This window comes from Arthrobacter glycogeni (assembly GCF_054510815.1).
This window is the reverse complement of the sequence record NZ_JBTNDV010000002.1, coordinates 173,015-230,685: the sequence shown is the minus strand read 5'-3', so window position 1 is coordinate 230,685 and position 57,671 is coordinate 173,015. Positions and strand designations below refer to the sequence as shown.

Here is a 57,671-nt window from a genome sequence, read left to right as displayed (position 1 = left end):
GGCGATGTCCAGGCAGTAATGGTCCAGTTCAATGTCAGCGAAGACCGGTGTCGCACCCGTCAGGGCGACCGAGTTCGCTGTCGCGGCGAACGTGAACGAAGGCACGATCACCTCATCCCCCGGACCCACCCCCGCGGCGAGCAACCCCAAGTGCAGCCCGGACGTCCCCGAGTTCACTGCCACCGCTGCCCGACCATCGAGAAGTACGGCGGAAAACTCAGTTTCGAAGGACGCCACCTCGGCGCCCTGCGCCAGCATCCCCGAGAGCAGCACCGCATCAACTGCTGCCCGCTCGTCGTCCCCTACAATCGGCTTTGCCGCCGGAATAAACCCTCTACTCATGCCTCTACCCCTACTGGTTTCAGTGTTGAACCCGCTTCGACATACTTTTCCCCGGTGGCCGGGCACACCCAGGAATCTGCTTCCTGACGCAACGGGTGGCCAGCCTTACCGACCCAGCCGACCCGTTTCGCCGGGACCCCCACCATCAGGGCATACGCCGGGACATCCTTGGTCACGACGGCACCGGCCGCTACCGTAGCCCACTCGCCGATGGTCACCGGGGCCACACAGACCGCGCGGGCACCGATTGACGCGCCGTCGCCGATGGTGACGCCGACCGGCGTCCAGTCATGGGCGCTCTTGAGCTCACCGTCCGGCGACACCGACCGCGGGTACGTGTCATTGGTCAGCACCACCGCCGGGCCGATGAAAACCCCCCGACCCAACGACGCCGGCTCGTAGACCAGCGCGTAATTCTGAATCTTCGAATTCGCGCCGATCCGGACACCCGTGCCGATGTACGCACCCCGGCCCACAATGCAGTTCTCGCCGAGGACCGCGTCCTCGCGCACCTGCGCCAGGTGCCAGACCTTGGTCCCCTCACCCAGGGTGGCCCGCGCTGAGACGTCAGCACCATCCGCTATGAAAGTCATTGAGTCCTTCTTCCGTCGTGAAGCGCAGTTGCCAATAGGTTAGGCCCTACCGATGACCCGGTACAGGACACCGTCCCAGTGTTCGGCCGAGCTGACCCGACGCCCATCAATGAAGGCCTTCACCCCGGGAAGGTCCGCCGGACCCAACGCAGCGTACGACTGGTGGTTGGCCTGCACCACCGCAGCATCAATCGGCTCTCCCAGGTGGTATGCCTCGAAGCCCAGGCGCTCCAGTTCGTCGTCCGTGTACATCGGGTCATGGACTAGCGCGGTAGCCCCGCGGGCCTTCAACGCATCAACAGTGGCGAACACGCCGGAAAACGCCGTCTCTTTCACCTCACCGCGGTACGCGGCGCCGAGCACCACCACCCGTGCACCCTCGAGGTCGCCATACGCGCCCTCCAGGAGGCCGATCGTGTAATCCGGCATGCCGGCGTTCGCCTCACGCGCGGCACGGACCACAGTCGCGTCAGGGTCATTCCACAGGTACAACCGCGGGTATACCGGAATGCAGTGACCGCCCACAGCGATACCCGGCTGGTGGATGTGGCTGTACGGCTGCGAGTTCGACGCGTCGATCACCTGATAAATGTCGATCCCGGTCGTCGCCGCGAACCGGGCAAACTGATTGGCCAACCCAATGTTCACGTCGCGGTACGTCGTTTCAGCCAACTTGGACAGCTCCGACGCCTCAGCGGAACCCAAATCCCAGACGCCGTTCCCCCGGACCAGATCGGGACGGTCATCGAAGTCAAGGACGGCCTCGTAGAATTCGACAGCCCTAGCAGCCCCTGCCGGGGACAGCCCGCCCACCAGCTTCGGGTACTTCCTCAAGTCCTCGAAGACACGACCGGTCAGTACCCGCTCTGGGGAGAACACCAAATGGAAATCCCTGCCTTCGACCAGGCCGGAACCCGCCTCAAGCATCGGCTTCCACCGCGTCCGGGTCGTGCCAACGGGAAGCGTCGTCTCAAACGACACCAGCGTGCCGGGCGTCAGGTGCTTCGCCAGCTCAGTCGTCGCGGCATCCATCCAGCCGAAATCAGGCTTCGCGTCCTCGTCGACGAACAGCGGGACCACCAGCACCACAGCGTCGGCACCGGGCACCGCGTCTGCGTAATCGGTGGTGGCCCGCAACTTCCCCGACGGAATCAGTTCCGAAAGTTTCTCCTGCAGATGAGCTTCACCAGGGAACGGCTCAACCGCCTGGTTCACCAACTCAACCACCTGCGCGTTGACATCCACGCCGACCACCTCGTGACCCTTGGACGCGAACTGCACGGCGAGCGGAAGCCCGATTTTCCCCAAGGCAATAACAGCAATCTTCACGAAACAGTGACCTTCTCTAGTAACAGGTAGTGAACATGTCCAGCCGGACCCAGTAGTCAAGCCTATAGGCACTCGGGGAAAAACGCCTGATCTGGGATTGTCCACATTCCCGTTCCCGAAGCAACCCGCAGACCAGCCTGCGGATAGCCTCGGTCGCACAGATAGTAAACCGTCGCCGAAGGATCACCACATGCTGCTTCATCTGACCCTGGTCTGGGCCCCGGGCCTCCCGGTGGGACCTGGACGGCCCGCAGTTGAGCTGGTTGTTGATACCTCCCTCGTCAGTTCACCTCTGGAACTGATAGACACCCTGCAGAGTGACTACGGCCCCGGACAGTACACCGTAGCCGGCGGCCCCCTGGACTCGCTCACCTTCGGCGTGGCGCCGCTGGTGAACGGCTCGGTGATCGTCGCGGGCGGGACCCGGCCCGCAGGGCACCAACGGGCCGCGAGTCGTTTTCTCGGTCTCACCTTCGTTGTCTGCTCAGGACCGGACGCGGGGCAGTTGACGGCACTGCGACGCGGCACGTATTCGCTCGGCCGGTCGGGCACCGACATTGTGCTCGATGATCCCGAGGTCTCCAAGATTCATGCCTTTCTCACAGTTGAAACGAATAGTGTCACCCTTCTCGACAACACCTCAGCCAACGGAACCTGGGTCGACGGCTCGCGGATTAACGCCGCCCGGATCTCTTTCCTGTCCTCCATCCAGGTTGGCGGAAGCCGTTGCCGTGTTGCCTTATTGGAGCAGCCATCGCCTGCCGGCCCGGTTCTGCACCTGACTGATCCCCTCGAGGTGGCGCGGCCAACTCCCCCGCTGGCCACCCCGCCGATGCTGGCTGCGGCACTGTTTCCGCTGGCCCTCGGCATCGGGCTTGCCCTCACCACCGGGACGTGGGGCTATCTGGGGTTCAGCCTGCTGTCAGCGGGGGTCGGCCTGGCACCCCTGGTTACCAGGCGGCGTGCCCGCCGCGATTTCACCGCTGCGGTTGCCCATGCCTCGGAGGAGGACCGCCGCCGGAGGGTGCGCGCGGTTCACGACGCCGGGTCACGGGCGCTGGCCGCCTTCGCGCCGCTAATCGTCGACCCCATCGACCGTTCTGAGGAGGTGGGTGCGCCCAGCTATCTGCGGCTGGGAGAGGGAGCCCAACCCGCCCATCTTGTCCTCAAACCACCGGATCCCACCTGGACCCGCCCGCTCCTGAACGCCGTTCCGGTAATCATCGAGATCGGTACCCGCAGCACTCGATTCCAGCCACCCGAGGTCTGCGTGTCAGGGTCGGGAGCCCAGGTGCTCGGTCTTGCCCGGTCGTTGCTCCTGCAACTCAGCGAGGCTCCGGGTGGCGCAGTCTGTGTAGGGTCGCCCGGCGAGGTGCCTGCCGAGGCCCGTTTCCTGCCGGGCGTCATCCTGGCCGGGACGGTGGCTGCGCTGGGAGGACCTTCCCGCGCAGCCGGCCCGGTAGCAATACTGCTCTTCGGGTCCTTTGCTGAAGTCACTCTGCCGCTGACAGGGTCGACGGGCGTCTTCCGGTTCGGGTGCCGTCCCGCAGGTGAGCTCCCGCCGGACCCAGGAGAGGTCCGGCTGGGCGTCGATCTCCGCCGTGGCCGGGCCGAGCTCCGGGGTGCCGGACAGCAGCTCAGCTTCCGACCGGACCTCGTGAGCACCCGATCGTTCAGTCGGATTGCCCGCGCTCTGGGTGGTCGATCTGTTCCTTCGGCGGGCGTGGGTGACTCCGGGAACGATACTGGCTCCCCTGTCCTGGTCGGTCGTGTCAGTCTGACCCAGCTGGTGCCGTCAACGCCCGAGCTCGTGATGCGGGCCTGGGCCCGCCCGGATCCGGGCCTCCGCGCACCAATCGGTCGGGGTCTGAACGGCCCGCTGCTATTCGACCTGGTCTCCGAGGGCCCCCACCTGGTCATCGCCGGCACCACGGGTTCGGGTAAGTCGGAGCTCCTCCGGACCCTCATCCTGTCCATTGCCCTCCACCACGGTCCCACCGAAGTAAATTTCCTCCTCATTGATTTCAAAGGCGGATCCGCACTGCGGCCCCTCACCGACCTGCCGCATTCAGTGGGTCTGCTGACTGACCTCTCCTCTGCAGCTGTTACCCGGGCCCTCGTATCGCTTCTTGCTGAAGTACGACGGCGGGAGCGCCTCTTCGCCGCGCATCTGGTCAGCGATATTGTCGAGTGGCGGGCCGCCCAGACGCAGGTACTACCTCGTCTCGTGGTGGTCATCGACGAGTTCCGGATGTTGGTAGATGACGTTCCCGATGCTGCGCGGGATTTGATCCGTATCGCGACGCTGGGACGCTCGCTCGGCATCCATCTCGTCATGGCGACCCAGCGTCCGCAGGGAGCACTCGGCCCCGACATCCGGGCCAATGTGACGGCCAGCATTGCTTTGCGGGTTGGGTCCGCCCTCGAGTCGCACGACATCATCGGATCGGCAGCAGCTGCTGCCATCCCCGTTGATGCGCCCGGTCGTGCCTTTCTGAGGTTGGGCACCGGGCCTCCCACCGCGTTTCAGGTGGGATCACCCTACCCCGAGAAGAAGGATGTCGGGATGGATGCGGGCGTCGTCGACCTGGCAGCGCACCTGAGCAGACAGGCGCCGTCCGCCGGTCGCGTGGCCGGCCACAGCAACCCGATGGACGGGACCTGGATGGTTGAACAGTTGGCTGCTGTCGCAGCCCATGCTGCGGCCAGGGAACTCACCGAGCCTCTGCACTACCCGGTCCTTCCACCGCTCCCCGAGACACTACCTCCACCCGAGAGCGCTGTCTGCCCTCCGGGGACGGTCCGACTGGGGCTCCTTGACCTCCCCGAGGAGCAGTCCCAGCGCCCGCTTCTGTGGTGTCCCCAGGAACATTCGCACCTTGCCTTGATCGGTCACCCGGCCGGTGGCACTCCCGACGCCCTGGTGTACCTGGTCGATCAGCTGGTGCGGCGGCTGCCTGACCAGCACCTTTATCTGCTCGACGGCGACGGCAGCCTCAGCTGGGCGGCCGCTGCGCCGCAGGTGGGCGCCTACGTCGGGGCACATGAGCTCAAACGGGCGGCCCGGGTGCTTGCGCGCCTGAACGAGCACATTGCCGTCCGACTCTCCGACGGCCAGGACCACGGTAACCGGTCTCGTGCGGGCCCAGCGGTGACAGTTGTCATTTCTGGGTGGGGGCGCTGGGTGGGCTCGCTTCGAACCAGCCGTTGGGCGTGGGCGGAGGGGCTAGCGCATGATCTTGCTCGTGATGGCGCTCCAGCCGGAACCACGCTACTGATCTCGGGTGCACGTGAGTTGACCACGGGGCAAGTGTTTCCCCTCCTGCCGAACCGCTTGTACTTTCCCCTGGGTGCGGGCCACGAGCTGCTCCTGACGTGGCCCAGGCTGCCGCCGCTTGAGGCGCTCCCGGGGCGCTGCCTGGCTCACGGCCCGATCGGCAGGGCGGCGGGCGCCGTCGGACAGGTGGCGCTGGGACGCGACGAGGCTTCGGGCCCCAGCCCCGTCAGCGTGATGCGGCCAGCGCGGTCCCCGTTCAGGGTTTTACCTCTCCCTGCTGTGGTTTCCGGCTCCGACGTCGCCGGTGCTGCTACGCGCGGCCCACCGTTGCGGGTGCCAATCGGTGTTGGTGGAGACGAGCTGGGCGTTGTGTTTCTGGAGCTGTCCATGCGCTCGGTTTTCCTGGTGATTGGCGGCCCGGGTTCAGGCCGCACCACCCTGATCGGGCGAATTGCGGCGGCTGCCCCGATCGGCATGGTCTGTTTACGCCCGGGTCCGGGGGCCAACCCTGACGCCTACTGGAAGGATCTAGGGGGCGCGGGTTCCGTTGGCGTGCCACCAGCCGACTCCGTGCTGCTGGTGGACGACGCCGACCAGCTCTCCGTGGAAGCCCAGCGCTATCTCAACGAATTGTTCGCGGCGGGTCACCGCCTCGTCCTTACCGCACTGGCTAGCCCGTCGATCCAGACGAAGGTCCCATTGGCGGCTCATGCCCGGTCGGCCCGGACGGGAATGGTCCTCGCCCCACACCAGCCAACCGACGGCGAGTTTTTCGGCGTTCGACTGGACTGCGACGCCCTGCCCCACCCTGGCCGCGGGTTCCTGATTCATGCTGGCGAGCCGCTTGAGCTGCAGGTTGCGGTTGGGGTCTAGCCCGGTCCAGTCCAGGGGCTCGGTGCCCGGCTATAGCACTGACGCACTGTCAGCGGTGCGTGAGGTGTGGGCAAGGACCGGCTTCGTAAAGAGGAGCAGCACCGCTGCCGCAGCGGGCAGCAGTAAGGCTAGACCCACCCCGATGATGCCAGCCGCCAACGTGGGCACAGCGATCACTATCATGAACAGTTGGAACACCAGGACCGCCGAACGGGTCCAGCGGTACCCAGCGAGGAGCTTGTACCCGACGGCAAGCAGCCAGAACGCCAACACCACCAGGAAGGCCATGGTGAAAATGGCCCCACCCAGCGAAGTGGGGGTGCTGTTCAGCAGGCCGAAGAGATACCATCCTGCTGCGGCGAGCAGGCCGAGAGCGTCGAGCAGCAGAATTGCCGCGATGACCACGGCCCCTACCGGCCGGTGACCGCCGGTCACCGGCTCCGGTGCCGGGCGGCTCGTGGTGGGGGTCACTGGCTCAGCGCCCATTCGGTCTGGTTTGGTTCGTCGAGCCGGGCCTGCTGCATCACACCATCCGTTCCGCTTAGTCGCTTGCCTGGACCAGGTACTGCGCGAGAGCGTCCTTCCAGTCTCTCGCCCGAAACCCGGATGACTCCAGTTTAGTCAGATCGAGCACGCTGTTGTCCGGCCGGGGGGCGGCCGTCCGACCCCTGAAGTAGTCAGCGGCTGACACGTCAACGATCAAGCCTGGATCCTTCCCCTCCCGTTCGTAAACGGCGCGGGCGAGGTCCGCCCAGGTGGTGGGAGTTCCTGAGTTAGTCACGTTGTAGGTTCCGAATGACGCTCTGGATTCGAGGAGATGGAGGATCGCCGCTGCCAGGTCGTCGGCAAGAGTGAGGCGCCCTGTTTGATCCTTGACTACGGTAGCGGAAATGTCCCGGGCGGCCAGGGACGCCATGGTCGCGACGAAGTTCTTCCCCTCACCAATCACCCAGCTGGTGCGAATGAGGTAGAAACGACCAGCAGCAGTTTGCACCGCCAGGTCGCCAGCCGCTTTGGACTGGCCGTACACGCCAAGCGGGCTGAGCTGTGCACCCTCTGCATAGGGAGCCTCTGCGCCGTCGAAAACGTAGTCGGTGGAGACATGCACCAAGGTGATCCGATGCGCTGCCGCGATCTCCGCCAACCGCGCTGGCCCGGCGGCGTTGACGGCCCAGGCCTGTCGACGACCGGCTGTGGTCTCCGCGCGGTCAACATCTGTGTACGCGGCAGCGTTAATGATGACCGAGCAGCGGCTCCAGTCCCTGCGGTACGAAGCGTCGTCGGTCAGGTCAAAGGTCTGGCGGGTAGCAAATTCGGCGTCGGGCAGGGCAGTTCGGAGGGCGCGACCAAGTTGACCGTCGGCGCCCAGCACCAGAACGGTGGGCGGCGGCATGGGTGCAACTCTCCCGAGTCCGGGGTGGTCTCGATCCTTTGCTGACACCTCGGCCTCTTCAAGGGGAATCGGCCAGGCAATGTTCAGCGTCTCGTCGGCCAGGTTCACCAGCACATACTGGTCCGTGGCATGGGGGCTCCAATGATCGTTCACCAGATAGCTGTAGACGGTCCCGGGGTCGAGTGTCTGGAACGCATTGCCCACGCCACGCGGTACGAAGACCGCCTGCCCCACATCGAGTTCGGCGGAGAATACCGCACCAAATCCCGCACCCTCCCGGAGGTCGACCCACGCCCCGAACACCCTTCCGGACGCCACGGTGATGTATTTGTCCCACGGTTCGGCGTGGATCCCGCGGGTGGTGCCAACCGCCGAGTTGAAGGAAATATTGTGCTGCACCGGACCGAAATCGGGCAGGCCAATCCTGACCATCTTCTCCCGCTGCCAGTTCTCCTTGAACCAGCCGCGGGCGTCCCCATGCACGGGCAACGAAACGAGTAGGAGACCTGGAATGGGCGTGCTGTCGATCCGCGGATCGCTCATTGGCCTGCGGCCCCGTAAAGAGCCTCCACTGCCTCTTTCCCCGGTGTCCACCACGCCGCATGATCCCTGTACCACTCGACCGTGTCAGCGAGACCCGCCTCAAGATCGACGAACCGGGGAGTCCAGCCCAGCTCGGATCGAATCCTTGATGAATCAATCGCGTACCGACGATCGTGTCCCACCCGATCGCGGACCAGGTCGAAAGCCGTCTCCGGCTGGCCCAGCAGCGTAAGCAGAATCCGCATGATGTCGATATTGCTTCGCTCACCGTCGGCCCCAACGAGATAGGTCTCGCCGATTTCCCCGCGCTCGATGACTGCGAGCACCGCTGACGAATGGTCTTCAGTGTGGATCCAGTCCCGGATGTTCTGCCCATCCCCGTACAACCGGGGGCGCCGCCCGGTCAGGACATTGGTGATCTGTCGTGGGATGAACTTCTCGATGTGTTGGTACGGGCCGTAGTTGTTTGAACAATTACTGATCGTGGCACGCACCCCAAAGGATCTCACCCAGGCCCGCACCAGCAGGTCCGACGCCGCTTTGGTCGACGAGTAGGGGCTGGACGGATTGTAGGCGGTTGTCTCGGTGAACCGGCTGGGGTCATCCAGTTCCAGGTCGCCATACACCTCGTCGGTCGAGACATGATGGAAGCGGGTTCCATGTTTCCGGACTGCTTCCAGCAGCGTGTAGGTGCCAACGATGTTGCTCTGCAGAAAAGGACCCGGGTCTCTTAGTGAGTTGTCATTGTGAGTCTCTGCAGCAAAATGCACTACCAGGTCGTGGTCCCCAACGAACCGATCGACCAGTGAAGCATCGACAATATCCCCCCTGACGATCGACACTCGCTGTGGGTCAAGTCCCTCCAGCGCTGAATGACTGCCCGCGTAGGTCAGCTTGTCAAGAACGGTGACCGAGTCATCGGTCTCCGACAGGAGGTGGCGGACAAAGTTGGACCCTATAAAACCGGCGCCCCCGGTCACCAATGATCTGCGCATAGGGATAATGTATCCGCAAGCCGCGCCGATATCCTAGGAATCGGCGCCAACCCGATCCCGCTGCGGTTACCATACGGTGATGAAGGGAATCATTCTGGCAGGCGGCACAGGATCACGGCTTCACCCCATCACGCTGGGGGTCAGCAAGCAACTGGTCCCCGTCTACGACAAGCCGATGATTTACTACCCACTCTCGACGCTGATCCTCGCCGGAATCCACGACATCCTCGTGGTGACCACCCCCCACGATGCCGAACATTTCAAGAACCTACTCGGCGACGGCTCAAGGTTCGGCATCTCTCTGACCTACGTCCAGCAACCCCGGCCCGACGGACTGGCGCAGGCGTTCATCCTTGGCGCGGATCATGTTGGGTCGGAATCAGTGGCGCTGGTGCTCGGCGACAATATTTTTTACGGTCCGGGCATGGGTACCCAACTCAAGCGGTTCAAAGACATCGACGGCGGCGCGGTCTTCGGCTATTGGGTCGCAAACCCTTCGGCGTATGGCGTCATCGAGTTCGACGACGATCGGCGTGCCGTGTCACTCGAGGAAAAACCCCTACACCCCAAGAGCAACTACGCGGTTCCCGGCCTGTACTTCTACGACAACTCGGTGCTGGACATTGCTGCGTCGCTTCGTCCGTCCGCCCGGGGGGAACTCGAGATCACCGATGTGAACATGGAGTACCTCTCGCGCGGCAAATTGCACGTCGAGATTCTGCCCCGGGGGACCGCCTGGCTGGATACGGGGACCTTCGATTCCCTGACCGACGCATCGGATTTCATCCGTACCGTGCAAAAGCGCCAAGGGTTGTCCATCGGCTGCCCTGAGGAAATTGCCTGGCGGCAAGGATTCCTCTCCGATGAGCAACTGAAGGATTGCGCCGTACCCTACCTGAAGAGCGGCTACGGGCAGTATCTGCTCGGCCTGCTCGAATCCTGACCGAAGGGATCAACCGTCGTCGGTCTTGACACATTGCAGGGCACCCGACATCGTCACAAATAACAGCCGTGCAGCACAAATGACGCTCCAGAAGCTCAACCCTGTGACGCATAACTCACCGCATCGCACAATCTACAGCTTGTTACCTCTTGTTTGCACGCATTTAACGTGACAGCCTTGAGGAAGAAGACATCGGGGGCCGTACGGGCCCCTTTACTATGTGGCCGTTCGTGAATGTTTTCACAATCGCGGCGGGCCGAAGGAGAAAGTGATCATACATGGATTGGCGTAGCCGCGCTGCATGCCTGGACAAAGACCCGGAGCTGTTTTTCCCGGTCGGGAATACCGGGCCTGCCCTTCTTCAGATCGAGGAAGCCAAAAGCGTCTGCCGTCGCTGCCAGGTGGTTGACACCTGCCTTCAGTGGGCAATCGAATCAGGCCAGGACGCCGGGGTGTGGGGCGGTTTGAGCGAAGATGAACGCCGTGCTCTCAAGCGCCGCGCCGCACGCGCACGGCGTGCTTCCTAGCTGAGCCCCCAGGCACCGGGCCCCTCCGGCATCGCCCGGCTCACAGACTAATCCAGCGGATCGCTGCCCCCGGGTGGCGATCCGCTGCTATGAGCGGTTGTCGTGCAGTCCCAACTCGATGGTGACCGCCGTGCCGCCGCCATCGCGGGGAGCCCACTCGATGGTTCCATCCAACTCGCTGGTCACCAGGGTCCTGACGATCTGGAGTCCCAGGCCCTCCTTGTGGTTTCCGGCGGGCAGCCCCACGCCGTCGTCGGCCACAGTCACGTTGAGGATCTCATCGCCGTCGTCACCCATTCGCCGATTGGCGAGGAGCCACACGGTCCCGGTTCGCTCCGACAACCCATGCTCGACGGCGTTGGTCACCAGCTCATTGATGACCAGGGCCAGCGGTGTAGCGAAGTCGCTGGGCAGTTCGCCGAAGGACCCTGCGCGTTCGGTGCGCACCACGTGCGTCGGCGACGCCACTTCTGCCGACAGGCGGAACTGCCGGGCAATGAGCTCGTCAAAATCGACGCTCTGCGACAGGCCCTGCGACAGGGTTTCATGCACGAGAGCTATCGTGCCGACCCGGCGCATAGCCTGCTCCAGGCCCTGCTTGGCTTCGTCGCTCACCATGCGGCGCGACTGCATCCGCAGCAGCGCAGCAACAGTCTGCAGGTTGTTCTTCACCCGATGATGGATCTCGCGGATGGTGGCGTCCTTGGACACCAGCTCCATTTCCCTGCGCCGAAGTTCAGAGACGTCACGACACAGCACCAGCGCCCCGAATCGATCCTTTTCATCGCGCAGCGGGATGGCACGCAGGGAAAGACTGACACCCCGGGATTCGATTTCCGTCCGCCAGGGCATCCTGCCGGTGACCACCAGTGGGAGCGTCTCGTCGACCATCCGCCGATCAGTGAGCAACGAGGTAACCACCTCAGCGAGGGATCTCCCCTCCAGCGTTTCAACGTCGCCAAGCCGCCTGAACGCCGACACGCCGTTGGGGCTCGCATACTGGATCACGCCTTCAACATCCAGCCGGATCAATCCATCGCCAACCCGGGGCGCCCCGCGGCGGGAACCCGTCGGGGTAGCGAAATCCGGCCACAGCCCCAGCGTACCCATTCGAAGAAGGTCATGCGCGCACTGGCGATAGGTCAGCTCCAGCCGGGAGGGCATCCGCGAGCTGGACAGATCCATGTGGGACGTGACCACGGCGAGGGTCCGGCCGTTGCGCACCATCGGAACGGCTTCCACCCGCATGGCCATTTCGGTGGTCCAGTTCGTGTCCCCCGAGCGCTCCATCTGCTGGCTACCCCACGCCTTGTCGACGAGCGGAAGCAGGTCGGCTCTGATCTGCTCCCCCACAAAGTCGGTATGGAAAACAGTGTGGGAGGTGGACGGCCGGGCGTGGGCCAAGGCCACATAGCCGCCGTCGTCAAGAGGAAACCACAGCGCCAGGTCGGCGAACGCCAGGTCGGCGACCATCTGCCAGTCCCCTACCAGAAGATGCAGCCACTCCGCGTCGCCCGGCCTGAAATGGGCATACTCCCGGATCGGATCGGTGAAAATTGCCACGTGCTTCCCGCCCTACCGTCGCACAATAGACCGGAGGAGCCGGAGTGCTACCGACAGGGATGCCATGTCGTCGCGTTCCAGGCGGTTGACCTCGATGAACATGTGCCGGGCGCGCTCAAGCATTTCTGCGTTTTGCTGCTCCCAGGCGTGCAGCCGGTCCCCCGCCTCGGCACCCACCATGGTGGACGAGGCCTTCATCACCGACACCGTCATATCGGCGATAGTCGAGTACAGGTCATCACGCAACGCAGCCCGGGCAAGCGCCTGCCACCTGTCCCTGCGCGGGAGGGTGGTGATCCGTTCCAACAGGTTGTCCACTGCGAACCGGTCGTAGACGGCGTAGTAGACCACGGCGATGCGCTCGACAGGTTCGTTGATCTGCTGGGTGATCAACGCGATGTCCAGCAGCCCGAACGACTCAAACTGTTCAGCCCAGTGGCGCGCGATATCGTCGGGCAGACCCCACTCCTCGGCACGGGCAAACCATTGCTGGACACGTTCCCTGTCACTGCCGCGGACGTAGTCCACCAGGTGGGTGCGCAGGGGATCCATCAACGGTTTGAACGTCGCGACGTCCTCAGCCACTGAGGTTCCCTGGCCAACATTGTTGACGAACCAGCGGACTGCCCGGTCCAGGAGCCGGCGCATATCTAGGTGGACCGCTGACCACCGATCGGTGGGGAAACTCGCGGGGAGCTCGCCCAGCGCCGCCACCAGTTCGTCGAGGTCGTAGATTTCCCGTAACGCGACAAACGCCCGGGCAATCACCGGCCCCGTAACCGATGTTTCCTCCATGACCCGGAAGGCGAAGGTGATGCCGCCCATGTTGATCATGTCGTTGGCGATCACCGTCGAGATGATTTCCCGACGCAGCGGGTGGGTGTCGAGCTGGCTGTCGAAGCGTTCGGCCAGTTGCCGCGGGAAATACTCCCTGAGGGTCTTGCCAAACCACGGGTCGTCGGTCAGGTCACTGCTGGTCAGGGCCTTCGTCAGTTCGATCTTGACGTAGGCCGCCAAGACTGACAGTTCAGGCGAGGTAAGTCCCTGGCCGGATTCGACCCGGGCCCGCAGCTCCTCTGTGGTGGGCAGCGCTTCGAGCTCCCGGTTCAGGTCGGCATTGGTCTCGAGCCAGTCCATCAGCCGTTCAAAACTGGGACTCCATTCGAGCACACGGCGACGATCGTTCAGGAGCAGGACGTTCTGGTCGACGTTGTCCTTCAGGACCAGCCGGCCCACCTCGTCAGTCATCGAGTGCAGGAACCCGGCACGTTCCCCGGCGGGCAGCGCCCCGGTTGTGACCATCCGGTCAACGAAGATCTTGATGTTTACCTCGTGGTCGGAACAGTCGACGCCAGCCGAATTGTCGATCGCATCGGTATTGAGGATGACACCGCCAAGGGCTGCCTCGATCCGGCCCAGCTGGGTCATCCCGAGGTTTCCGCCTTCGCCGACCACCTTGGCGCGCAGTTGGTTACCGTTGACCCGGATGGCGTCGTTAGCCTTGTCCCCCACCTCCGCATGGGTCTCCGAAGACGCCTTGACGTAGGTGCCGATGCCACCGTTGTAGAGCAGATCCACCGGCGCGGAAAGGATGGCGCGGAGCAGTTCGGGTGGGCTCAGGGTGGTGACACCCTCGGCGAGGCCAAGGGCCATGCGAACCTGCACTGAGATCGGGACGGTCTTCGCCTGCCGCGGGTAGATTCCGCCGCCCGCACTGATCAGGGAGGCGTCGTAGTCTTCCCAGCTCGATCGTGGCAGGTCGAACAACCGGCGCCGCTCGGCGTAGGACGCCCCCGCCTCGGGGGTCGGATCGAGGAAGATATGCCGGTGGTCGAACGCCGCGACGAGACGAATGTGTTCGGACAACAGCATCCCGTTACCGAAGACGTCGCCGCTCATATCGCCGACGCCCACCACAGTGAAGTCCTCGGACTGCGTGTCGACGCCGAACTCGCTGAAGTGCCGCTTCACCGATTCCCAGGCGCCGCGGGCGGTGATGCCCATCGCCTTGTGGTCGTAGCCCACCGAGCCTCCGGAGGCGAACGCATCCCCCAACCAGAATCCATATTCGGCTGAGAGTTCGTTCGCAATGTCCGAGAACGCTGCCGTGCCCTTGTCGGCGGCCACCACCAGGTAGCTATCATCACCATCGTGACGCACCACCCGGGGCGGCGGAACGACCGTTTCGCCGTCGTCGCCGGTCACCAGATTGTCGGTGATGTCGAGCAGCGCCCTGATAAAGGTGCGATAACTCGCCTGCCCCTCGGCCAACCAGGCAGCACGGTCCACCACGGGATTGGGCAGTTGTTTGGCGAAGAAGCCGCCCTTCGCACCCGTCGGAACGATGACAGCGTTCTTGACCGTCTGCGCCTTGACGAGACCGAGCACTTCGGTTCGGAAATCTTCCCGACGGTCCGACCAGCGGAGCCCTCCACGGGCAACCTTGCCGAACCGCAAGTGGACACCCTCGACCTGCGGTGAGTACACCCAGATTTCGTACTTGGGACGCGGGTGGGGGGCTCCGTCGATGGCTGACGTGTCGAACTTGAAACTCACATGACGCTTGTCCTGGAAGTAGTTGGTCCTGAGCGTCGCGCCGATCAGGTTACCGAAGGTGCGCAGCACCCGATCGGCGTCGAGAGTCGGGACTTCTTCCAGCCCGGCCTCCACTGCTTGCCGTGCACCGTCGGTGCGGGAGACGCGGTCCTCGTCGCCTAGGTCCGGGTCAAACCGTGCCTCGAAAAGCATTACCAGGGCGCGGGCGACCGCGGCGTTAGCCAGCAGCGTGTCGGCGACGAACCCGTAGGAGTTGGTGTTGCCCATCTGCCGCATGTACTTGGCGTAGCTGCGCAGAATCACTACCTGGCGCCACCGCAGGTTCTCACGGAGCACCAACCGGTCGAAGGGATCAGATTCTGAGGACCCGGCCACCGCGGCGGCGAACGATTCCTCCAACAGGCGTCCGGTGCTCACCGGGTCAATACCGGCCGGGTATTTGAGGCCCAGGTCGTAGAGGAAAAACTCCTTGCCATCGGACCGCTCGATCTCGAAGGGTCGTTCGTCAAGCACCTCCAGCCCAAGGTTGTGCAGGAAAGGGAGGATCTGGCTAAGACTTTTGGGCTCGGTCAGGTAGAGCTTCAGTCGGGCGTCCTCTTCCAGGTGCTCGCCAGCACCCTCCGGCACGTAGACGTGCATGACCGGAGCCGTCGGGGAATTCTTTTCGCAGCGCTCAAACCGTTCAATATCCTTGAGCGCATCCTCGACCTCGAAGTCGACCCGGTAGCTGGCGGGAAACGCTTCAGCCCATAGGCCGGATACGGCTTCGGCAGTCTGCCGATCGAATCGGCTGCGCACCACCTCATCGATACCTTCGGACCACGATCGGGCAGCACCGACGAGACGCTGTTCAAGCTCGGCAGGTTCCACCTGGGCCACCTCCACGCCCCGGGGCAGCCGGATGCGGAAGAACAGTCGCGCGAGAGCCGACTCGCTGATTCTCGCCTCGTAGTCGATCGACTCGGCTTTGAAGGTCTGCCTGAGTTCCTGCTCAATCCGAAGCCGCACCCCGGTGGTGTAGCGGTCGCGGGGAAGAAAGACGAGTGCTGACATGAAGCGGCCGTAAATGTCTGGTCGCAGGAACAGCCGCGTCCGGCGTCGCTCCTGGAGCCGCAGGATGCCCATGGCCGTGGTAATCAGGTCCTGGACCTCGATCTGGAACAGTTCGTCGCGGGGGTAGGTCTCAAGGATGGACAGCAGGTCCTTACCCGAATGCGAGTCGGAGGGGAATCCGCACTGCAGCAGGACGGCGTTGACCTTGTCGCGCACAATGGGGACTCCCCGCACCGAGCCCGTGTAGGCACTCGTCGCAAACAACCCGATGAACCGCCGCTCCCCGTTGACGTCTCCTTGCGCGTCGAAACGTTTCACGCCAATGTAGTCGAGGTAAGCCGCACGATGAACCGTCGATCTGGAGTTTGCCTTGGTGATGACGAGGGCACGCTTCTCGCGGGCCTTGGCCTTCCCTGCACTGGTCAGCTGCTGGACCTGGCGACCGCCCACTGGGTGCCGCAACAGGCCAAGGCCGTTTCCGTCAGCAATTCTGAGCACATCCTGGCCGTCGTCGTCGGTCACCAGGTCGTATTCCTTGAACCCGAGGAAGGTGAAATTGCCTGCGTCAAGCCAGGTCAGCAACTCGCGCGCCTGGTCAAGATCCGGGATCTCGGCACTGCCCGGAACCGTGTCGAGGGACGCCGCGATTTCCCTGACCTTGCTGCGCATGGCCGGCCAATCCTCCACGGCGGCGCGGACGTCGCTGAGAATGCTGCTCAGTCCCGCGATGATCTCCTGGCGCCGGGTGTCGTCGAGGATCCGTCCAACCTCGACGGCGATCCAGGACTCGATGTGGGTTGCCACGTCCCCGTCGGCGATGAGATGGGAGATGTTGGGGAGGGCCGCCGTGTCGCCACTTGACACCCCTGCTGTGGACGGTACCCGCCGCAGTTTGTGAAGCGCAGCGCTCTCCCGGTCGCGGGTGGCGATAAAGGTGGGGTGCATGACGAGGCGGATCGCCACCTGATGGCGCACGAGTTCGGCAGTCACCGAGTCCACCAGGAAGGGCATGTCATCGGTGACGATCATGATGACACTGGCGTCGGACTGATCGAAGATGTCGACTGCTGCCTCGCCGGACGGGCGGTTTTCGGCGAGCCCGCGATGCCTCAAAGCACGCTCTTCGAGCGCTTCAGCGGTATGTGCCTTGGCGTCCTCTTCAGCGAGATGTTCATAATAGTGACTGATGAACTCACCGGTTGAAGTGTCGGAACTTGACTGGTCCGTCGTGCTGGATCCAGACGACATGAAAACGCCTCCATAAACGAAATTAAAGGCCGCTCCCTTGCGGCCCTTTACCCATGAGCCTAACGCCGTTGCGGGAAAACTTCACTTCGTTGTGGACTGCTCCAACGCGGCCGCGCCGCGATTGTTCAATCGGTACACCGGCCAGTGCCGCGATGGCGGTGCGTAGTGGTGAACGGGGCGCTGTTTCCAGTAGCACTGATCCTCCGAGCAGCGCCGAATCAGCGGCGGTGAAGTCCGCGGGCAGGAAAGCCTCGACTGGCTGGGACGGACCAAACCGGTCCCACGCTTCACGGAGCTGCCGCTCGGGTCCGCGCCCGACCGCCGCCGCCCGTACCTTGTTCAGGACCACCCGTGGTGTGGCTGCTGGAAGGGCTGCCTCAAGGTCGGCGAGCGCTCGGATCAGACGGGGCATTCCGACGGCGTCGGCGGCCCCTACAGCGAAAACCGTGTCTGCCGCGTCAAGACAATACAGGGTTGCAGCGTTCCGGCGCGGGGCTACCGTGTCAAAGCTCAGCTCCTCATCGGCTTCAAGGCAAAATCCACAATCAACGATTGTCACGTCGACGAGTTGGCGGGACAGCTCAAGGACTCGGGTCAGGGCCGCGGGCCGCAGTTCGGTCCACCGGTCGGCTCGGGTCACCCCGGTCAGGACGCCCAGGCGGGAGCCCCTCACTGCGACCCGGGTGATACTGCGGTGGAGCCCAGCTAGGTCGAGGGAACCCTGGTCGGCTAGCCGACAGGCATGAGCCAGTCCGGCCGACTCATCAAGGAGGCCCAGGAACGCCGCGACGCTGGCGCCGTAGGTGTCGGCGTCGATGAGCAGCACCGACCGACCATTGGCTGCAAGTTCAGCGGCGAGATTCACTGCCACGGTGGTCCGCCCCGGCGAGCCAGTCGGCCCCCAGACCGCGGTAATCTCCCCGGCCCCGGGGGACAGCGGACCTGCGTCGCCGGGTTCGGCCGGGTCCACCAATCCAGCGTCGAGCGCCACTGCGGGGTCGGCATATCCGGCCCCTCCCACGGCGGGGTTCAGTGAGAGACGTCGCCGCTCCGCGGCCAACTCCACGGCTGCTTCGACAATTGACGCGAGGGTAGCCGCATCGACGTCGACTACTGTGTAGCGAACGCCGAGCGCGTCGAGACGCTGCCGGTTCTCGTCGTCGTTCACCAGGGCCACCACTGCGACGTCGGCGGTCCTGAACCGTTCGATCAGGGCGGCCGTGAGTTCCCCGGCATCCGCTGAGACGATGGCGGCGCGGGCGAGTCCCGTTTGGCATACCGCAATCACCTCGGCGAGGTCGGCGCACCAGCGAACCACAGTGACAGGCCCCCTCAGCCTTTCCAGCCTCGTGATGCAGTCGCGGGCCGCTTGCCCGCCGGTCACCACGGGAAGGCTCACGCGGAGCCGCCGGGGTTGAGGACAATGGCAATCCTCGCCTCGTTCAGCAGCGCATCCAGGAGTTCGGGTAACCGTTCGTCGCCGACCAGAACGTGGACCAAGGTTGACCCGCTGCCCCCGCCCAACGCCGATTCGGACATCCTGAGTTCGGATATCTCGGCCGCTTCGAGTAGCTGAGTGGGAGGCTCGAAAGTACCATCCTCGCCCTCAAGGGAAACCCAGACATCGACCCGCGAACCGGTGGTGGTGCCGGTGGGCAGGGGGTCGTCCACGGCAAGACCGATCGGTTTGCGGTTCAGCGCATCGGCAGCGCCAAGCGAGGCCCGGGGCACCAGTTCACCCGCCCGCAGCAGATTGATAGCCACCAGATTCTCCGGAATACCTTCAGCGACACGCAGATAGGCCGGTTGGAGGTCGCCGAGCCGGACAGCGACGATGGTGAGGTTTTCGGGTGTAACCCCGCTCCCGATGGGGATCTCTGCCCGGGCCGCATAGACGTCAGTGGTTTGGTCGGCGTTCCCGACGAGCGCCGTCACCGCCGCGATCGATGCAAAGACGAGCAACAACCCCACCAGAAGCCGTGGGTCCTTCCACGAGGGCTTACTGAGCCGCACCGGTGGCTCGTCTTCCCCCGGGGTGGCAGCCAATGAACTCATGCGGCCTCCTACAGACTCCACGGCCGCCCAACCGTCACGAGCCGTGAATAGTTTTGATGTGGCTCTGCAATTCTCGTTCACCACAGCGCCAAATGACATCCCTGCCAACCAAATGGCCCCTAACCTGTGGATAATTCGGATAAACCCCATCGGATAATGGCAAGATTGGAAGGGATGATCCGGTAGACGAACAGGTTCTGCGGACAGTGGAACGGAAGGCGGAAGAACGTGGCCGATAAACGGTTCCTGACCCTCGCAGATGTCGGCGAGGTACTGAACATTTCGTCGTCGCAGACGTACGCTCTGGTCCGGTCCGGTGAATTGCCGGCGATCCAGATTGGGGGCCGCGGACAGTGGCGGGTGGAGTCGCAGGTCCTCGAGGAGTTCATTGCCCGAGCCTACGAGAAGTCGGCTGCCGCGGTCCGGGATGGGTCCTTCGGCGCAGCACGGGAGACCAGCAGTCCCTAGGATGTTCAGGACCGGGAGAGCACCGCCTCCACACCGGCAAAAGGAATCAGCACCACTCCGGCAACGTTGCGGGGCCGTCGCTGTTCTCCCAACGGCACCGATGCGACCTCGAGGAAGTCTTTTCCGACCCGGTCAACCGTGCCGTCAATCCGGGCGCCGTTGTCAGCCAGTTGGATAGTGAGCAGGGTCCGGTTCCTGCCGAACACACGAAAGACCGACCCCAGCCCGAGCCTGGTCGTCACCACCGAATGGTCGGCGGCCGCCCGGCGCCCCACGCCCTCAATGGCTCTCAGAGCGTCAAGCGGGATGAGAGCCGCACCTAGCCCGATTTCCAGCACCAGCCACTCCGATCCCATCTGGCGCAGACTTCCGGTAAAGGTTGCTCCACTTCGCACCCGGACCCGGAGCGCGGCTCCCTCTTGTCCCCTCAGCCGGTCCAGCAGAGTCACTGCCGCAAGCTCCAGCCGTGATTGCTCGGCGATCCGACTCTCCGCAGCCAGCAGGTCTGCCGCGGCAAACTGCGCCTCGAGGTCTTCGAACAAAGCATCCCATCGCACCGCGCCAGCCTAAACGCGTGCCGACTACCGGTCAAGCTATAGACATCAAAGAGACCCCTGGTGTATAAAGAAACTCTAAAGAGCTTAAAATGCATCAAATGGTCTATATCGCGTCAAACTGAACCTTCGACAATCTGCCCATTGGAGAGGCTATGAACGGCTTACACGCAACATCGTTGGCAGTGTTGATAGGCCTGCTCGGAATCCTGCTCCTCGTATCCGGCCAGTTGATCCTGGCCAGCGCTGGCCCACTCACCGGCTATCAGCGGATGGAGGGACTGCTTGGTTTGGCAGCCTCGGCGGCAGGCATCGCTGTAGTCGGCTGGTGGTCGATTGCCTTGGCGCTAGCCTTCATTAGCGAAGTGCTCGATCGGATGGGCCAGCAACGGGCCGCCCGGTGGATGGGAATCCTCACCCCCGCATTCATGAAACGGCTAGCCGCGGCAGTCGTGGGGCTCCAACTCGTCGGCGGGGTCCCGGCAGCGACGGCCCACGGAATGTCCGGCCACCCGGCCATCGCCGTGTCTCAGCCGGCCCCCGATGACGCCACGGGCGCTTCGGAAGCAAAACCGGATCAGGACCCAACAGCGGTTAGCCCTCAGTGGAAACCTGTCCCGGGTCCTGTTGACGGCAGACCGCTACTCGGCCCCGAAAGCCGGCCCGCCGCCAGCCCTCCCACTGATACAAGTCCAGCGCTGGTGGTGGTGACCCCGGGCGATTCGCTGTGGACTATCGCGGCTCAACACCTTGGGCCGTTTGCCACCGACGTCGAGATCGCTGCGGCGTGGCCTCACTGGCACCGCGAAAACCGCCAGACTATCGGCGACGACCCCCACCTGCTGCTTCCCGGCCAGGTGCTGCGGGTACCTCCCTCTATCCGGTGACGCCGCGAGGATCATCATGACCATCCAAATCCAGCTCCCCCGCCCGACCCCTGTCGCGGACGGCCCAGCTGGGAATCGGCCCACTGAGCAAGCGGCTACTACTGCCCAGGTGCAACGGATTGTCCGCGCGGTGGTGCAAGCGTCGCTGGAGGTGCTCGGAGGATCCCGTCCTCTACAGCAAATGGCTGACTGGTTGGACCCTCCCAGTTATGAACGGCTCCACCTTCGCGCCAACCTCACCCGCAGTCTGAACCGCGGGACGTCGACCAGCAGCCACCCCGACCGTCTGTTGCATCGCAACGTTTCAGTACTCTCAGTCCGGACCTGCCGCGTGAGCGCACAAGTGTACGAGGCTTCTGCGGTGACCTGTGAAAACCATAGAGCCCGCGCCGTCGCTCTCAAATTGGAGCATCGGCGCGGGCACTGGAAGGTCACCGCATTGGAAATTGGCTAGAAACTACTTCTTCTTGCGTTTGGCGGCGGCCCGGGCTTCTGCCCGGCTGCTTCCGTTCGCCTCGGCCGTCCTGGCTGCGGCGGAGCTGCGCTCCACCCGCGTCTCGACCTCGCCCTGGGCATTGGGAGACGAGAAGTTCAGGGTGGCTGGCTTCTCCGGAGCGTCTAGTCCTGCCGCCTTGATGGTGGGGCGCTGCACTAACCCGCGCCCATCGACCACCCCTGGAAGTCCGGTAGGCGCCGGGGCCGCCACCTCAACCTCAAGGTTGAACAGGAAACCCACGCTCTCTTCCCTGATCGCCTCCATCATCGCCTGAAAGAGGATAAATCCTTCGCGCTGGTATTCGACCAGCGGGTCTCGCTGGGCCATGGCCCGAAGCCCGATGCCTTCCTTGAGATAGTCCATCTCGTACAGGTGTTCCTGCCACTTGCGGCCAATGACCGAGAGGACGACCCGGCGCTCGAGCTCCCGCATGGTCTGCTCACCGAGGGTCTTCTCGCGGGTCTGATAGGCGAGCTTTGCATCGGAAAGAATCTCGGAGTGCAGGAATTCCCTGGTGACCTTCGATGGACCCCCGGCTTCCTCAAGGACCTCCTCGACGGTCAGGCTAATCGGATACAGCGTCCGGAGGTTGGTCCACAGCTGCTCGTAGTCCCAGTCGTCGCCATGCCCTTGCGCGGTGGCTTCATCAACCATCGCTGTCACCACATCTTCGAGGAAGAAGCTGACCTTTTCATGCAGATCGCCGCCCTCAAGGATGCGGCGTCGATCGCCGTAGATCGCCTCGCGCTGGCGGTTCAGGACGTCGTCGTACTTCAGAACATTTTTGCGCTGCTCCGCGTTCCGGCCCTCTACCTGGCCCTGGGCGCTCTCGATCGCCTTGGACACGAGCTTCGATTCCAGTGCGACGTCGTCGGGCATGGTCGACGAGTTCATGATCCGTTCCGCTGCTCCCGAGTTGAAGAGCCGCATCAAATCGTCGGTCAGGGACAGATAGAAACGTGATCGGCCGGGGTCGCCCTGCCGTCCGGAACGGCCGCGGAGCTGATTATCAATCCGGCGCGACTCGTGCCGTTCGGTCCCGAGGACGTACAGTCCCCCGAGTTCCCTGACCTCGTTGTGCTCGGATTCCACCGAACTCCGGGCGGCGCTCAGGGCATCGGGCCACTGACTCTCGTACTCGTCGGGGTTGTCAGCCGGGCTCAGGCCCCGCTTCTCCAACTCAACGATGGCATTGAACTCGGCGTTGCCACCAAGCATGATGTCGGTGCCGCGACCCGCCATGTTGGTGGCAACCGTGACGGCACCCTTGCGCCCGGCCTGGGCAACGATGGCCGCCTCACGCGAGTGATTCTTGGCGTTAAGTACCTCGTGGCGGATACCAGCCTTGGCCAGTTGCTTAGAGAGATACTCGCTTTTCTCCACGCTGGTGGTACCCACCAGAACCGGCTGGCCGGTTTCGTGACGGTCAACGATGTCCTTCACGACGGCGTCAAACTTGGCAATCTCGTTCTTGTAGATCAGGTCGGACAGGTCGGCACGCACCATGGGCCGGTTCGTGGGGATCGGAACCACGCCGAGCTTGTACGTGGCCATGAACTCTGCGGCCTCGGTCTCGGCGGTACCTGTCATACCCGAGAGCGTGTCGTAGAGCCTGAAGTAGTTCTGCAGGGTGACAGTGGCGAGGGTCTGGTTCTCGGCTTTGATCTCGACCGCTTCTTTTGCCTCGATGGCCTGGTGCATGCCTTCGTTGTAGCGGCGACCGGCCAGGATGCGACCCGTGTGTTCATCGACAATCATGACCTCACCGTTGAGGACCACATAGTCCTTGTCCTTCTTGAACAGTTCCTTGGCCTTGATCGCGTTGTTCAGGAATCCGATCAGCGGGGTGTTGGCTGATTCGTAAAGGTTCTGGATGCCGAGGTAGTCTTCGACCTTCTCGATGCCGTCCTCGAGCACTCCGACCGTGCGCTTCTTCTCGTCGACCTCATAGTCGACGTCGACGGTGAGCTTCTTGACCACCCTGGAAAACTCGGTGTACCACCGGTTGACGTCCCCGGAGGCCTGTCCGGAAATGATCAGCGGGGTGCGCGCCTCATCGATGAGGATGGAGTCCACCTCATCGACAATCGCGAAGTTGTGGCCGCGCTGCACCAATTCGGCGGCGCTCCACGCCATGTTGTCGCGCAGGTAGTCGAACCCGAACTCGTTGTTCGTGCCGTAGGTGACATCGGCGTTGTACTGCTCTCGCCGGACCGCGGGGTCCTGCTTGGAGAGGATGCAACCACAGGTCATTCCCAGAAACCGGAAAACCCGTCCCATCAGTTCGGATTGATACTCGGCCAGGTAATCATTGGTGGTGACGATGTGGACGCCCTTGCCGGACAGGGCATTGAGGAACGCTGGGGCAACGGCTACCAGGGTCTTGCCCTCGCCGGTCTTCATTTCGGCGATGTTGCCGAGGTGCAGGGCAGCGCCACCCATCAGCTGCACGTCGAACTGCCTCAGCTTCAGGGTGCGGCTTGACGCCTCCCTGACGGCGGCGAACGCCTCAGGCAGCAGATCATCAAGAGTCTCCCCGTCAGCGAAACGCTGCTTCAGCTTGTCGGCCTCGCCCCGGAGGTCGTCGTCGCTCATCTCGCGAAACTCGTCTTCGAGGACGTTGATGGCGTCAGCGTAGTTTCGGAGTTTCTTGAGTGTCTTCTTATCGCCGGTGCGGAGGACTCGTTCAAGAAGTGATGGCACTGGTATTTGCTCCCAATCTAAGGTGCGCCGAAATCTGGCGTGTTCAGTCTACGGGAGAGACGTCTTGTCCTGTCTAACCAGCGGCGTTAGCCCCCACTATTGGAGGGAAACTGCCAGCTTCAGGGCCGCAGCCAGATCACCGTATTCTTCGACAACCACAGCGTCGAGGTCCAGCCAGGACGCCATCAGCCGCAACTCGGCCGCCAGCTCGACTGCGGTATCGGCTGGTGCGTCAGGCTCACTGTGGCTGCCGCGCACCAGCAACCTACCGGCGGCGCGATCCGCTTTGAGGTCAACCCGGGCGGCCATCGTGTCGCGCAACAGGAACGGCAGCACGTAATAGCCGTAGCGCCGCTTCGCGGCCGGGGTGTAAATCTCGATCCGATAGTCGAACCCGAACAATTCCGACAGCCTGCGGCGCTCGAAGATCATCGAGTCGAAGGGGCTAAGCAACGCCCTTCCCTCAGCCTTCCGGGGTAGCACCGAGGCCACGTGGCGGAAGGCGGGCCGGTTCCACCCCGTAATGGTGACGGGCTCAAGGGCGCCGCTGGCGACCAGCGCCTCGATCGCCGTCGACGTCGGTTTGAGGGACAGGCGGAAATAGTCGGCAAAACACCTGACGGTCCCCACGCCCAGCGCGCGGGCCGACAACTCGGTCAAATGCAGTCGTGCCTCGTCGGGATCCACGTTCATTGATACGGCCGAGGAGTCAGGCAGCACACGCTCAGTCAGCGCGTACCGCCGCTCGAACGACACAGTGCGCTCCGCCGCCGACACCTGTCCCCGTTCGAACATGTCTTCAAGGACGCGTTTGACCGAGTTCCAATTCCAGCCCCAATGGTCTCTGTTCCGGGCTTCCGTGTGACCCACCCGGAGCTGCAGTTGGGGTGCGGTCAGTGGACGGCTAACGGCCAGCACCGCACGGATCCGGGCGCGAAGTGACTCCCTGAGGTCAACGGGTACCGCACTGGCGCCGACCCATCGCCGCTCCTGCAACGGGAGCAGGTAGGGGAACAGGTCCGGTCTGATGAAGCTGGCTTCATGGGCCCAGTACTCGACCATCCGGCGCGGCGGGGTGCTGGCAAGGCGGTCGAGGAGGCCCCGGTCATAGGGTCCTAACCTGGCGAACAACGGAAGATAATGGCTGCGGGCCAGCACGTTGACCGAATCGATCTGTAGCAAGTGAAGGCGATTGAAGGTAAGGCCCAACTGCCGCGCCGTGGCGGGGCCGGTGGGCCTTACCCGAGCCAATCCCTGGGCCTCAAGCGCAATACGCCGGGCCTGGGACAGGGTAAGGACGGTGGTCATCCTTCGACCCTACTGGGGTGCATCCCCAGAACGGGCTACATCGAGGCTGCAGCCTCCCGAGCCCGGTAGGCGAGAAGTTCCTCGCGCGGGTCTTCGGTTCCCTCGGCGCACCGGGCGTCGAGGGTGATGACGCCGTAGGTCCACCCTTGTCGGCGGTAGGCAACCGAGGGAGCGCCGGTTGCCGAATCGACGAAGAGGTAGAAGTCGTGTCCCACCAGTTCCATGTTGTCGACCGCGTCCTCGAGGGCCATCGGTGTGCCGGAGAAGACCTTCCGGCGGATCAGCACTGGCGAGTCGCCCGCTGGAATGTCATTTTCAATCTCATAATTGTCGACGACGCTGCCGCTGGGCTCAGGTGGTGCCTCGGTGGATTGCACTTCGAGGTACAACGGGGCGGTAGTGCTGGCGGGTTCAAGATCAGCTGTGGCTTCGCGGACGGCCGTAGGGGTGTGGCGTCCGTGGTGGACCTTCCGCCGGTCTCTGGCACGGCGGAGTCTCTCAAGAAGCTTGCTATAGGCAAGGTCGAAGGCTGCAAATTTGTCAGCCGCTGACGCTTCAGCCCGGATCACAGGCCCCTTGGCCAGAACAGTGAGTTCGACGGTGAGTGAGCTGTCCGCATTGCGCGCGCTCGGCTCCTTGGTGACTTTAGCTTCTAGCCGCTGCACCTTGTCGCCAAGCTGCTCAATCTTGTCGATTTTTTCCTCGGCGTACTCCCGAAATCGGTCCGAAACTGACAGATTTCGACCACTGATCAAAAACTCCATGGTGTCCTCCAAAATCGCTTAGGTGACACAACAGCGGCCGGGGAGTCGTGCATCCAGCCGCTGTCGACGGATATCCAAGTTCGTCGAGATACCCATACCTCACGTTAGTTCACCCGCCCCTGATATTCATCCTCCAGTGGTTGTTTTTTTCCGCGAGTTTCATTCGGTGCGCGACGGCGGCTCGGTCGCGGCGACCACCGCCGCCCCTGCCACGTGCGCTCCATGGAGCCGCAGGACCCGGGTCACCTCGGCGATCGTGGCCCCGGTGGTCAGCACATCGTCAACGACCAGGCAGACCGCCCCCGGGATTGGGTCCCGCCGGCTCCGCACGGTCATGGTGAACCGGACGTTGGCGCGTCGCTGGGCAAGCCCCAAACCCTTCTGAAGCTGCGGACGACGACGGTGGCCAGCCAGGGCCAGAGCCGCCGACCGGGCGACACCCCGGTACCCCACTAACCGGGCGGGACGGGATCCAGCGGGCAGTTCACCGCGCCGTGCCAGTCCGTCGAGAAGCAGTCCAAGCGGATCGTAGCCGCGCCTGCGCATTGACGATGCCTTGGCTGGCACCGGCACCAGGAGGATCTGGGTAGCTGCGCCGCGCTCCCGTAACTCCGCGACGGCCGTGTGCAGGGCGCCTGCAAGTGCCGTCTGCAGTGGCCGACCCACAGCTGTTCGGTGGTGGTTTTTGTAGGCCAGGAGCAATCGTGCAAGCGACGACCGGTAGTGGCCCGCCGCTGTCACCGGCAGCGGGTCACCGAATCCGGATGCCGGCGCCGTGACCCCGGGCATCAGGGCCTGAGGTAATGCCGGGGCACCCCCTTCAGCACCGAAGGGTTGGACGGTGGCCTTCCGGATTTCCCTCAGGCACCCGGGACACAGCGGTGCCGCAGAGGCCCCGCACACGGCGCAGTCGGCGGGGAACACGAGGGACCAGAAGTCGCGGACGGCGTCGGCGGCTCGCTGCACCGTCGGCCGCAGCCGGGCAGTGTCGAGGTAGTCGGTGACGCCAGCCCACGGCGAAGGGGTTCGGGAACCGTGCATGGCCCGACTCTGCCAGTTCGCCGCGCGGGTACGCGGGCATTCCTGGCGTATGTGGACAACGTCAGCCAGCCGGCTACGGCCAGCCAGCACTCCTGGGCGCCGGGGTGCCGATCAGCCGGGGAACGCCGGATCCTGGACGCCCTCAACCGGCTCGTCCGACCAGGTGTCCCCGACCCTGTTCCTGACCCCCTCGGGCGTCGCGGCGAAGATGGCAGTGGGGCCGGTGCCCGCACTGAGGTGGGTAATGCCGGCGAGCGGCGACAACGCCTCGGCCGTCCCATCGAGGCCGAGAAACTCAGCGGTAACCTCGCCCTCCGCGGAAGTCGCAGCAACAATGACCGTGTCCTCGTTTACCCACTTGGCTGTGGTCACCGGGCCGCCCGCGAAAAGCTCCCGGGGGGTGCCCAGACTCTGTGGCGCTCGGTCATTGTTGCGCACTATACCGGCGAGCAGCACTCGACTGACGCCGTCCTGTTCGGTCACCACCAGCACCCTGGAGCCGTCCCTCGACACTCGCAGTTCCAGCACTTCGGCCTCGGACAGCCACGGGGCGGTCACCGACACGGCATTGTCCTGGGTGCCACCGGGCGGAATGGCAGACACAGTGGAGTCCTGCCCGTCGGAAGGAGTGCTGGCCGTCCAGACCCAATTGTTCGGATCGAAGCTCGGTGCAGTCAGATTCCTGCCAGTCACCGCGAGCAAGATTTCCTGATCTGGCCCGGTGGTGTACAGCCGGGTGCGGTTCCCATTGAGGAAAGCGAAGTCCGATTCGTTCAGGGACATCGCGGGGTCCTGGGGGTCCAGGGCTGCTACCGACGGTACACCGTCGATCGGGACGGTTTGGTCGGTTTGGTAGAGGAACAACTCGTTCCCGGACACCACAATCTGCTCGTTGCCCACGGGCGGGTCACCCACCGGGACGATGAGGTTTGGATGGGGCACTTCGTCACCGAGAAAGACTGGTTGCCCCACCGTCATCTGCACCGAATTGACGGTGTTCAGTCCTGCCAGGTTGACTCGCAACTGCTGCTGCATCTGCTGGCGGATCAGGTCGCTGGTGTCCTGAAGAATGTCAGCTGACAGGTCGACTGTTGCAGTGCCGTTGACGATCGGTACGGACTCGACGCCGAGGGTGGTGCCTTCAGGGAACGCACTGGTCACCGATCCTTGCAGGTAGGGCGCTGGGCCCTCGAGCATCGCCTCGACGATGTTCGCGGCGATAGCGGCCCGGTTGACGAACCACCTGACGTCCGGTACCCAGTGCTCGAAGGAGCTGCTGTAGAAGTACAGGCTGTAGGTTTCCAGCAACAGGTCCGCCTCGGTCGAGGAGATCATGATGCCGTCAGGAATCGCGGTAATACGCCACTGGCCGTCAGCGTTTTGCACCAGCTCCGCGGTGAGAGTCTCAGTGGTCGTGGCTTCGGCACCTGTCCGGATGCCTTCGGCGTTGATTGTCCCCTCAACCTCAAGCTGAATCTGAAACACTCCCTCAGTGGGAGTTGTCGAGATCTGCGGATCCGAGGTGTAGATGATGATGCGCTCTTCGGGCTGCCACTCCCTCGCGAATTCCTCGGTAAGATAGTCGCGGGCAATTTCGTAGTCCCCCTCGGCCCCCGTCCCGGCCGTGACAAAGGATCGCAGTAGCGACTCCGGCTCTGCGTCCTGGCGGGGTCCCAGCGGATTGAAGATCAGCGGATCAGAGGTGCCGGATCCGACGGTAACGACACCGACCGGTCCCGAGACGGGAATCGACGAACATCCGCTGATAACGAGCAGCAACGGCAACAGGAGGAACACCAGGGATTGACCCGGTGATCGGCGCTTAACGGGCATCGTGGGGTTCCTTGACCATCGTGTTCGACTGTGCCGACTCAGGGGACGCCGCGACCGCCGGTCGCTCGGGTAGCCCGCCCTTGCGTGGTGGCAGGGGCAGCGGCGACACCTTGAGCACCGACTCGCTCACCTTCGGCAGGGTCAGACGGAAGCAGGCACCTTTGCCGGGAGACCCCCAGGCCTGCAGCCAGGCGCCGTGCAGGCGGGCATCCTCGGTGGCGATCGACAGGCCCAGTCCGCTGCCACCGGTGGTGCGCGCCCGGGCTGGGTCCGCTCGCCAGAACCGGTCGAAAACCCGTGACGCCTCGAGCGGCGTCATACCGATGCCATAGTCCCGGACGGCGACGGCTACGGCGTCCGGGTTGGAAGCGATATAGATGGTGACCGGCTTCCCTTCACCGTGCTCGAGGGCGTTCACCACCAGATTCCTCAGGATCCTGTCGATCCGGCGGGGATCCCCCTCGACCAGGCATTCAGTCTCGCGTGAAACGATTGACAGCTCGGAACCGCACGCGTCCGCGAGTGGTTGAGCGCCGTCAATGACGTGCCGGACCACCTGGAAAATGTCGACCGACTCGGAATCGAGCACCGCCGCACCAGCGTCGAACCGCGAGATTTCCAGCAGATCAGCGAGGAGCGCCTGGAACCGCTCCACCTGGTTGTAAAGGATCTCCGCTGAGCGACGATTGATGGGATCAAAGTTGGCCCGGGCGTCATGAAGCACTTCGGCTGCCATTCGAACGGTGGTCAGCGGGGTACGAAGCTCATGGGAAACATCTGATACGAAGCGCTGCTGCATCTGCGACAGCCGGGCAAGCTGAGTGATCTGGTCCTGAAGATTCTCGGCCATGTGATTGAAGGACGCGCCCAATCGGGCCACCTCGTCCTCACCCTTAACATCCATCCGTTCCTCCAACTGACCGGATGCCAGCTTCTCGGAAACCACCGCCGCGTGGCTGACCGGCCCCACCACACTGCGGGTCACGAACCACGCGATAGCCCCAACGATCAGCAGCAGCAGGGTGCCGGCGATCCAGATCACCCCGTGGATGTAATCCAGAGTCGATTGCATCGACGACAGGTCATAAATCAGGTAGAGCGCGTACTCGGTCTGGGCTGGCGGCAGCGTCACCTTGGTGCCGAACGCCAGTCCGGGCACCAACTCGCCTGACTCGACGAACGAGGTGGCCGACCAATACTGGTCGTGTCCGGACCGCACGGCGTCAACCATCGCTGGCGGGATTGCGCTTGATTCTTGCAGGCCGTCACTGCCGAACGGAGCCATGTAGATCTCGGTGCTCTGGCCTGGCACAAACGCCAAAATGAAGCGGCGGGGGGCATCGGCGCCCCCACCCTCAAGGCTGGGCAAGGTGTCCCGGACCAGCAGCGCGGTCGAATCACGGTCGGTCGTCGACGCGCTGCTGAAGATCGCCCCCACTTCAGTCAGCCCGTTGCTGGACTCAGCCTTGAACTGTTCGAAGCGTTCCTCGTAGAGACCACTGGCGATCTGATTGGAGAGGAACGCGCCCACGGCAGCGAAGGCCAGGGCGGTGAGTAGCAGGGTGGAGACCACTGTCCGGAATTGCAGCGAACGGCGCCACTGCCGGGCCGTACGCGACAGCATCGTCCGGATCCAGGACCGGACTTGCGACGTCAGGTCGCTGAGCCTGCCCCGAACCCGAGCTGAAGCGCGCTCCAACCTACCCCTGTCCTGCCTTGTATCCGACGCCGCGGACCGTCAGCACAATCTCTGGCGCCTCGGGATCCCGCTCAATTTTCGACCTCAACCTCTGCACATGCACGTTAACGAGCCGGGTATCGGCTGCGTGCCGGTACCCCCACACCTGTTCGAGCAACAGTTCCCGGGTGAAGACCTGCCACGGTTTGCGTGCCAGAGCCACCAGCAGGTCGAACTCCAGCGGGGTCAGCGAAATACGGTCGCCGGCACGGACTACTGAATGCCCTGCCACGTCGATGGTGACTTCGCCAATTCGCAGGGTCTCGGGCGCCTTCTGGTCGCCCGGGCGGAGCCGTGCCCTGACCCGGGCCACCAGTTCTGCCGGTTTGAACGGCTTGGGCACGTAGTCGTCGGCCCCGGACTCGAGCCCCCGCACAATGTCGGAGGTATCGGATTTTGCCGTCAACATCACGATGGGAAGATCGGACTCGTTGCGGATCTGCCGACACACTTCGATACCGTCGATACCGGGGAGCATCAGATCGAGCAACACCAGATCGGGTTTGGAGCTCCTGAAGATTTCCAGTGCCTGGGAACCGTCTGCACAGAACACGGGATCGAATCCGTCGTTGCGCAGTACGATGCCGATCATCTCGGCCAGTGCTTCGTCGTCGTCTACGACCAGAATGCGTGCCTTCATATCTCCATAGTCTCCCATTGCTGCCGCAATGTTGTACTGCGGCCCGGGCTCCGCGCGCCCCACCACAAACGAGTTCCCCGAAAACCCTCCCGGTAACTATAGTTCTAGGAGATGGGATCACGAGACGATCGAAAGTTACCGGGGGACAGGATGAGCAACAATCCGCACGACGGTGAACCAGCCGATCGCTCGCGGGACGGCGCACCCGGCCCACACACCCAGCCACCCAGCCAGAATGCCCAATGGGGCCAGCCGGCACAGTGGGGACAGCAGCCTCCCCCGGCCCCCCAATGGGGAGCCCAGCCTGGCTGGCAGGGTGTCCCGCACGGGCAGTTCCGCGGCTACCAGGCGCCACCCAAGCCGGGCATCATTCCGCTGCGACCCCTGGGTCTTGGCGAGATACTCGACGGCGCGTTCCAGGCTTGCCGGAAAAACCCGCTGGCAACATTTGGCACGGCAATCCTGTTCCAGGTGCTGATTTCAGTGCTGATCCTGCTCCTGACCGTCGGACTGGTCGGCTCGCTCGCCCAGCTTGACCCGAACAACCCTTCGTTGGATCAAATCACTGGACTCGCCGCATCGGCAATTTCCGTCGGCACAGCGATTATGGTGCTCAGTAGCGTAGGAGTCCTTGTCCTCCAGGGGGTGCTGGTCATCCCGATTGCCCGCGCTGTGCTGAACGAGCGCACCGGTTTTGTGCAACTGTGGAAGCTGGCCGCCCGGCGGATCCTGCCCCTGCTTGGGCTGGGGTTCCTCCTCCTGCTCATGATCGTCGCCGGCCTCGCCATCCTCGTGGTAGTCGCTGGGCTACTCGCCGCGGTGCTCGGCCAGGACGCGATCTGGATCATCGTGCTCGGGTTCCTTGCCTCGCTGGCTCTGATCATCTGGCTCAGCATCAAGTTCGTGCTCGCTCCGGCGGTGCTCATGCTCGAGGGCGCCGGACCGCTCACGTCCCTGCGCCGGTCGTGGACACTTACCACCCGCAACTGGTGGCGGACCTTCGGAATCCTCATTCTGACCAGCATCATCGTGTCGATCATCACCTCGGTGATTTCCACCCCGTTGAGCTTGCTCGCCACCCAGTTCGTGTCCTTCAGCGACTCCCCCGCTGCGCTGGGGGAAGAGCTGATGGCCTCACTTCCCATCCTTCTGGTCGCCCAGCTGATCACCGCGGTCTTCGGCGCCATCGGCTACGCGTTCCAGGCCGGAGTGACCGCCCTGTTGTATGTTGACCTACGGATTCGGCGCGAGGGATTCGACGTCGTCCTGCTCCGCGAACACGAGGAAGCACACGCCGGTCGGTTCACTCCCATCCCGGGCCAGTCAGCCAACCCCGGCGGACAGCAGTTTGGGCACCGCCCCGGCGGTCCACCAGCCCCGCCCGTCCACGGCGCCTGAGCCTGATGCGGCCGCAGCCATGCTGATCCGAGCGATTCCCACCACCGTGCCGTTCGTCAGTCACAGCGCTGTGGTGCCCGACGACGACGAAGCACATCGATGGCTCGTCGACGAACTGGCCGAGGGGCGGTACCAGGAAGCCGGACCCAACTTTCTGGAGCGCATCGCCACGGCCATCCTCGAATGGCTGGGGTCCATCTTCGCCGGGCTCCGGCCTCTGGAGGCCGGTCCCGGCACCCTCGTGCTGGTCCTTGGTGCGGCGGTAGTGGTTGCGGCGGCGGTGTGGCTGATCAAACCCCGCCTCAATGCCAGCCGGACCGTACCGGCGGCGGGAGTGTTCACTGGTACAACCGTGCTCACCGCTGGCGAGCACCGGCAACTCGCTACCGCTGCCGCAGGATCCCAGGAGTGGGACGTTGCTCTCACCGAACGGCTGCGGGCGGTCATCCGGTCCGCCGAGGAGCGGGGAATCATCGACCGCCAGCCTGGCCGTACGGCCGCAGAGACCGGGGTCCAGCTTAGGGCGGCCTTCGGCCCGACGGGCGATGGGACGGCGTGGCTGGCCGACAGGTTCAACGAGGTGCACTATGGCAACCGGTCCACAGACGGCTCCGACTACCTACGGGCCACCGCCATCGACGATGTGCTATCTGGTGCCCGCCCGGCTGCGCACCCGTCGCCACCGGATCTGGTGGCACCCCGCTGATGGCTTCCCAGAATGCCCCAAACATCAGCGCCCAGAATGCCGGCACCGAAGACAGCGGCACCGAAGTGACCGGCGACGGCGGAAGCGCGGGGCAGACGGCCGCGACCCGCCTGCGCCGCACCGGGCCCTGGCTGGCCCTCGGGATCCTGCTGATCGCAGTGGTGCTGGTGGGGTTCCTGGGCCGGTCGGGGCAGGACGGCGGCGTGCTCTCCCCGGTCAACCCCGCGCCAGCGGGAGCCATGGCCCTCGCCGAGGTCCTTGGGGAGCGGGGCGTGAAGGTGATTCGGGCGGAATCCCTTGAGGCCGCCGCGGCAGCAACATCGGGAGGCGCCACCCTGCTGCTGCACGACCCCGATTCCTGGCTCGACGCCGATCAGCTGGAATCCCTGGACGGGCTGGCTGACCGGCTGGTACTGATCGAGCCGGACAGCCTCGTGCTGGGCGCGCTGGCACCGGAGATCCGGCAGGCGGGGCTGATTCCCGACGCGGAGGACCTACCGTTACCGGCTGCCTGCGGGGTTGCCGATGCTGTCGCCGCCGGCAGTATCACCGCCGGAGGTTTCGCCTACCGGGCAGACGCCAACTGCTTCCCGCCTGCCACCGCGCTGGGCGGTCCGCCGTCGGGCTCCTATGCTACGACCGCCGACCAGACCGTCGTCGCGCTGGGCAACGGAAGCATCCTCAGCAACGAGACCATCGATCGGGACGGTAACGCCGCCCTGGCCCTCCGCACCCTCGGCATCAGCCCGGTCGTGGTCTGGTATCAGCCGACCGCGGCCGACCTTGCCATCAGCGACTCGCCCGTCGACCCGCTCACTCTGCTTCCCGACTGGGTGAACCCGGTCATGCTGTGGCTCCTGGGCACCGCGTTGCTGGCAGTGCTGTGGCGGGGACGGCGGCTGGGTGCCCTGGTGGCGGAGCCGCTCCCCGTGCTGGTACGCGCCGCGGAGACGGCAGAAGGGCGGGCCCGGCTGTATCAGGATTCGTCGTCAGTTGACCGGGCCGCCGCGAATCTTCGCGCCGCCACGCTCCTCCGGCTCGCCTCCCGGCTTCGCCTGCCAGCCACCAGTTCAGTGCCGGCGGTGGTGGACGCCGCGGCGCGGCACACCACCCGGCCGGCCGCTGACCTGGATAAACTCCTGCGCACCGACGCGCCCACTTCCGACGCCCACCTCGTGCGGTGGAGCCAAGACCTTGCCGCCCTAGAGAAAGAGATCGACGCGAGATGAGCCACCAGTTTCCGACTCACCAAGACTCACCGGTATCAGCCGCTGGCCCGGAACGCCAGGCCCTCCTGAACGTTCGTTCGGAGGTGGCCAAGGTGATTGTGGGTCAGGATGCGGCAGTGACCGGGATGCTGATCGCCTTGCTAGCGAACGGGCATGTCCTGCTGGAGGGTGTCCCCGGGGTGGCGAAAACGTTGCTGGTACGCACCCTCTCCGCCGCCCTGAACCTGGACACCAAGCGGGTCCAGTTCACCCCGGATCTGATGCCGGGCGATGTCACAGGATCTCTCATCTATGAGGCACAGAGCTCGGAGTTCACCTTCAGGGAGGGCCCGGTGTTCACCAATATCCTCCTGGCTGACGAGATCAACCGGACACCGCCCAAAACCCAGGCGTCCCTGCTGGAGGCGATGGAGGAACGGCAGGTGTCGGTCGACGGAGTCTCTCGTGCCCTTCCCGACCCGTTCATTGTCGCTGCCACCCAGAACCCCGTTGAATATGAGGGGACCTATCCCCTGCCGGAGGCCCAACTGGACCGTTTCCTCCTCAAACTCACCCTCTCGGTGCCGGACCGCGACGACGAAATCGAGGTAATCCGCCGGCACAGCACCGGCTTCGACCCACGAAACCTCGCTGCCGCGGGAGTCCGCCCGGTGGCTTCGGCACAGGACCTGGCCGACGCCCGCCGCTCGGTGGCGTCGGTGGCGATCGCCCCCGAGGTGATCGCCTACATTGTCGACGTGGTGCGGGCCACCCGGACCGCGCCGTCTTTCCAGCTGGGTGTTTCCCCGCGCGGCGCCACCGCGCTGCTGAACACCGCCCGGGCGTGGGCCTGGCTTTCCGGGCGCACCTTCGTGACGCCCGATGATGTGAAGGCCCTCACCCTCCCGGCGTTACGCCACCGGGTGTCGATGCGGCCCGAAGCCGAGATGGACGGCGTCGACGTGGATGACGTTCTGCTGGGCATCCTCGCCACCGTCCCCGTCCCCCGCTAGGGCCGTCCTGGATGACCATCACCGGACGGTTCGTGCTTGCGGCGTTGCTCGGAACACTGCCCGTGGCGCTGTATCCCGGCGCGGTCTCAATTATGATCTGGGCTGCCGCCCTCGTGGCCGCCGCCGGGCTGGACCTCGCGCTTGCCGCTTCTCCGCGCAGGGCCGGTTTGAGCCGGACCCTGCCCGACAGCGTCCGGCTCACCGAAACCTGCACCAGCACCCTGACGGTCCGGAACTACTCACGACGCCGGCTGCGGGCCGAAGTGCGCGAAGCGTGGCAGCCGTCGGCAGGCGCCATCGACGCGGTCCAGCACGTCTCGGTTCCCGCGGGGGAATCCCGGCAGCTCGTGATCACGCTGCTCCCCGAGCGGCGTGGGCACCTGCGCGTTGAGCACGTGACGCTCCGCAGTTTCGGCCCGCTCGGGCTTGCGGCACGGCAGCTCAGCGTCCCGGCGCCGGGCCTGCTCCGGGTGCTCCCCCCGTTCCATTCCAAGCGACACCTGCCTTCCAAACTTCGCCGGTTGCGCGAGCTCGACGGTCGGGCTGCTGTGCAGATCCGCGGCGCTGGCACCGAGTTCGACTCACTCCGCGACTATGTCCGGGGCGACGACGTGCGCTCCATCGACTGGCGCGCCACGGCCCGCCGCCGGGACACTGTGGTGCGCACCTGGCGTCCCGAACGTGACCGGCGGGTTGTCATCGTGATGGACACCTCACGTACCTCGGCCGCCCGGATCGATGACGAACCCCGGCTGGACACCAGCATGGAAGCGGCCCTGCTGCTCGCCGTCCTGGCGCAACGCGGCGGCGATCGCGTGGATTTCCTGGCCTTCGACCGTCGCCCCCGCGCCCGGGTCGACTCTGCGGCAAAGGGAAACCTGCTCAATTCCCTTGTCAGAGCCATGGCTCCGCTGGACGCCGAACTGATTGAAGCCGACTGGTCGCGGGTGCCCGGCCAGGTGCGTTCCATCTCGTCCCACCGGTCGCTGGTCGTGTTGCTGACGTCGCTCGATTCCGGATCGGTGGAGGAGGGCCTGCTGCCGGTTCTTGCCGGGCTGACCTCTCAGCATGTGGTGGTGGTAGCCTCGGTCAGCGATCCGCGACTGGAGGAGATGCGCGGCGAGCGCCGGTCGGCGGCCGATGTGTACCGGGCGGCGGCGGCCGAACGGGCGCTGCTTGACCGGGCGGCGGTCACAGCACAGCTCCGCCAGCTCGGCGCCGAAGTGGTCGATGCAGCCCCGCATGAGCTCCCGCCGCTGCTTGCTGACATGTATATCCGGCTCAAAGCGGCGGGACGACTCTGATGCTGCCGGCAACACTGGTGGATTACACGCAGACGGCGCGCCGCCTGCCCTGGACGGCACTGCCCACGGCGGTCTGCCAGCACTTCGCGTCGGTGCTCGACGCTCCGGTGGAGTCCGCCGCGGCGGCCGGCGGCGGATTCACCAACGGTTTCGCAGCGGTCCTCTCCGGCGCGGGCCGGACCTTGTTCGCGAAGGCCGCACCCTCGACCGACAGCCACATCTTCGCTGCCTATGTGCGGGAGGCGGAGGTCCTGACGAACCTCCCCACCGGTCTTCCAATCCCGCTGCTGCGCTCCGCAGACCGGCTCACCGTTGAGGGAATCGACTGGCAGTTGCTGAGTTTTGAAGCGGTCAACGGGTACATGCCGGGCCGGCCATGGACAGCCGCTGACCTTGGCGCGGTCCACCACTCGCTGCTCGTGGTGCAATCGGCACTGCGGCACCTTCCTGCCGGCCTGTCCGGCGGGTCAATGGTCGACGAGTTTTTCGGGGACCGGCCAGCCACCGATGTCTTCGGGCAGTTCGCCCGGAACGGCGGGGCTCTCCCCTACCTACCCCGGCTCACCACGGCACAGCTGGGAGACCTACAGGAGGTGGCTTTGCACGGCAGGGAAGCCCTCACCGGTGACTCAGTCCTGCACAACGACCTCCGCGCCGACAACATCATCATTCGCGCCGCCGGCCGGAAACCAGCACGGGCCCTCTTCTGCGACTGGAACTTTCTGTCAACCGGCCCTGCCTGGGCAGACTGGGTGGCGCTGCTGGTGTATCCGCACCACGCGGGGATCGACGTCGACCGCTGGCTGGCGGAGTCGCCGCTGAGCGCTGGAGCCGCCCCCGACCACATCGATGCCTGGCTGGCAATACTCGCCGCCTACATGATCACCAGCGCAGCGCAACCGGAGCTGGCCACCAGTCCCCTACTGCGCACCCACCAAAGATTTACCGCCCGAATCCTGATCGACTGGCTCAGTGAACGACGAAAGTGGGACCTCTAACATGCAGTCCATTTACCAGCGCGCCCTGGGCGCCGACTTCGACCGGCTGCAACCCGAACTCCAGGACTATTTCGGCCTGCACGCTGGCGCAGGCCAGGCCGGCGTGGGCAGCGGCACCTTCGAGGTGGCGGGCTGCCCTGCCTGGTTTGTCCGCCCGTTCTTCAGGCTGGCCGCCGCAGAAAACTCATTCTTCCCCGAGTACGGAACGAACATCCGCTTCCACATTGTCAATTACCCGCACACCGACCCATTCGGCCGGTCGTCGCTGACCGCCCGCCGGGTGCTGCACTTTCCGGGAGTTGACCGTCTTTTCGAGGACACCACCTCGGAAGAGCAAGGGGAACTCCTCGACTACGTGGGGGCGCACCGGATGACACTGACGGACCTCACCTGCTCGGTCACCCCCGGGGGCCGAATGCGCATGGTGTCGACCCGGACCCGCGTCTTCGCCGGCCCGCTGCGCCTGCCGGTCCCTGACATCGTCGGCGCCCAGGCCTACATGGAGCAGTGGTGGGATGACGACGCCGGCCGGTTCCGGATCCAGACCAAGGTAATCCACCGGCAACTGGGCACACTGCTGGTGTACGCCGGAGCGTTTGACTACCATCTGGTCGACTTCGACGGCGTCCTGCCCCCCGGGGCTAAACCCCTCCGGTGGGAGCGGCGCAGCTAGGCCCCACCCACCTCCTGGTTCAGCGCGTCGGCCGCCTGGGTCAGGCGGCGCAGGACGTGAGCGGCAGCGGTCGGTGAGACGCCGTCCAGTCCGGCGTCGGGGGTCAGCCGCAGTTGAGCCAACCGGCTCAGGGGCAGACCCAGCATGCGCCACGGCGTCAGCACGGCACCGGCCAGGGCCGACACCCCGGGAACGGCGGCCGGCCTCGGCACAATTCCCGCCCAGAGTTCGCCACCCGCTTCAAGATGCGCGGCCAGCTGTTCCCATTGCGCCATGGACAGCCCCGCCACCGGCAGTGCAGCGGCGGTCACTGTGCTGGTAGCCAGCACGTCCAGGGGTGCGCGGTCGGCGGGAAAGGACACCGCGACGGTCCCCGCCCCGACACCGCGGACGGCGTTGGCTACAGCATCCCAGGCGTCGGCGGTTTCCTGATCGGGCACCGCACGCAGGGTCCGGTAGCCACTCGCGGTGGGTACGCCACCCGCCAGGATGTCGGCAATCTCGGGCTCGTCCAACTGGACCTGCACCAGGGCGCCCGGCGCCACCGAGCCGATCCTGGTGATGAGGTCGGCTGCCCCGGCCGCCAGGGAATCCCTGATCTCACGGCGGGCGCCCACATCGAGCAGCGCACGTTCCCCGCTGTGCAGGTGCAGGTTTGCTGCGAGGGACAGCGGTCCCCGAAAGTGAATCTTCAACGCCGGGGATGGCCCGGATTCAGCGCCAATCAGGTCCCCGAGGACGTTGAGGTCAGTCGAAAGCGCCGACACCGCCCTGCGGTGGTCCTTACCTGCCCGGTCGACCAGACGCCAGCCGTGCGGCTGCAGATCCACCGGCAGCTCCACCAGGATGGCGGCGGTGCGCCCCACGGCGTCGCTCCCCACCCCGCGCTGCGGCAGGGACACCAGATGGGGCAGGTGAGGGTCACCGAGTTCGCCGCGCACCACCCTCGCCGATTCCAGCGGGTCGGTTCCCGGCCAGTCGCCGAGAGCCGTTGCGGTGACCTGTGCGGAGCTAGGCTCCACTGCTGTCCTCGGTTGGCCGCCGGTTCTCGGAGAGCGCCTGATGGTGGCGGATCACCTCGGAGATGATGAAGTTGAGGAACTTCTCGGCGAAGGCCGGGTCAAGGTTCGCTTCCTCGGCCAGCGCCCGCAGCCTGGTGATCTGGGCTGACTCACGGTCAGGGTCACCGGCCGGCAACTGGTGCTCAGCCTTCAGTATTCCCACCCGCTGCGTCGCCTTGAATCGCTCCGCCAGAAGGTAGACGAGTGTCGCGTCGATATTGTCGATACTGCTCCGCACCGATAACAGTTCAGCCATCACCTCGGGCTGTACCTGCCCAGCGAGCGAGCTCGCCGCCGGGTTGTAGCCGCTGCTCGATTCAGTCATGCACCCAGTCAAACATCAGGTACAGACCGCCGACTAATCCAGCGTCGACATAATTAGGTGGCAGGCTGAAGTTCAGGGCGTTCCAGTGAACGTGCCGAGTCGAGGGTCGCCTGTCCGAGCACCCGGGTTCCCTGATACAGCACCACCGTCTGGCCTGGTGCGACGCCGCGCATCGGTTCGGTCAGCCGGACCACGAGTTCCGCCTGCCCGTCGCCGTCGTCCTCCAGCCAGGCCACAGCGTCCACCGGATCACCGTGGGCGCGTACCTGCGCCATGCAGTCGAACTGCATGCCGTTCACGACGGCGTCGATCGGCAGCCCCGCCCAGGACACTTTGATGCCGCGGAGTTGGTCCACCGCCAGCATCCGTTCCGGCCCGACGACCACTGTGTTCTCTTTCGGCCGGATCTCCAGGACGAAGCGGGGCTTGCCGTCGTCGGCGGGGGTGCCCAGCTTCAGGCCGCGACGCTGTCCCACGGTGAAGGCGTTGGCGCCCGGATGCGTTCCAACCTGCTCACCGTCGGTGTCGACAATCGCCCCCTCGGTCATGTCGATGCGCTCGGCCAGCCAGCCCCGGGTGTCGCCGTCGGGAATGAAGCAGATGTCATGGCTGTCGGGCTTGTTCGCCACCGACAGGCCCCGGCGTTCCGCTTCGGCACGGACCTCCGCCTTTGACGGGGTCTCCGCCAGCGGGAACAGTGAGTGCTTCAACTGTTCGTGGGTGAGGACGCCGAGCACGTAGGACTGGTCCTTCGCCCAATCCGCTGCGCGATGCAGCTCACGGTTACCGTCACCGTCCTCAATGACCTTCGCGTAGTGGCCGGTGCACACGGCGTCGAAGCCCAGCGCGAGGGCCTTCTCCAGCAGCGCGGCGAACTTGATCCGTTCGTTGCACCGCATGCAGGGGTTGGGGGTGCGGCCGGCGGCGTACTCGGCGATGAAATCGTCCACCACGTCCTCCTTGAACCGCTCGGAGAAATCCCACACGTAGTAGGGGATACCCAGAATATCGCAGGCACGCCAGGCGTCCCGCGAATCCTCGATGGTACAACAGCCCCTGCTGCCGGTGCGCAACGTCCCGGGCATGCGGGACAGCGCGAGATGAACGCCGACGACGTCGTGCCCCGCCTCGACGGCGCGGGCTGCGGCGACGGCGGAGTCCACCCCGCCGCTCATTGCTGCGAGTACCTTCATGAGTGTTCCTTCACGATCGAAAACCTGTTCCAGCTGTCTGGATGCTTGAGGCATGTCCGGCCATCCCGGCCTGCAGCGCCCGGTGGTAGGCCTCAGGCAGTGCTGCTCCGAGAGCTTCAACGTCCTCGGGGGTCGAGGTATGCCCGAGGGAGAAACGTTGGGCCCCCCTGGCCTCCGCTTCGGTCAGACCTATCGCGAGCAGAACGTGGGACGGCCGCGGCACCCCAGCCGTGCAGGCGGAACCGGTGGAGCATTCAACCCCCGCCAGGTCCAGCAGAAACAGCAGCGAATCCCCTTCGCAACCGGGAAAGGTAAAGTGGGCGTTCCCGGGGAGCCTGTGCGTGTGGTGCCCTCGGAGGACCGCCTCCGGCACTGCTGCTTCGACGACGCCGATCAGGCGATCCCGCAGGTCGGCGATGCGTGCGGATTCCCCGGCGAGGGTGCTGGTGACGTCGGCCGCAGCGGCAGCGAAGGCAACGATTCCTGCCGCGTCGAGGGTTCCCGACCGGACATCGCGTTCCTGACCGCCGCCATGCTGCACGGGGGTGAGCGTCACTGCCCTGCCGACGAAGAGTGCGCCGACACCCACCGGCCCGCCGATCTTGTGCCCGCTGACCGCCATGGTGGCGAGGCCCGAGCGGGCAAACGAGACCGGGAGGGACCCGAAGGCCTGGACTGCATCCGAGTGCACGGGGATGCCGTGCCGGGCCGCTGCTGTGGTGACCGCCTCGATGGGCTGAACGGACCCTATCTCGTTGTTGGCCCACATCACGGTGATCAACGCGATAGAGCCGGGGTCGTCGTCGAGCTCGGCCTGCAACGCGTCAAGGGAGAGGATTCCCTCGGCATCGACGGGGAGCCAGGTGACCAGTGCTTCCTCATGTTTGGCGAGCCATTCGACGGTGTCCTGCACCGCCGGGTGCTCGATGGCGGAGCACAGGATTCTCCGTCGACGCGGATCCTCGGTGCGCCGGGCCCAGTACAGACCCTTGACGGCGAGGTTGTCCCCCTCGGTGCCGCCGGAGGTGAAGATCACCTCGGAGGGGTGCGCTCCGGCGGCAGCGGCGAGCGACTCCCTTGAGTCCTCGACCACCCTGCGGGCGCGACGACCGGAGCCGTGCAGCGACGAAGGGTTGCCGTTGCGGCTCAGTTCAGCGGTGAGTGCGGCGAGCGCGGGCGCCGAGAGAGGCGTGGTCGCCGCGTGGTCCAGGTACACGGGCATCAGCCAATTCTAGCGGCTTCGGCCCGACACTTCATTTCCCTGCTCCCACCCCGGGTGATAGGAGGGCCGGCGCGAGTACTCCCCGAGCGTGGGGAACGACGTCGATCTGCAAGGGTGCCGCGCCCACCGGTTTGCCGCCAGCGAAGGCCATCACCCCGGCTACCTCTACCCTGACCGATCGGACCTGCTCGATCCGTACCGCCGGGTGGGACACGTGGGTGCCAGCGAAGAGCCTGGGCAGCATTGCAACCAGCTTGAGGCGGGAGACTGCGGAGACAACCAACAGATCGAGCACGCCGTCGTCGCACGATACGCCGGGGGTAATCCTCATTCCACCGCCGTTTGGCGCGGGCGTTCGCTATGGCGTCGAATCCTGCTGAACAGGCGCCAGCGAACCACTGGGCTACACCCTGATCCGCGTCACTCCGGATTCTTCCGAGATCTATACGTTGCGGCGGTGCAAGCAATGCCTTGTCGATGATGCTGGCTGCGGCCAGCGGATCCTGCAGCGGCAACCTGAGCATCCGGGCGACGTCGTTTCCGGTGCCGGTGGCCACAATCCCGAGCGGCACCACAGCACCCGCCAGCACGGTCGCGCCCAGCCGGACCATCCCATCACCGCTCACCACAATCAGGGCGTCCACCCCGCCGCTGGACTCCGCCGATCAGGCCAGCTTGAGAAGCTGCTGATAGGACGATCCGATCACGACGACGACGTCGTGGCCGCGGGCGCGGAGCTCCGCCACCGCGATGGTTCCCGCCTGCTGCGCGGATCAGGCCCCCGCCGCGGGGTTGATCGCGACCGCCAGTTTCACCGGATCACGGCGCCCAGTGCCTCGGCAATGCTCATGGCCTGCGCGACGTCGATCACCGCGCCACGCAACTGCAGGTTGTCCATCGAAAGCTCCCCCAGTTCGCTGCCGCGCAGGTCGGCATCGCGGAGCGGGGCGCCACCCCACTCGACGTTGGAGAGCCGGCAGTTCCGCAGTGAGGCTTTGGTGAGATTGGCGCCGGTGAAGTCGGTTTCGGTCAGCACCACCTCCGAAAAGTCCGCGGAGGTCAGGTCGGCGCGCACGAACGACACATAGGACCAGTTGCCGGCGCTGACCTTCAACGGCACCAGGGTCGAGTTTACGAAGGTACTGCCGGTCAGCCGGCACCCGATGAACGTTGAATCGAAAAAACTGCAGGACTCAAACCGGCAGCCGTCGAACGCTCCATCGGTGTGGGTGGATACATTGAACTTCACATTCCTGAACACACATTTGCTGAAGGTGGACCCGGTGGTCTGGAGTTCGGTGAAGTCGCAGTCGGTGAACTGCGACCCCGCGTAGTTCTCCCGGTGGAGTACTTTGCCGTACCAATCCTCGCCACTGATCATCATGGTGAAGATGCTACCGAACGCATTGGCCTTCCCCGCCGTTGAAGGTACAGCGGTCATTTGGTCGGTGGCCGGAAAACCGTCTACAGTCTTGCCCTGACGGGCCTCGGCCTGCCCGCCGCACCACCATTCATCAGCACGCTTGCCCGCCGACACTGAAAGGCCCCCATGGCGAACCTGTCCGACCGGACCCACTACGCCGTCCTGGGGTTATCGCCGGGGGCGACGGCCAAACAGGTGAAGGACGCCTATCGCCGAGCTGCTCGGTCAACCCACCCCGATGCAGGCGGAAGCGCAGAATTATTCCATGACGTGGCAGTAGCCTACGAGACCCTGGCCGACCCCGAACGTCGTCGCCGCTATGACCAGGGCCTCGGCGGAAGCGCCGCACAGCGTGTACCGGAAGCCTCCCGCGCCCCCTCCCGCTCGGCAGCCACCCCCGACCGGGCAGCTGATAGCGACGCCTTTGCACGGCAGCCGGTCTATCAGCCGCCGTTTTCCCCGCAAAGCCCACCGGTGATTCCCCTGACCCTGGCTGGCAGCCAGATCCACGGCACAGCCCGGCAACCCGGGTTCTTCGCACGACTTGGCCCCGGCAGTGGTTCACGGTACAACGGCGAGCGTCGCACCGCGGCGCTGCTCGAACACCGCTTCCTGGCAGGCTTCCCGGCGGCCCGGCTCGTCAATGGTCTGCGGTTCGGCGACGACGCTGGGACCGAGGCCGGCCATGCGGTGCTGGCGGGATACCGTTTGGCGGTGATCGATTCCCTTCAGGCCCCACCGGGAAACTACCGTTGGGATGGCAGTGCACTGCGTCACAACGGCAGGATCGCCGGTGACGTGCGCATCATCGAATCGGTCCGGCGGGTCCAGGACCTCTTCCCCGAATGCAACGTCCAGGGCTGGCTCGCGTTACACGGCGGGGATGGCAATCCATTTGAACCAATCGTCGACTACCCGCCGTCACTGGATAAGTCCGCGTTGACCAGCGTTCATGTGGCGAACCCCGGCACCCTGCTTCGCGAGCTCAAAAAATTCCTCGCCGGCGGACCGCAGCCGTACGTGGTGCAGTTACCGGTATTGGACCGGTTACTGCAGTACGCCGGGCGTTAGGATTGACACGTGTTCCGCATCCTCTTCTATACCCCCGAGATCCCCGGCAATACCGGCAACGCTATCCGGCTGGCTGCGGTCACCGGGGCCGAGCTGCATCTGGTGGAACCGCTCGGGTTCAGCTTCGACGACGCGAAGCTCCGCCGCGCCGGGCTCGACTACCACGATCTGGCGGTGCTACGGGTCCATCAGGACCTATCGAGCGCCTGGGCTGCTCTCGCCCCTGCGCGGGTGTTTGCGTTCACCTCGGACGGCGAGGAATCCTACGCCGACATTAGCTACCGGCCCACCGATGTCCTGCTGTTCGGGCCTGAATCGGTGGGCCTCCCCCTGACGGTAAAACAGGACCCACACGTCACCGCACGGGTCCGGTTGCCCATGCTCCCTTCCCGGCGCTCACTGAATCTCGCCAATGCTGCGTCGATTGTGCTGTACGAAGCCTGGCGGCAGCACAGCTTCGAGGGCACCGCCCGCTAATGTCACCCGCACAAGGAGCCTCCATGCCATCACGCCCCGCCGAAGAAGTGTTCGCCCCCGGCGCCGCGGACTTCGAACGTCTGGCTCCCGCGTTGTGGAATCCGATGGGGAACGCCGTCGCCGCGGCGGCCGACATTGCGCTGGGCGACCGTGTCCTCGACGTGTACTGCGGCAGCGGTGCCAGTACCATCCCCGCCGCCCAATCGGTGGGGCCCGATGGAGTGGTCGACGCCCTTGACCCGTCCGCGGTACTGCTCGACCTGGCGCGGGCAAAAGCCGATGCCATGTCGCTGACCACCATTCGGTTCAACACGGCGGAGGTGACCGGGTGGACCGCCGACGCCCCCTACGACGTGGTGCTGTGCTGCTACGGACTGACCCATTTCGCTGACCTGGCTGCGGGCACAGCGGGTCTGGCCCGGCAATTGCGGCCCGGCGGGCGGATCGCCCTCAGCACCTGGGATGCCGGTGCCCACGCCGGCTTCCGGCAACTGCTTGAGGAAGCATGTTCCGCCGAGGCGCCCGGCCGGGGCGCCTCCCGGTTCGAGCGGGAGATGGCCAACATCAGCCGGCTGGCGTCCGCTGACAACCTCGGCGATTGGTTGCTGGGCACCGGGTTCAGCACCGCTGGAGTCGATACCATTCCCCTTGAGGTGCCCCTGGACGGCGAAACCGCATGGTCGGTGGTTCACGGCACAGTGTTCCGCCACCTCCTGCCAGCAGACCCCGCAACCGTCGAACGGATCCGGTGCCGGTTCATCGACCGGATTGGCGACGGGTTTGTCCTCGATGGAGGCTCCCTGGTCGCTGTCGCGGAGACCGCCGACTAGCCGCGCAGCGGGAACATTTTGCTTCCGCTCCCATCCCAAGCGAAGCCTGCTCCGAATGATTAGTGACAGCAAAACATGATCTGTCCGCGTCGCTAAGTCAGCCACCCGGTCGGTGAAGGCCCTGTCCTCGGAACACAAATCAGGACGGTGATAGGGATGACAAGGCATATGGGAGGCACTGACCAGTTGATCCGCGCCGGGCGGTCGCATGCACCGATTCGCAGGCGGGGCGCTTTATGCTTGGAGTATATGGAAACGCCACGAGCCAGCAGAGCTACCCCAGCCGGTTCAGCAGCGAGAGGATTCGCCGTTGAACCCGATGCCGCTGCAACACTGACTGATCTCCTGCTCCGAGTAGCCGCAAAAGATCAGGAAGCGTTTGCCGCGTTTTACGCACAGACGTCCCGACGGGTGTACGGACTGGCGCGGCGGGTCCTGATCGATCCCGAACTCAGCGAGGACACCACCCAGGAGGTTTACCTTCAGGTGTGGAACCTCGCCGACCGCTTCCGCCCCGACATGGGGTCGCCGATGGCCTGGCTGATGACGCTGACCCACCGGCGGGCCGTCGACAAGGTCCGGTCGGAGCAGAGCTCGACAGACCGTGAGGCGCGCTACGGTGCCGCCATGCAGGACATCGATCACGACGACGTCGTCGACACGGTCACCCAGCGACTCGAGGCGGAGACGGTCGTCAAGTGCCTTGACACGCTCACCGAAACCCAGCAGGAATCGGTGAAGCTCGCCTACTACGGCGGCCTGACATACCGCGAGGTTGCCGAGAAGCTCGACGTCGCAATACCAACCATCAAATCGAGGATCCGCGATGGATTACTCCGACTCAAAACCTGTTTGGGGGTGAACTAGATGCAGGACCACACGTTTAATGACTCAGCCAATGATTTTGAGCAGGATCTGGCTGATGGCCGGGCAATTGAGTGGGCCGAAATGTACGCCCTGAATGCGTTGAGCGACACGGAGCAGACCTCGATCGAGAACTACATCTCCAGTGCCAGCCCGGCACAGCAGGAAGCCTTTGACGAACGAGTCCGCGGCGCCCAGGAGACTCTGGCACGCGCCTACGTGATCGATGGCATCGCGCCGCCTCCAGCCCTCCTCGATCGTATTCTGGCCCAGTTACCGGTTGAACTGCTAGCTCCGGGTACCCACGCCGCCGCACACGTCAACAGCAGTGAACCCGCTGCCACGAATGAACTGGCCGAACGACGCGACAAACGGCGCCGGACCACGCCCGTGGGGCGCTGGCTGGTCGCGGCTGCGGCCGCGGTGGTGATCACCGTGGGCGGTGTGAGTGTGGCACAGAACCTTCAGCCCACCTCTGTGGAGCAGGAAGTATTGCGGGCACAGGACCTTCAGTCGACCACCTTCACCATCCCCGCAGGCGGCACCGCCGAGCTGAAACTGTCGCGGGACGAGGACGCCGCAGTGATCACACTCAATGAGGTGCCAGCTCCACCAGCAGGGAAGGTCTACCAAATGTGGCGGGTTCCCACCGACGGTTCCAGCCCGGTATCCGTCAATACCATGACTGGCGACGACGTCGAGGACTCCCTGGTCACCACGGTTGAGGGTCTCGGCTCGGCGATGGGGTTCGCCATCACCGTTGAGCCAGATGGCGGATCCGAACGGCCTACCCTTCCGCTTGTTGCCGAGATCCCCTTCGAAGCCTGATGGCGGCCTGGCTTAGAACCCGGCGATGGTCTGGTCGGAATTGACCGGTACCACCTGGAAAACCTCAGCGCTGCGTCCCGCCGGGAGCCCGCCCCGTGCAGCGTTCTCCTGCAACAACTGACGCACCACCTCATCCATCCGGTCAACGTCAGGATGTTGACTGCTGTGGAAATGCAGGGCGCGGAGCTTGTCGTCGACAGTGTCTGTCATGTCCACGAAGTGGTTCTCGAGGTGGGTGGGACCGGCGTAGAGCCAAAGCCACGCCACTTTGTGACTGGCCAGCCCGGCCGCCTCCAGCTCGGGGAAAGCGAAAGGGTTTTCCGCCGCAGGATACACAGCGCGGGTTACCGCCTCGCCGCAGGCGAGGTGGTCCGGATGGCTCTTCTGGATCCTGTCCCAGTTGCGTTCGGGATGCAAGGACATCACCACGTCGGGGCGGGCCCGCCGAATCACCTCCACCACCCGCTTGACCAGGTCAGCGGATACGGCAAGGAACCCGTCACGCTCACCGAGATAGTGGACGTCCCCTACCCCCACGTGCCGGGCGGCACTCCGCTGCTCACTTCGGCGCAGCTCCACCATCGTGTCGCGTTGCACGGCGTCGAACCCGCCCGCGTCGCCGTCGGTCATAATGCAGTAGTCCACCCGGACTCCTGCCGCCGTCCATTGCGCCACCGTACCGGCGGCACCGAAGTCAATGTCGTCAGGGTGGGCCGCGAAACACAGGACACGGGTGATCCGGTGGTTGTCCGGGCCAAAGCTGATCGGCACGTCGGTTATGACCTTCGCTTGATGATCTCGGCCGTCGCCTGGGGCAGCACCTTGAACAGATCACCCACGATCCCGAAATCGGCGATCTCGAACACCGGCGAGTCGGCGTCCTTATTGATGGCAATAATGACCTTGGCGGTCTGCATGCCAGCCTTCTGCTGGATTGCTCCCGAGATTCCCGCCGAGATGTAGAGCTGCGGCGAGACGGTCTTCCCGGTCTGACCCACCTGCGCCGAGTGTTCAATCCACCCTGCGTCGGTCGCCGCACGGGAGGCTCCGACAGCACCGCCCAGCGCATCGGCCAGGTCCTCGACCGGTCCGAAATCGCCGTCGACCCCCCGCCCGCCGGCCACGATCACTCTCGCCTCGGTAAGCTCGGGCCGTCCACTGGCCGGCTTTGCCGTCCGCCCAGTGATCCGCGCCGTGTGGGCGGGTGTCACGGATTCCACCATGACGACGGCGGGGACGTCGCCCTCCCCCGCCGGTGGGACCTCAACGATGTTTGCCTTCACCGTGATGAGCGGGGTCCCGGTGGTCACCTTCGCTTCGATCGCGTAGGACCCGGCCAACACCGATTTCGTCACAGTCAGATCCTCACCCACGGAGACGGCGTCGGTGATGACCCCCGACGAGAGCCGGATACCGACGCGGGCGGCGATCTCCTTGGCTTCGACGCTGTTCCCCAGCAACACGGCGACCGGCTCCGCAGCCTGCACCGCTGCGGTAAGGAAAGCGACCTTGCCGGCCACCAGAAACTCCCCGATGTCAGGGGCCGTGGGCCGATAGACGGTGCGGACTCCCCGGGCGCCCAACTCTTGTGCCACGGCGTCCGGCAGGTCACCAACAAACGCCACAACAGCCTCGCCAATGGTTTTGGCGATCGTCAGCAGTTCCCGGTGACTCTTATGCAGGGCTTCACCCGGGTGATCAATCAAAACAAGAACTGTAGCCATTACGCTGGCCCCTTCGCGGTAGTCGAGTACGACATGAGGGTGCTTGCCTAGAGCAGCTTCTGCGCTGCCAGGAAATCAACCAGCCGGATTCCGGCGTCGCCGTCGTCGCTGATGATGGTTCCCTGGCTGCGGGGAGGACGCGGGTCTGCGGCGTGAACGGACGTCCAGGCGCCAGCCAACCCCACGTCGCCCGGGTCCACTCCCACGTCCTGGAGGGACAGGGTGGTCAGGGGCTTCTTCTTTGCGGCCATGATTCCCTTGAAATTGGGGTACCGCGGCTCGTTGATCTGATCAGTAACCGACACCACGGCTGGCAGGGCGGCCTCAACGGTTTCCGAGTAAACGTCCCCGTCCCGACGTGCGGTCAGTGACCAGGTGCCCGCCGCCCGCTGCAGGTCGAGCGATGAGGCGAACGTGACCTGGGGCAGGTCGAGGCGTTCCGCCAGCTGAGCGGGCACCAGGGAGGTTTCACCATCGGTGGATGCCATCCCGGTGATGACCAGGTCGACTGTGCCGAGATGGGCGACGACGGCGGCGAGCGCCCGGGAAGTTCCCGCGGCATCGGATCCCGCGAGGGCATCGTCGCAGAGGTGCACGCCCGCATGCGCCCCGATCTGGAGGGCTTTCTTGACCGCGCTGACCGCGCCGGACGGGCCCATCGTCACTGCGGTGATCCGGTGTCCCGCGGCATCGCCGCCGTGCGCTTCAACCAGTTGCAGTGCTGCCTCGAGAGCATACTCGTCCAATTCGGAGAGAATGCTCTCCTTTCGGTCGGTGGTCCGGTCCTGACCACTGATGTGCCGGTCAAACTGCGCGTCTGGCACATGCTTCACCAGGACCACTATGTCCAGGCCTGCGTGCGATGCGTCGTCCATTACTGCCTTCCTCGTCTTCGGATCTGCCCTAGCCCTAGCTAACCATATCGGCGGCGGCCCGACGGCGGCGGCCCGATACGGAGCAGGGCGGCCTCCCCTCGGGATGACCGCCCTGCTCGGCTTCGCTGGTATCGCCGGTTAGCCCTCGGCCTGCTCCACTGTCACGTCAACCGTCTGAGGCTCGCCATCGCGCTGGAATTCGACCGGGACGGTTTCTCCCTCGGCCTGCATCCGCACAGCAGCAGTCAGGCCGCGCGGGTCGCTGATCGGCTGGCCTGCGACGCTGGTGATGATGTCGCCCTGCTGAAGCCCGGCAATCGCGGCCGGCGACCCTTCAGTCACCTCGGCCACCTCGGCGCCAACGGAGAAGGAGGTTTCACCATCGGTGTTTTCGGAGGCGGACGGCGAGACCGATACACCCAGGAATCCATGCGAGGCGCTGCCATCGGCGATAATTTCCTGGGCAACCCGCTGCGCGTAGTTGATCGGGATGGAGAAGCCAACACCAATGTTGCCTGTGCTTTCGGCTGATCCCGCCGAGGCGATCGCAACGTTGACGCCAATGATGCTGCCGTCGGCGTCGACCAGCGCACCACCCGAGTTGCCTTGGTTAATGGCGGCGTCGGTCTGGATCACGTTCAGGTAGATGGAGCCCTGCGGCTGGGTCGGCGGTGTTTCGGTGCCCTCCGGGGGAAGGAAGTTGAAGCCGTCACCCTCTTCTTCGGCCGGGGCATCGGAGAGTTCCTCGGGGACTGCCGACGACGCAACGCTAATCGTCCGGTTCAGGGTGGAGATGATGCCGTCGGTCACTGTGCCGCTGAGGCCCAGCGGCGCACCGATGGCGATGGCCACGTCGCCGACGTTCAGCGCATCGGAGTCGGCGAGCGTGGCTGGCTGCAGGTCGGGCCCGTCGACCTTGATCACTGCGAGATCCGACAGCGGGTCGGTGCCAACAATCTCGGCGGGGAACACCCTGCCGTCACTGGTACGGATTTCCACTGCGGCGTCGCTCACCTGGCCACCAAGGGTAACAACGTGGGTGTTCGTGAGGATGTGCCCTTCCTTATCGAGAACAATGCCGGACCCCGAACCGCCGGAGCCGGCGCCACTCACGGCGATGGTGACGACACTGGGAGAAGCCTTCACCGCTGCGCCGGTGACCTCGTTGACCGTCTCTGTGTCATTGACCACCACCGACTGAGGCTGGTTCGTCGACGCCGGCACGCCGCCTTGATCTCCCAGTAAACGGTCGACCCCAGCCACCACGGTGCCGCCCAGCAGACCAGCGACCAGCATTCCGCTGACCAGGGTCGCCGTACCCACGCGTTTCTTGTCCCGCTTCGGAGGGAGAGCCGCCGGGGGGAGCGCCGATCCGTAGAATCCGCCGCTGGAGTACGAACCGTCGTCGTAAGCTGCCGAGCCGTTGCGCCCATCGTCCGGACGTGAGGAATCCTGCCAACCATGGGATGGCGGCGTCTGGGGATGGGGTGGGATGTTCCGCTCGAACCCGTTCGTGTTGTCTTCAGTCATCGGAAAGCCTTTCGTCTCGATGCATCGAACTATGCCAAACCATTCTGGACCTTTGACGGATGTTCGCTGAATGAATACTGTGAGCCAACCGGATGCGAGGCTCTGCTCCATCATTCTCCTCGGGTGCGTCGTTTCCAGCAAAAATCAGCTGCCCGCTGCCAGGCATTTCGCTAGGGGCAGATACGGGTAGGTGGACTGCCCCACTACCGCGCCCTAGACTTCAAAATGGGCGTGTGAACGCGTTGGCGGCATTGGCTGCCAGCCGTTACCGCACGTCAACGGGAATTTCGGGGAAACTTCTGAAGGGTATTGAATGCGATCGAGCACCAGGCGCCTTACAGCGGCAGTAGGCGTCAGCGCCGCACTGCTGCTGCCCTTGACCACACTTCCTGGAGCGTACGCCGCGCCCCCAGTTGATTTCGGCGCGGAGAATGTGATCGACGACGCGGGTGTCCTTGACGCGGCCGGCCTGGCCGAGGTCGAGGACGCGATCGCCCAGCTGCAGGATGCCGAGGGTTATCGGCTCCGCGTGATCTTCGTCGACACGTTCACGAACCCGACCGATCCCGACGACTGGGCGGCGGCGACTGCCAGATCGAGCGACCTTGGCGAGGCTGACGTCCTGCTAGCTGTCGCCGTCGAAACCAGGAACGGAACCTTTGGAGCGGTCGGCTCCAGCCCTGTTCGTGACGCATTGCCCCAGGCCTACAATTCCGACATCATTCCCGAACTGGAGGTAGACGACTGGGCGGGCGCGGGTGTTGCCGCCGCTGGCGCCGTCACCGACATCCTGGCCGGCGAGTCGGCTGGCTCCGGGAACGGCAGCGAAAATGGGTCCGCCAGCGGCGGTAGCGGCTTCGGGGCCGTCATCCTGGTGGGCGCCCTGGTGGCACTGGCCGGCATCGGTGGATTCTTCTTCCTGCGATCCCGCGGAAAGAAGTCGCTCACCAGCGGCCCAGCCGAGTCCAAGGACTTCGGTCCGGGCCGCGGACCGGACGGCGAAGTACTCGACCCGCTAGCAGCCCTCAGCGTGGAGGAGCTGCGCAAGAAAGCCGGCAGCCTGCTGATCGCCGCCGACGACGCCATCAAGTCCAGCGAACAGGAAGTAGGGTTCGCCCAGGCTCAGTATGGCGACGCGGCCGTCCAACCCTTCGTTGACGACATCGCGGCAGCGAAACAGCACATGAGCGAATCCTTCAAGCTACAACAGCAGCTCGACGACCACATCCCCGACACCGAGGAACAGCAGCGCACCTGGCTCGGTGACATCATCCGCCGGTGCGAATCGGTCAACGGGTCCCTGCAGGAGCATAAGACTGATTTTGATGCTCTCCGCGAGCTGGAGCGTAACGCCCCTGCCGCTCTCGCGGCCGCTCAGGCCTCAGCCGACGGGGTCAAAACCCGGGTGGCCGACGCGGAGCAGACCTTGCGTCAGCTGCAGCAGAACTACGCCGATTCGGCTACCTCCCAGGTGCAGGACAATGTCGAGCAAGCCAACGAGCGGCTCACATTCGTTGACAGCGCCGCCAAGTCGGCTCAACAGCACCTCAGCGCCGGGGATACCGGGTCGGCGGTGATCGCGGTCCGCGCGGCGGAGGAGAGCGTTCACCAGACGACGGTGCTGCTTGAGGCAATCAGCAAACGGGCCACCGAGTTGGATGCAGCCAAGAAAGAGCTGGACCGTTCGGTAGCTGATACCACCCAGGACCTTGCCCAGGCGCAGGCCATGCTCGGCACGGGCCAGCATCAGGACCTGGCCGGTCCGGTGGCGGCGGCGGACGCGGCGCTCACCACCGTCAGGACCGAATCGGCGAGTGGGAGGGTTGACCCCGTCGCCCTGCTGCAGCGCACCGAAGCAGCGCACGCCCAGCTCGATGCCGCCCTCGGCGGTGTCAGGAACCAGTCTGAGCAGACGCAGCGCGCCCGCGAGGCTCTGCAGCACGCCATCATGGCCGCCCAGTCGAGGATTTCCGGCACGTCCGACTACATCCGGGCGCGTCGCGGCGGTGTCGGCAGTGAGGCCCGTACCCGGCTCGCCGAAGCAGAGCGCAACCTCGAGTACGCGGTGCAGATCCAGTCGGACGACCCGGTGGCAGCGTTGTCCCACGCCCAGCAGGCTACTGCCCTCGCTGAGCAGGCAGCACAGATCGCCCAGCAGGATGTTGACGGCTTCGGTGGCGGCATGGGCGGCTTTGGCGGTGGCGGCATGTTTGGCGGCCGAGGCAACCAGGGCGGCGGGATGGGTGGCGCACTCCTCGGCGGCATCCTCCTCGGCGGCATCCTCAACGGTGGGGGCGGTGGCGGGCTCTTCGGCGGCGGTGGAGGCGACGGAGGCGGAGGAGGCGGCGACATGTTCGGTGGCGGCGGCTTCGGCGGCTTCGGTGGCGGGGGTGGCGGTTTCGGCGACTTCGGCGGCGGCGGCGGCGACTTCTGATCCGCGACACCACCAGTAATTTCCTCACCCGCAGGTGAGGGCAGACCCAGAACATCGGCGAATCGAAAGGCAAACCCATGGTAAAACAGTCAATTTTCGGACGTATCACCCAACTGGCCAAGGCCAACATCAACTCTCTGCTGGATCAGGCGGAGGACCCGCAGAAGATGCTGGACCAGATGGTCCGCGACTACACCAACAGCATCGCTGAGGCTGAAAGTGCAGTCGCCCAGACCATCGGCAACCTGCGGATGCTGCAGGAGGATTACAAGGAAGATCAAGACAACGCCCGTAACTGGGGCAACAAGGCTCTCTCCGCGTCGAAGAAAGCGGACGAGTACCGCAATGCGGGGGACACGGTTGACGCCGAGAAGTTCGACAACCTGGCAAAGGTTGCAATCCAGCGCCAGATGACCTCCGAGAACGAAGCCCGCGGCGCAGAACCGACGATCGGCTCGCAGGAAGAGATCGTTGAGAAGCTGAAGACCGGTCTGAACCAGATGAAGGGCAAGCTGAACGAGCTCACCAGCAAGCGTGACGAGCTCATTGCCCGGTCCCGTACCGCGCAGGCCCAGCAGCAGGTCCACGATGCTGTAAAGAGCATCGACTTCATGGACCCCACCAGCGAGGTCGGGCGGTTCGAGGAAAAGATCCGCCGAGAGGAAGCACGGGTGCTGGGTCAGGCCGAACTTGCCAATTCCAGCCTCGACTCACAGTTTGAAAGCCTCGAGGATCTCGGTGAGCAGACCGAGGTCGAGGCGCGCCTGGCGGCCCTGAAGTCCGGCGGCTCCAGCGGGCGGGCCCCCTCGGCCATCGGGCAGGGAAGCGACACCGACGAGTACCAGCCGGGCCAGTAACAACCCGGTTCACAGGCCCTCACGCCGGCGTCACCCTCATCGGGTGGCGCCGGTTTTGTGTAGATTGGCCTTCATGGCACCCACACTTGTATGGCTCCGCGACGACCTTCGGCTCAGCGACAACCCGGCGTTGGCTGCAGCACTCGACGCCGATACCCAGGACCTCATCATCTGCTTCGTGTTCGACGAAGAAAGCGACGGAATCCGCCCGCTCGGTGGCGCCACCCGGTGGTGGCTCCACCATTCGCTCACTGCCTTATCCAACGCCATCGAAGAGCTCGGCGGGCAGCTCGTGCTGCGATCAGGCCCCGGCGAAGACGTCATCCGCGGGCTCGTTGCAGAAACCGGAGCGGAGCGGGTGGTATGGAACCGCCGGTACGCCCGCCCCGAGCGGACCATCGACGCCTCGGTCAAATCATGGTGTGCCGACAATGGCGTTGAGGCGACCAGCTATCAAGCGAACCTGCTATTCGAACCCTGGCAGGTCACCACCGGCGCCGGTGGTCCCTACAAGGTGTTTACGCCCTTCTGGCGGGCCTGCCGGGACCAGCCGGAGCCCCGAACCCCGCTGGCTGCTCCTGATCGCCTGACGGGCCCCACCCTACCGTCGGAGGACCTTGGCTCCTGGGGGCTTTTGCCGACAGCACCCGACTGGTCCGGTGGGCTTCAGGACCAGTGGACGCCCGGCGAAGCCGGCGGCGGGGACCGGCTCGACGAATTCCTCGACGGATCGGTGGCCGGGTACGCCGGAAACCGTGACCTACCGGGGGTCGAGGGCACCAGTCGGCTGTCACCCCATCTGCGGTTCGGTGAAATCAGCCCCTTTCAGGTCTGGCACGCATCGAAGTCGGCGACCCCCGGATCAATTGCCCACGACGTTCAGGTCTTTGGCTCGGAGATCGGCTGGCGGGAATTCTGTTGGCAACTGCTCTACCACAACCCCGATCTGGCCACCCAGAACTACCGGCGGGACTTTGACGGATTCACCTGGCAGACACCGACACCGGGTGAACTGGGCGCCTGGCAGCGCGGCCGCACCGGCTATCCCCTCGTCGATGCGGGGATGCGCCAACTCTGGGACACCGGCTGGATGCACAATCGGGTGCGGATGGCGACCGCATCATTCCTCATCAAGAACCTGATGGTGGACTGGCGCGTCGGGGAACAGTGGTTCTGGGACACCCTGGTGGATGCCGACTCAGCCAGCAATCCAGCCAACTGGCAATGGGTCGCCGGATCGGGTGCCGATGCGTCCCCCTACTTCAGGATTTTCAACCCCGTGACGCAAAGCAAGAAGTTCGACAAGGAAGGGGCCTACCTCAAACGCTTTGTTCCCGAACTCAGAGACGCCGGCAACATCCATGAACCGTGGAAGGACGCCGACTCCCCGGCGGGCTACCCCTCCCCCGTGGTCGACCTCGCAGAAACCCGTGAACGTGCGCTCTCCGCCTACCAGGACCTGCGCGGCACGTAGGACACAGCCGGGAAGGGTGCTGGTGCCGACACAAAAAAGATCCCGACCAGTGAGTAACTGGTCGGGATCTTTTTTCGTTGCGGGGACAGGATTTGAACCTGTGACCTCTGGGTTATGAGCCCAGCGAGCTACCGAACTGCTCCACCCCGCGGCGTAAACTCAACGTTACGGCCCCGGGGTGGATAGTGCAAATCGACGGGAATCGGGCGGCTAAATGCTGCCCTATTCTCCGGCTGGTGCGGCCCCTGACTGCCGTTCCTCGGCGTCCAGGGCCCGCGCCAGTGCGTCACTCAGGCGGTCCTGAGCCTCACCATAGGCCGCGAAGTCGCCGTCAGCGAGGGCCTCCTGGCCGTCAACGATGGCGGTGTTGGCGTCCTCAAGGGCGGCCCGGAGATCCGCTGCCGGATCATCGGTGCCACCGGTTGCTGGCTCGGTGGGTGCCGCGGTGGGAGCCTCAGTGG

The 57,671-nt window shown here is 64.8% G+C and carries 50 protein-coding genes, 1 tRNA gene and 1 pseudogene (2 of these 52 running past the window's edge); 21 read left to right on the top strand and 31 right to left on the bottom strand.

What is annotated here, in order from left to right:
• The 3 genes in view from ACX80G_RS03255 to ACX80G_RS03245 are tightly spaced (at most 39 nt apart) and all read right to left on the bottom strand, a layout consistent with a single transcriptional unit that may run on beyond the window.
• Positions 1–342, bottom strand: partial view of a DegT/DnrJ/EryC1/StrS family aminotransferase gene (locus ACX80G_RS03255; protein ID WP_459305565.1) — the 5' portion only. The gene continues 759 nt to the left of window position 1, outside the view; only the first 342 of its 1,101 coding nucleotides appear in the window; its start codon is at positions 340–342; the stop codon falls past the left edge of the window.
• Positions 339–935, bottom strand: coding sequence for an acyltransferase (locus ACX80G_RS03250; protein WP_459305564.1), 597 nt, complete (start codon positions 933–935; stop codon positions 339–341). The genes ACX80G_RS03255 and ACX80G_RS03250 overlap by 4 nt, the downstream gene beginning before the upstream one ends.
• 39 nt (positions 936–974) lie before the next feature.
• Positions 975–2,264 carry a nucleotide sugar dehydrogenase gene (locus tag ACX80G_RS03245; protein ID WP_459305563.1) on the bottom strand — a complete coding sequence of 430 codons (1,290 nt, stop codon included), beginning with the start codon at positions 2,262–2,264 and terminating at the stop codon, positions 975–977.
• Positions 2,265–2,454: 190 nt separating this feature from the next.
• Here ACX80G_RS03245 and ACX80G_RS03240 point away from each other — a divergent pair, with 190 nt between their 5' ends.
• Positions 2,455–6,414: an FtsK/SpoIIIE domain-containing protein gene (locus tag ACX80G_RS03240; protein WP_459305562.1), complete on the top strand. Its 3,960-nt coding sequence runs from the start codon at positions 2,455–2,457 to the stop codon at positions 6,412–6,414.
• A 30-nt stretch (positions 6,415–6,444) separates the two neighbouring features.
• Here the strand turns inward: ACX80G_RS03240 and ACX80G_RS03235 are convergent, their stop codons facing one another.
• From ACX80G_RS03235 to rfbB, 3 genes are read right to left on the bottom strand one after another with little or no spacing between them, the layout of a single operon-like run.
• Positions 6,445–6,900 carry a hypothetical protein gene (locus ACX80G_RS03235; RefSeq protein ID WP_459305561.1) on the bottom strand — a complete coding sequence of 152 codons (456 nt, stop codon included), beginning with the start codon at positions 6,898–6,900 and terminating at the stop codon, positions 6,445–6,447.
• A gap of 55 nt (positions 6,901–6,955) precedes the next feature.
• A complete protein-coding gene (gene rfbD, locus ACX80G_RS03230) occupies positions 6,956–8,350 on the bottom strand; it encodes a dTDP-4-dehydrorhamnose reductase (RefSeq protein WP_459305560.1) in 1,395 nt (464 codons plus the stop codon).
• Positions 8,347–9,345 (bottom strand): dTDP-glucose 4,6-dehydratase, encoded by a 999-nt coding sequence (rfbB, locus tag ACX80G_RS03225; RefSeq protein ID WP_459305558.1) that lies wholly within the window; start codon positions 9,343–9,345, stop codon positions 8,347–8,349. Before rfbB ends, rfbD begins: the two co-directional genes overlap by 4 nt.
• A 79-nt stretch (positions 9,346–9,424) precedes the next feature.
• Between rfbB and rfbA the strand changes: the two genes are divergently transcribed.
• Together rfbA and ACX80G_RS03215 are read left to right on the top strand one after the other, a co-directional pair.
• Complete coding sequence (gene rfbA / locus ACX80G_RS03220; RefSeq protein WP_459305557.1) at positions 9,425–10,288, top strand: glucose-1-phosphate thymidylyltransferase RfbA; 864 nt, start codon at positions 9,425–9,427, stop codon at positions 10,286–10,288.
• A gap of 278 nt (positions 10,289–10,566) precedes the next feature.
• Positions 10,567–10,815 (top strand): WhiB family transcriptional regulator, encoded by a 249-nt coding sequence (locus tag ACX80G_RS03215; RefSeq protein ID WP_019483052.1) that lies wholly within the window; start codon positions 10,567–10,569, stop codon positions 10,813–10,815.
• Positions 10,816–10,902: 87 nt separating this feature from the next.
• On the opposite strand, the gene ACX80G_RS03210 is transcribed toward ACX80G_RS03215, so the two are convergent.
• The 4 genes from ACX80G_RS03210 to ACX80G_RS03195 are packed head-to-tail and all read right to left on the bottom strand — an operon-like array spanning position 10,903 to position 19,290.
• Positions 10,903–12,378, bottom strand: a complete 1,476-nt coding sequence (locus tag ACX80G_RS03210) for a sensor histidine kinase (protein WP_459305555.1) — start codon at positions 12,376–12,378, stop codon at positions 10,903–10,905.
• A 12-nt stretch (positions 12,379–12,390) separates the two neighbouring features.
• Positions 12,391–17,235, bottom strand: a complete 4,845-nt coding sequence (locus ACX80G_RS03205; protein WP_459305553.1) for an NAD-glutamate dehydrogenase — start codon at positions 17,233–17,235, stop codon at positions 12,391–12,393.
• Between the two features lie 22 nt (positions 17,236–17,257).
• Positions 17,258–18,634, bottom strand: a complete 1,377-nt coding sequence (locus tag ACX80G_RS03200) for a CpaE/TadZ family protein (protein ID WP_459305552.1) — start codon at positions 18,632–18,634, stop codon at positions 17,258–17,260.
• Complete coding sequence (locus tag ACX80G_RS03195) at positions 18,631–19,290, bottom strand: CpaB family protein (RefSeq protein WP_459305551.1); 660 nt, start codon at positions 19,288–19,290, stop codon at positions 18,631–18,633. Before ACX80G_RS03195 ends, ACX80G_RS03200 begins: the two co-directional genes overlap by 4 nt.
• A 228-nt stretch (positions 19,291–19,518) precedes the next feature.
• Here ACX80G_RS03195 and ACX80G_RS03190 point away from each other — a divergent pair, with 228 nt between their 5' ends.
• Complete coding sequence (locus tag ACX80G_RS03190) at positions 19,519–19,758, top strand: helix-turn-helix domain-containing protein (protein ID WP_459305550.1); 240 nt, start codon at positions 19,519–19,521, stop codon at positions 19,756–19,758.
• Positions 19,759–19,763: 5 nt separating this feature from the next.
• Here the strand turns inward: ACX80G_RS03190 and ACX80G_RS03185 are convergent, their stop codons facing one another.
• A complete protein-coding gene (locus ACX80G_RS03185; RefSeq protein WP_459305549.1) occupies positions 19,764–20,315 on the bottom strand; it encodes a hypothetical protein in 552 nt (183 codons plus the stop codon).
• A 152-nt stretch (positions 20,316–20,467) separates the two neighbouring features.
• Between ACX80G_RS03185 and ACX80G_RS03180 the strand changes: the two genes are divergently transcribed.
• Together ACX80G_RS03180 and ACX80G_RS03175 are read left to right on the top strand one after the other, a co-directional pair.
• Positions 20,468–21,199, top strand: a complete 732-nt coding sequence (locus ACX80G_RS03180; protein WP_459305547.1) for a LysM peptidoglycan-binding domain-containing protein — start codon at positions 20,468–20,470, stop codon at positions 21,197–21,199.
• Positions 21,200–21,215: 16 nt separating this feature from the next.
• Positions 21,216–21,653 (top strand): Rv3235 family protein, encoded by a 438-nt coding sequence (locus ACX80G_RS03175; protein WP_459305546.1) that lies wholly within the window; start codon positions 21,216–21,218, stop codon positions 21,651–21,653.
• Between the two features lie 3 nt (positions 21,654–21,656).
• Here the strand turns inward: ACX80G_RS03175 and secA are convergent, their stop codons facing one another.
• The 7 genes from secA to mtrA form a co-directional block, all read right to left on the bottom strand.
• The gene (secA, locus tag ACX80G_RS03170; RefSeq protein WP_459305545.1) at positions 21,657–24,398 is read right to left on the bottom strand and encodes a preprotein translocase subunit SecA; all 2,742 of its coding nucleotides are present in this window, start codon (positions 24,396–24,398) and stop codon (positions 21,657–21,659) included.
• 96 nt (positions 24,399–24,494) lie between these two features.
• The gene (locus ACX80G_RS03165) at positions 24,495–25,706 is read right to left on the bottom strand and encodes a winged helix-turn-helix domain-containing protein (RefSeq protein WP_459305543.1); all 1,212 of its coding nucleotides are present in this window, start codon (positions 25,704–25,706) and stop codon (positions 24,495–24,497) included.
• 35 nt (positions 25,707–25,741) lie between these two features.
• Positions 25,742–26,470, bottom strand: a complete 729-nt coding sequence (gene hpf, locus ACX80G_RS03160; RefSeq protein ID WP_459305542.1) for a ribosome hibernation-promoting factor, HPF/YfiA family — start codon at positions 26,468–26,470, stop codon at positions 25,742–25,744.
• A gap of 159 nt (positions 26,471–26,629) precedes the next feature.
• Positions 26,630–27,511, bottom strand: coding sequence for a ComF family protein (locus ACX80G_RS03155; RefSeq protein ID WP_459305540.1), 882 nt, complete (start codon positions 27,509–27,511; stop codon positions 26,630–26,632).
• A gap of 111 nt (positions 27,512–27,622) precedes the next feature.
• Positions 27,623–29,344 (bottom strand): LpqB family beta-propeller domain-containing protein, encoded by a 1,722-nt coding sequence (locus ACX80G_RS03150; protein WP_459305539.1) that lies wholly within the window; start codon positions 29,342–29,344, stop codon positions 27,623–27,625.
• Positions 29,334–30,968 (bottom strand): MtrAB system histidine kinase MtrB, encoded by a 1,635-nt coding sequence (mtrB, locus tag ACX80G_RS03145; RefSeq protein WP_459305537.1) that lies wholly within the window; start codon positions 30,966–30,968, stop codon positions 29,334–29,336. The genes ACX80G_RS03150 and mtrB overlap by 11 nt, the downstream gene beginning before the upstream one ends.
• A gap of 76 nt (positions 30,969–31,044) precedes the next feature.
• Positions 31,045–31,722, bottom strand: coding sequence for an MtrAB system response regulator MtrA (gene mtrA / locus ACX80G_RS03140; RefSeq protein WP_171584106.1), 678 nt, complete (start codon positions 31,720–31,722; stop codon positions 31,045–31,047).
• A 150-nt stretch (positions 31,723–31,872) separates the two neighbouring features.
• On the opposite strand from mtrA, the gene ACX80G_RS03135 reads away from it, so the two are divergent.
• Genes ACX80G_RS03135 through ACX80G_RS03105 form a run of 7 tightly spaced genes read left to right on the top strand, consistent with a single transcriptional unit; the run spans position 31,873 to position 39,022 of the window.
• Positions 31,873–33,120, top strand: a complete 1,248-nt coding sequence (locus tag ACX80G_RS03135; RefSeq protein WP_459305535.1) for a DUF7847 domain-containing protein — start codon at positions 31,873–31,875, stop codon at positions 33,118–33,120.
• A gap of 19 nt (positions 33,121–33,139) precedes the next feature.
• Positions 33,140–33,826, top strand: a complete 687-nt coding sequence (locus ACX80G_RS03130) for a DUF4129 domain-containing protein (RefSeq protein ID WP_459305533.1) — start codon at positions 33,140–33,142, stop codon at positions 33,824–33,826.
• Positions 33,826–35,055 carry a DUF4350 domain-containing protein gene (locus ACX80G_RS03125; RefSeq protein WP_459305531.1) on the top strand — a complete coding sequence of 410 codons (1,230 nt, stop codon included), beginning with the start codon at positions 33,826–33,828 and terminating at the stop codon, positions 35,053–35,055. The genes ACX80G_RS03130 and ACX80G_RS03125 overlap by 1 nt, the downstream gene beginning before the upstream one ends.
• Entirely contained in the window at positions 35,052–36,047 is a 996-nt protein-coding gene (locus ACX80G_RS03120; RefSeq protein WP_459305529.1) for an AAA family ATPase, read from the top strand. The genes ACX80G_RS03125 and ACX80G_RS03120 overlap by 4 nt, the downstream gene beginning before the upstream one ends.
• A gap of 11 nt (positions 36,048–36,058) precedes the next feature.
• Positions 36,059–37,351 (top strand): DUF58 domain-containing protein, encoded by a 1,293-nt coding sequence (locus tag ACX80G_RS03115; protein ID WP_459305528.1) that lies wholly within the window; start codon positions 36,059–36,061, stop codon positions 37,349–37,351.
• Entirely contained in the window at positions 37,351–38,349 is a 999-nt protein-coding gene (locus ACX80G_RS03110) for a phosphotransferase (RefSeq protein ID WP_459305526.1), read from the top strand. Before ACX80G_RS03115 ends, ACX80G_RS03110 begins: the two co-directional genes overlap by 1 nt.
• A gap of 1 nt (position 38,350) precedes the next feature.
• A complete protein-coding gene (locus ACX80G_RS03105; RefSeq protein WP_459305525.1) occupies positions 38,351–39,022 on the top strand; it encodes a DUF4166 domain-containing protein in 672 nt (223 codons plus the stop codon).
• Here the strand turns inward: ACX80G_RS03105 and ACX80G_RS03100 are convergent.
• The 7 genes and pseudogenes from ACX80G_RS03100 to ACX80G_RS03070 all read right to left on the bottom strand — a co-directional run bounded on the left by ACX80G_RS03100 (position 39,019) and on the right by ACX80G_RS03070 (position 44,360).
• Entirely contained in the window at positions 39,019–40,044 is a 1,026-nt protein-coding gene (locus tag ACX80G_RS03100) for a uroporphyrinogen decarboxylase/cobalamine-independent methonine synthase family protein (RefSeq protein ID WP_459305523.1), read from the bottom strand. The genes ACX80G_RS03105 and ACX80G_RS03100 overlap by 4 nt on opposite strands.
• Entirely contained in the window at positions 40,034–40,408 is a 375-nt protein-coding gene (locus tag ACX80G_RS03095) for a chorismate mutase (RefSeq protein WP_459305522.1), read from the bottom strand. Before ACX80G_RS03095 ends, ACX80G_RS03100 begins: the two co-directional genes overlap by 11 nt.
• Positions 40,409–40,461: 53 nt before the next feature.
• Positions 40,462–41,601: a tRNA 2-thiouridine(34) synthase MnmA gene (mnmA, locus tag ACX80G_RS03090; protein WP_459305520.1), complete on the bottom strand. Its 1,140-nt coding sequence runs from the start codon at positions 41,599–41,601 to the stop codon at positions 40,462–40,464.
• A 10-nt stretch (positions 41,602–41,611) separates the two neighbouring features.
• Positions 41,612–42,823 carry a cysteine desulfurase family protein gene (locus tag ACX80G_RS03085; RefSeq protein WP_459305519.1) on the bottom strand — a complete coding sequence of 404 codons (1,212 nt, stop codon included), beginning with the start codon at positions 42,821–42,823 and terminating at the stop codon, positions 41,612–41,614.
• A 31-nt stretch (positions 42,824–42,854) separates the two neighbouring features.
• The gene (locus ACX80G_RS03080; protein ID WP_459305517.1) at positions 42,855–43,154 is read right to left on the bottom strand and encodes a hypothetical protein; all 300 of its coding nucleotides are present in this window, start codon (positions 43,152–43,154) and stop codon (positions 42,855–42,857) included.
• Between the two features lie 196 nt (positions 43,155–43,350).
• Positions 43,351–43,434 (bottom strand): annotated as a pseudogene (locus tag ACX80G_RS03075) (hypothetical protein); the annotation flags it as partial.
• A 200-nt stretch (positions 43,435–43,634) separates the two neighbouring features.
• On the bottom strand, positions 43,635–44,360 hold the full coding sequence (locus ACX80G_RS03070) for a pentapeptide repeat-containing protein (RefSeq protein WP_459305516.1): 726 nt from the start codon (positions 44,358–44,360) through the stop codon (positions 43,635–43,637).
• Between the two features lie 12 nt (positions 44,361–44,372).
• Between ACX80G_RS03070 and ACX80G_RS03065 the strand changes: the two genes are divergently transcribed.
• The 5 genes from ACX80G_RS03065 to ACX80G_RS03045 all read left to right on the top strand — a co-directional run bounded on the left by ACX80G_RS03065 (position 44,373) and on the right by ACX80G_RS03045 (position 48,316).
• Positions 44,373–45,317, top strand: coding sequence for a J domain-containing protein (locus tag ACX80G_RS03065; protein ID WP_459305515.1), 945 nt, complete (start codon positions 44,373–44,375; stop codon positions 45,315–45,317).
• Between the two features lie 9 nt (positions 45,318–45,326).
• Positions 45,327–45,794 carry a tRNA (cytidine(34)-2'-O)-methyltransferase gene (locus ACX80G_RS03060; protein WP_459305513.1) on the top strand — a complete coding sequence of 156 codons (468 nt, stop codon included), beginning with the start codon at positions 45,327–45,329 and terminating at the stop codon, positions 45,792–45,794.
• 23 nt (positions 45,795–45,817) lie between these two features.
• A complete protein-coding gene (locus ACX80G_RS03055) occupies positions 45,818–46,624 on the top strand; it encodes a class I SAM-dependent methyltransferase (RefSeq protein WP_459305511.1) in 807 nt (268 codons plus the stop codon).
• Between the two features lie 249 nt (positions 46,625–46,873).
• Positions 46,874–47,491: an ECF RNA polymerase sigma factor SigK gene (locus tag ACX80G_RS03050; RefSeq protein WP_459305510.1), complete on the top strand. Its 618-nt coding sequence runs from the start codon at positions 46,874–46,876 to the stop codon at positions 47,489–47,491.
• The gene (locus tag ACX80G_RS03045) at positions 47,492–48,316 is read left to right on the top strand and encodes an anti-sigma factor (protein ID WP_459305508.1); all 825 of its coding nucleotides are present in this window, start codon (positions 47,492–47,494) and stop codon (positions 48,314–48,316) included.
• A gap of 12 nt (positions 48,317–48,328) precedes the next feature.
• Here the strand turns inward: ACX80G_RS03045 and ACX80G_RS03040 are convergent, their stop codons facing one another.
• The 4 genes from ACX80G_RS03040 to ACX80G_RS03025 form a co-directional block, all read right to left on the bottom strand.
• A complete protein-coding gene (locus ACX80G_RS03040; RefSeq protein ID WP_459305507.1) occupies positions 48,329–49,087 on the bottom strand; it encodes a PIG-L deacetylase family protein in 759 nt (252 codons plus the stop codon).
• Between the two features lie 5 nt (positions 49,088–49,092).
• The gene (locus ACX80G_RS03035; protein ID WP_459305506.1) at positions 49,093–50,040 is read right to left on the bottom strand and encodes an electron transfer flavoprotein subunit alpha/FixB family protein; all 948 of its coding nucleotides are present in this window, start codon (positions 50,038–50,040) and stop codon (positions 49,093–49,095) included.
• Positions 50,041–50,087: 47 nt separating this feature from the next.
• Positions 50,088–50,915 carry an electron transfer flavoprotein subunit beta/FixA family protein gene (locus tag ACX80G_RS03030; RefSeq protein WP_459305505.1) on the bottom strand — a complete coding sequence of 276 codons (828 nt, stop codon included), beginning with the start codon at positions 50,913–50,915 and terminating at the stop codon, positions 50,088–50,090.
• Between the two features lie 138 nt (positions 50,916–51,053).
• Positions 51,054–52,445 (bottom strand): S1C family serine protease, encoded by a 1,392-nt coding sequence (locus ACX80G_RS03025; protein ID WP_459305504.1) that lies wholly within the window; start codon positions 52,443–52,445, stop codon positions 51,054–51,056.
• Between the two features lie 313 nt (positions 52,446–52,758).
• Between ACX80G_RS03025 and ACX80G_RS03020 the strand changes: the two genes are divergently transcribed.
• The 3 genes from ACX80G_RS03020 to ACX80G_RS03010 all read left to right on the top strand — a co-directional run bounded on the left by ACX80G_RS03020 (position 52,759) and on the right by ACX80G_RS03010 (position 57,210).
• Positions 52,759–54,879, top strand: coding sequence for a TPM domain-containing protein (locus tag ACX80G_RS03020; protein WP_459305503.1), 2,121 nt, complete (start codon positions 52,759–52,761; stop codon positions 54,877–54,879).
• Positions 54,880–54,956: 77 nt separating this feature from the next.
• Entirely contained in the window at positions 54,957–55,736 is a 780-nt protein-coding gene (locus ACX80G_RS03015; RefSeq protein ID WP_459305502.1) for a PspA/IM30 family protein, read from the top strand.
• Between the two features lie 73 nt (positions 55,737–55,809).
• Positions 55,810–57,210 (top strand): cryptochrome/photolyase family protein, encoded by a 1,401-nt coding sequence (locus tag ACX80G_RS03010; protein ID WP_459305501.1) that lies wholly within the window; start codon positions 55,810–55,812, stop codon positions 57,208–57,210.
• A 77-nt stretch (positions 57,211–57,287) separates the two neighbouring features.
• On the opposite strand, the gene ACX80G_RS03005 is transcribed toward ACX80G_RS03010, so the two are convergent.
• A tRNA-Met gene (locus ACX80G_RS03005) sits at positions 57,288–57,361 on the bottom strand.
• A 71-nt stretch (positions 57,362–57,432) separates the two neighbouring features.
• A protein-coding gene (locus tag ACX80G_RS03000; protein WP_459305500.1) for a UPF0182 family membrane protein crosses the window boundary here: on the bottom strand, positions 57,433–57,671 show its 3' portion. It continues 2,794 nt past the right edge of the window; 239 of the gene's 3,033 nt are visible here — the last part of the coding sequence; its start codon lies off the right edge, out of view; it ends in the stop codon at positions 57,433–57,435.

Coding starts and splice junctions, on each gene's coding strand:
- ACX80G_RS03135 (WP_459305535.1), top strand. CDS start 31,873: ATGAGCAACAATCCGCACGACGGTGAACCAGCCGATCGCTCGCGGGAC.
- ACX80G_RS03215 (WP_019483052.1), top strand. CDS start 10,567: ATGGATTGGCGTAGCCGCGCTGCATGCCTGGACAAAGACCCGGAGCTG.
- ACX80G_RS03055 (WP_459305511.1), top strand. CDS start 45,818: ATGCCATCACGCCCCGCCGAAGAAGTGTTCGCCCCCGGCGCCGCGGAC.
- ACX80G_RS03080 (WP_459305517.1), bottom strand. CDS start 43,154: ATGAGGATTACCCCCGGCGTATCGTGCGACGACGGCGTGCTCGATCTG.
- ACX80G_RS03020 (WP_459305503.1), top strand. CDS start 52,759: ATGCGATCGAGCACCAGGCGCCTTACAGCGGCAGTAGGCGTCAGCGCC.
- ACX80G_RS03035 (WP_459305506.1), bottom strand. CDS start 50,040: ATGGCTACAGTTCTTGTTTTGATTGATCACCCGGGTGAAGCCCTGCAT.
- ACX80G_RS03155 (WP_459305540.1), bottom strand. CDS start 27,511: ATGCACGGTTCCCGAACCCCTTCGCCGTGGGCTGGCGTCACCGACTAC.
- ACX80G_RS03085 (WP_459305519.1), bottom strand. CDS start 42,823: ATGCCCGTGTACCTGGACCACGCGGCGACCACGCCTCTCTCGGCGCCC.
- ACX80G_RS03130 (WP_459305533.1), top strand. CDS start 33,140: ATGCTGATCCGAGCGATTCCCACCACCGTGCCGTTCGTCAGTCACAGC.
- ACX80G_RS03195 (WP_459305551.1), bottom strand. CDS start 19,290: ATGAGTTCATTGGCTGCCACCCCGGGGGAAGACGAGCCACCGGTGCGG.
- mtrA (WP_171584106.1), bottom strand. CDS start 31,722: ATGAAGGCACGCATTCTGGTCGTAGACGACGACGAAGCACTGGCCGAG.
- ACX80G_RS03025 (WP_459305504.1), bottom strand. CDS start 52,445: ATGACTGAAGACAACACGAACGGGTTCGAGCGGAACATCCCACCCCAT.
- mtrB (WP_459305537.1), bottom strand. CDS start 30,968: ATGCTGTCGCGTACGGCCCGGCAGTGGCGCCGTTCGCTGCAATTCCGG.
- ACX80G_RS03115 (WP_459305528.1), top strand. CDS start 36,059: ATGACCATCACCGGACGGTTCGTGCTTGCGGCGTTGCTCGGAACACTG.
- ACX80G_RS03050 (WP_459305510.1), top strand. CDS start 46,874: ATGGAAACGCCACGAGCCAGCAGAGCTACCCCAGCCGGTTCAGCAGCG.
- ACX80G_RS03120 (WP_459305529.1), top strand. CDS start 35,052: ATGAGCCACCAGTTTCCGACTCACCAAGACTCACCGGTATCAGCCGCT.
- ACX80G_RS03175 (WP_459305546.1), top strand. CDS start 21,216: ATGACCATCCAAATCCAGCTCCCCCGCCCGACCCCTGTCGCGGACGGC.
- mnmA (WP_459305520.1), bottom strand. CDS start 41,601: ATGAAGGTACTCGCAGCAATGAGCGGCGGGGTGGACTCCGCCGTCGCC.
- ACX80G_RS03015 (WP_459305502.1), top strand. CDS start 54,957: ATGGTAAAACAGTCAATTTTCGGACGTATCACCCAACTGGCCAAGGCC.
- ACX80G_RS03030 (WP_459305505.1), bottom strand. CDS start 50,915: ATGGACGACGCATCGCACGCAGGCCTGGACATAGTGGTCCTGGTGAAG.
- ACX80G_RS03045 (WP_459305508.1), top strand. CDS start 47,492: ATGCAGGACCACACGTTTAATGACTCAGCCAATGATTTTGAGCAGGAT.
- ACX80G_RS03010 (WP_459305501.1), top strand. CDS start 55,810: ATGGCACCCACACTTGTATGGCTCCGCGACGACCTTCGGCTCAGCGAC.
- rfbA (WP_459305557.1), top strand. CDS start 9,425: ATGAAGGGAATCATTCTGGCAGGCGGCACAGGATCACGGCTTCACCCC.
- ACX80G_RS03110 (WP_459305526.1), top strand. CDS start 37,351: ATGCTGCCGGCAACACTGGTGGATTACACGCAGACGGCGCGCCGCCTG.
- hpf (WP_459305542.1), bottom strand. CDS start 26,470: ATGGAGTTTTTGATCAGTGGTCGAAATCTGTCAGTTTCGGACCGATTT.
- ACX80G_RS03165 (WP_459305543.1), bottom strand. CDS start 25,706: ATGACCACCGTCCTTACCCTGTCCCAGGCCCGGCGTATTGCGCTTGAG.
- ACX80G_RS03250 (WP_459305564.1), bottom strand. CDS start 935: ATGACTTTCATAGCGGATGGTGCTGACGTCTCAGCGCGGGCCACCCTG.
- ACX80G_RS03065 (WP_459305515.1), top strand. CDS start 44,373: ATGGCGAACCTGTCCGACCGGACCCACTACGCCGTCCTGGGGTTATCG.
- rfbB (WP_459305558.1), bottom strand. CDS start 9,345: ATGCGCAGATCATTGGTGACCGGGGGCGCCGGTTTTATAGGGTCCAAC.
- ACX80G_RS03235 (WP_459305561.1), bottom strand. CDS start 6,900: ATGGGCGCTGAGCCAGTGACCCCCACCACGAGCCGCCCGGCACCGGAG.
- rfbD (WP_459305560.1), bottom strand. CDS start 8,350: ATGAGCGATCCGCGGATCGACAGCACGCCCATTCCAGGTCTCCTACTC.
- ACX80G_RS03095 (WP_459305522.1), bottom strand. CDS start 40,408: ATGACTGAATCGAGCAGCGGCTACAACCCGGCGGCGAGCTCGCTCGCT.
- ACX80G_RS03150 (WP_459305539.1), bottom strand. CDS start 29,344: ATGCCCGTTAAGCGCCGATCACCGGGTCAATCCCTGGTGTTCCTCCTG.
- ACX80G_RS03240 (WP_459305562.1), top strand. CDS start 2,455: ATGCTGCTTCATCTGACCCTGGTCTGGGCCCCGGGCCTCCCGGTGGGA.
- ACX80G_RS03205 (WP_459305553.1), bottom strand. CDS start 17,235: ATGTCGTCTGGATCCAGCACGACGGACCAGTCAAGTTCCGACACTTCA.
- ACX80G_RS03180 (WP_459305547.1), top strand. CDS start 20,468: ATGAACGGCTTACACGCAACATCGTTGGCAGTGTTGATAGGCCTGCTC.
- ACX80G_RS03125 (WP_459305531.1), top strand. CDS start 33,826: ATGGCTTCCCAGAATGCCCCAAACATCAGCGCCCAGAATGCCGGCACC.
- ACX80G_RS03105 (WP_459305525.1), top strand. CDS start 38,351: ATGCAGTCCATTTACCAGCGCGCCCTGGGCGCCGACTTCGACCGGCTG.